The sequence below is a fragment of the Streptomyces sp. NPDC002328 genome (genome assembly GCF_042890065.1).
Lineage (GTDB): Bacteria > Actinomycetota > Actinomycetes > Streptomycetales > Streptomycetaceae > Streptomyces.
This window is the reverse complement of the sequence record NZ_JBIARQ010000016.1, coordinates 110,620-168,290: the sequence shown is the minus strand read 5'-3', so window position 1 is coordinate 168,290 and position 57,671 is coordinate 110,620. Positions and strand designations below refer to the sequence as shown.

Here is a 57,671-nt window from a genome sequence, read left to right as displayed (position 1 = left end):
CTCCGGGTACGCGGCGAGACTCTTCCGTACGCCCCTCGGTGACCGTACGGCGGTCGGTTTCACCTCCGTCCGTCGGCTGACCGCCACGCTGGGCGCGGGGCAGGCCTGGATCCGGCTCGCGGAGCCCGCGCTGCGGGCGCTGACCGCGCCGCTCGGCGTGACCGTCCTGACCGTGGACCCGCAGTTCTCCGCCCCGGCCCCGCGGCCGGTCCCGCTCGTCGCCCCCGTGCCCGTCCTGAACGTCGGCTGAGGAGGACGATATGACCACTGTTCACGAGCCCGCCGTCGGCGCCGCCGACGCCCTGTCCGTGTGGCCGGCCTCCACCAGCGAACCCCGCACCGGCGATCTCGCCGTGGCCGGCGTCCCGCTCGCCGAACTCGCCGACCGCTTCGGCACCCCGGCCTACGTCCTGGACGAGGGCGAGGTGCGCGACCGCTGCCGCACCTACCGGGACGCCTTTCCCGACGCCGAAGTCCTCTACGCGGCCAAGGCGTTCCTGTGCCGGGCCATGGTCCACTGGACCGAGGAGGAAGGCCTCGGCCTCGACGTCTGCTCCGCCGGGGAACTCGAACTCGCCGTCACCACCGGCTTCCCGCCCGAGCGGATCGTCCTGCACGGCAACGCCAAGTCGCCCCGCGACCTGGATGCCGCCCTGCGCCTCGGCGTCGGCCGCATCGTCATCGACAGCCCCTCGGAGATCGCCCGGCTGGCCGCCGCCGTCGGGCCCGGCGGCCGGCAGAAGGTGATGGTCCGCGTCGTGCCCGGCATCAGCGCCGGCGGCCACGAGAAGATCCGCACCGGCACCGACGACCAGAAGTTCGGCCTCTCCATCTCCGACGGCTACGCCCAGCACGCCATCGCCCGCATCCTCGATCAGCCGCAACTCCAACTCACCGGCCTGCACTGCCATCTGGGCTCACAGATCACCAGCGTCAAGCCGTACCTCGCCGCCGTGCGCCGCATGGTCGGCCTGATGGCCCGCCTCCACCAGCAGCACGGCGTCGTCCTGCCCGAGCTCGACCTCGGCGGCGGCCACGGCATCGCCTACCGCCCCGGCGAGGCGGCCCTGGACCTCACCGCCCTGGCCCGCAGAGTCCGCACCGAACTCGCCGGCGCCTGCGCCACGGCGGGCCTGCCCGTACCCCGTCTGATCATCGAACCCGGCCGGGCCGTCGTCGGCCCCGCCGGCATCGCCCTCTACCGCGTCCTCGCCGTCAAGCGCTCCGGCCCGCACACTTACGTTGCCGTCGACGGCGGCATGAGCGACAACCCCCGGCCCGCCCTCTACGGGGTCCGCTACGCCCCGCGCCTCATCGGCCGGCACAGCACCGCCGAACCGGCCCGGACGACCGTCGTCGGCCGGCACTGCGAGGCCGGCGACATCCTCGCCGCCGACGTCGAACTCCCCGCCGACGTACGCCCCGGAGACCTCCTCGCCGTCCCCGTCGCCGGTGCCTACCACCTGTCGATGGCCTCCGGCTACAACCTCGTCGGCCGCCCGCCGGTCGTCGCGGTGCACCAGGGGCAGGCGCGACTCCTCGTCCGCCGGGAGTCGATGGACGACATCCGCCGCCGGGACGTGGGTCTGTAGAGGTGGGTCTGTAGGCGTCACCCGCTCCGGAATGTTCGCCGACGGGACCGAATGTTTCGCCCGCTTCGTTCCCGCTCACCACGGCCAGGGCCGCTCATTCTGGTGACACCTCAGCGAGGGGATCCGCCGCACGGTCGCGACCGTCGGCGGATTCGCTGTGTTCAAGGGGTTGCCACCCGTCCGAGCCTGTCTCTAGGGTGCGGCAGCAGCGAACCTTTCTGGATCAGCGTCGAAACTTTCGATCTCGCTGGACGGTCGTGGGGGCCGTCCCGTACCCAAGGAGCGCACCATGGGCGACCCGGCACTCTCCCGCCGAGGCTTCCTGGCGGCCTCCGCCGCGGCCGGTCTGGGCATGACGGCACTGAGCGCCTGCGGCGGCGGCTCGGACGGAGGATCGTCCGGGACGACCACGATCGAGTGGTGGAACATCTCCACCACCCAGCCGGCCAAGGACGTCTGGGCGGGCCTCGCCCGGCAGTTCGAGCAGCGCAACCCGAAAGTCAAGGTCAAGATCGTCCAGTTGGAGAACGACGCCTACAAGTCGAAGATGACGGCCCTGACCGCCTCCGGGAAACTGCCCGACATCTTCCACACCTGGGGCGGCGGCGTCCTGAAGCAGCAGATCGACGCCGGACTCGTCGAGGACCTCACCGACCGCACAGAGGAGTGGGCGAAGGGACTGCTGCCGGTCGCCAGGGAGCCGTACCTCTTCGACGACAAGGCCTACGGCGTCCCGTTCGACATCGGCATGATCGGCTTCTGGTACAACAAGGCCCTCTTCCAGCGGGCCGGCATCGGCGCGCCCCCCACCACCTGGACCGGATTCCTCGACGCCGTACGGAAGTTGAAGGCCGCCGGCATCACCCCGCTCGCCCTGGCGGGTAAGGAGAAGTGGCCCGGCATGTACTACTGGGCCTACCTCGCGATGCGCACCGCGGGGATCGACGCCCTCCAGAAGGCCAACGACGCCAAGGACTTCACCGGCGAGGGGTTCGTCCAGGCGGGACAGCATCTCCAGGAACTCGTCGACCTCCAGCCGTTCCAGAAGGGCTTCCTCGGCGCCGCCTACTCCACCCCCACCGGCCAGGCCGCCACCGTCGGCAACGGCAAGGCCGCGATGGAACTCATGGGCCAGTGGGCCCCGGTGGTGCAGGCCGACGCGGGCAAGGGACTCGGCGCGGACCTCGGCTTCTTCCCGTTCCCGGAGGTCCAGGGCGGCAAGGGCGCGCTCACCGAGGTGTTCGGCGGGGGCGGCGGCCACGCCCTGCGCGCGGGCGCCCCGCAGGCCGCCGTCGACTTCCTGAAGTTCTTCGCCTCCGCCGCCACCGACACCGAACTGGTCAAGAAGACCGGTGTGCTGCCCGTCGTCCCGGCCGCCGAGAGCGCGCTCACCGACCCCAACCTCACTGCCGTACAAGGCCAGTTGAAGGCGGCCACCGGCTTCCAGCTCTATCTGGACCAGGCGTACGCGCCCGCCGTCGGCCAGGAGGTCAACGACAGCGTCGCCGCGCTGATCGCGGGATCCCGCTCCCCGCAGCAGGTCACGGAGTCGATCACCAAGGTCGCGAAGGAAGAGCAGTAACCGGCGATGACCTCGACCTTCCTCCCGGACAAGCGCAGCCGTCCCGACTCCGGCCCGCCGGAGGCGGCCCCCGGGTCGGCGTCGGCCCGGGGCCGGGCCGGGCGGCGGGCGCGGCACTGGCTGACCGCCGTCGCCTTCCAGGTGCCCGCCCTGGTGCTGTTCGGCGTGCTGGTGCTGCTGCCGATGCTGTTCGCGCTGTACGCCGCGTTCTTCCGCTGGGGCGGCTTCGGCATGCCCGAGGACTACGTCGGCGGCGACAACTTCACCCGGCTCCTCCAGGATCCGGTGTTCCTGGGCGACCTGTGGCGCTGCCTGGTCCTGGTCCTGCTCTCGCTCGCCCTGCAACTGCCGTTCGCGCTGGCCCTCGCCGTCGCGCTCAACCAGCGGATCCGCGGCCGGGCCGTGTACCGGATGCTGTTCTTCGCGCCGTACGTCCTCTCCGAGGCGATCACCGGCGTGCTGTTCGGCATGATCTTCGCCCCGGACGACGGCCTGGCCGACCATGTCCTCGGCGCGGTCGGCCTGGACGGGGTGGGCGGCCAGTGGTTCGCCGACACCGACACCGTCATGGCCACCCTCTTCCTGGTCATGACGTGGAAGTACTTCGGCTTCCACATGATGCTCTACCTGGCCGGACTCCAGTCCGTGCCCGCCGAGTTGACCGAGGCGGCCCTGATCGACGGGGCCGGGCCCTGGCAGCGCTTCCGGCACATCACGCTGCCGCTGCTCGCGCCGACCCTGCGGATCAGCGTCTTCCTCTCCGTCATCGGCTCGATCCAGCTCTTCGACCTGGTCTGGGTCACCACCGCGGGCGGCCCCGACCACCACTCCGAGACGATGGCCGTGACCATGTTCCAGTACGGCTTCAAGCGCTACCAGGTCGGCTACGCCAGCGCGATCAGCGTGGCCATGTTCGCCATCAGCCTCGTCTTCGCCCTCGCCTACCAGCGGTTCGTGCTCCGCCGGGACCTGGAGGGCGCCACCACGACCCTGCGAGGAGGCGGCTCGTGAGCGCCCGCAAGTCCGGTCGTACGATCCCGCTGCACGTCGTGCTCGTCGCCGTCGGCGCGGTGATGGTCGTGCCCCTGCTCTACGCCGTGCTGTCCGGCTTCAAGTCCACCGACGAGCTCTCCCGCAACCCCGTCGGCCTGCCCGAGTCCTGGGTGACCTCCAACTACACCGACATCCTGGGCGCCGGCGGCTTCTGGCGGCTGGTCGGCAGCAGCACGCTGATCGCGATCGGGACGACGGTCGTCGTGGTCGCGGTGTCCGCGCTCGCCGCGTTCTCCTTCGCCCGCTTCGCCTTCCGCGGCCGGGAGGCGCTGTTCACCGTGTTCACGCTGGGGCTGATGTTCCCCTTCGCGGTCGCGGCCCTGCCCCTGTTCCTGCTGCTGCGCTCGCTGGACCTGCTCGACAACCCCCTGGGCGTGATCCTGCCGCAGGCCGCGTTCGGGCTGCCGATGACCATCGTCATCCTGCGCGGCTTCTTCCGGGAGATCCCGGGCGAGCTGGAGGAGGCGGCCACGCTCGACGGCTGCGGCCCGCTCGGCTTCTTCTGGCGGATCCTGCTGCCCATGGCCCGCCCCGCCCTCGGCACGGTCTCCGTGCTCGCCGTGGTCGGCAGCTGGAACAACTTCTTCCTGCCGCTGCTGGTGTTCACCGACTCCACCTGGTGGACGATCCCCATCGGCGTGCAGCAGTTCCAGGGCCAGTACTCGGCCGAGTACGCCCGGGTCTTCGCCTATCTCGTCCTCGCCATGGTCCCCGCCCTGGCCTTCTACTCCGTCGCCGAGCGCCAGCTCGTCGGCGGCCTCACCGCCGGCGCCACGAAGGGATGACGGCACGCCCGCGGACGCACAGCACAGCACAGCGCCGTCGTACGGCTCACCCACACCCCGCACCGTGAGGAGTCGCACCATGCCCAGCACCTCCCGCACCTCCCGCATCCCGCGCGCCCGGCTCGGACTCGCCGGCGCCCTCGCCGCCCTCCTGGTCGCCGCCGGGGCCGTCGGCGGCCCGGCCGCCCAGGCCGGCGAGCAGCACCGCCCGAAGACCCTCGCCGACCTCGCCCAGCGCCACGGCCGCTACTTCGGCAGCGCCACCGACAACCCCGAACTCACCGACACCGCCTACACGACGATCCTCGGCCGCGAGTTCGACATGATCACCCCCGGCAATGGCATGAAGTGGTACGCCACCGAACCCCAGCAGGGCGTCTTCGACTTCTCCGCGGGCGACGAGATCGTGGACCTCGCCCGCGCCAACCGGCAGAAGGTCCGCGCCCACACCCTGGTCTGGCACAGCCAGCTGCCGGGCTGGCTGACGAGCAGGGAGTGGACCGCCGACGAACTGCGGGCGGTGCTGAAGAACCACATCCAGACCGAGGTCCGCCACTACCGGGGCAAGGTCTACGCCTGGGACGTCGTCAACGAGGCGTTCAACGAGGACGGCACCTACCGCGAGACGGTCTTCTACAAGACGCTCGGCCCCGGCTACATCGCCGACTCCCTGCGCTGGGCCCACGAGGCCGACCCCAGGGCGAAGCTCTACCTCAACGACTACAACGTGGAGGCCGTCGGCCCGAAGAGCGACGCGTACTACGCCCTCGCCAAGGAGTTGAAGGCCCAGGGCGTCCCGCTGCACGGCTTCGGACTCCAGGCCCATCTGGCTCTCCAGTACGGCTATCCGACCACCTTGGAGGAGAACCTCCGCCGCTTCTCCCGGCTGGGCCTGGACACCGCCCTGACCGAGGTCGACGTACGGATGCTGCTGCCCGCGACCGAGGAGAAGCTCGCCCAACAGGCCGACTGGTACCGCGACTTGACGAAGGCCTGCCTCGCGGTGCGCCGATGCGTGGGCGTCACCCTTTGGGACTACACCGACAAGTATTCCTGGATCCCGGCGTTCTTCCCCGGCCAGGGCGCGGCCCTGCCGTGGGACGAGCAGCTCACGCCGAAGCCGGCGTACCACGCGATCCGGAAGGCGCTGAAGTAGTGTGCGACATCCCGTGAGTTCCCCTGAGCTCTGCTGGCTACCGGTGGCCGAGCACCGCGAACCTCCATCTGCTGATCAACAACCAGACCGCCACCAAGACCAGCCGCGCCAGCAACCACTGGATCAGCGCCTCGATGCGCGGCCAGGACGCGACGCTGGAGCGGCTCCGCGTCGACCGGCAGCTCGAAGAGGCCCTCACCCACGGGCCCGATCCGCTTCACCTCGCCGAGGTGTTCGGGCTCGACGAGAAGACCGCGATGCGCTACGCGGACTCCGCACGGGCGCTACTGGAACAGGCAGCCGAGCACTTGGCATCGCACCTCCGGAAAAGAACTTGGCCCGCTTTGGCGGGACTTGGAGAATGACGGCCATGCAGACTCGACAGGCATGGCCTGATGACGCATCAGCGGTCGCAGGTGTTTACGTGCGCTCCTGGCAGGCGGCCTTTGCCGGTCTTGTCCCCCAGCACTACCTTGACGCCATGGACCCAAGCCGCGAAGAGTCCGAGTGGAAGACGCGCATTGCGGAGACACGATGGCCATTGTCGGGAGTACTGGTAGCCGAAACCGAGGCGGGGATCCTCGGATTCGCAGGTTTCGGCCCGTCTCAGGAGACTCCTGCCGTCGCGGAAATCGGCACGCTGTACGCGATGCCCGAGGTCTGGGGCACTGGGATCGGGAAGCACTTGATGCTGGCCACGCTGACGACTCTCCGGCAAGCCGCGTACAAGCAAGCCACCTTGTGGGTACTGGACGACAATCGTCGCGCCCGGCGCTTCTACGAAGCTGCCGGCTGGCACGCAGACGGCGCAGCCGTGGAAGACACCACCGGTGGGGCTTCTCTCAACAAGTTGCGCTACCGCCGCCCTCTTGGCTAACCCGCTCGGCGTCTTGCCCGTCCAGGGGACCAGGAAGGGCAAGGTCGCGAGTTGGCCTCGAACCCACGGAAGCAACTCCGCAGAGCACGACGATGGACCCTTGAGTTCCCACTGAGAACCCTTCAGTTTGCGTGAACTCGCGGACCTCCCGGGGGCTGAGGAACATCCGTGTCAGGTCGTGCGCTGAGCATTCGTCGGCTTTGGTGGGCGGCTGACGGGACGTCGGGCCGCGAGGCCGGTGTGAAGAGGAGGCGGTGCCCACCGTCGTGCAACTGCCGACCGGGAAGGCGTTGACCGTTCGCGCGGCGGCCGACGCCTTCCTCGACTCGCTCCGCGCTGTGGCGGCCTCTACGAGACCGCCGCCCGTGCGGAGGAGGTCCTCGGTGTGAACATAATGCTGTTGGCCGTGGCCGCCACCCTGCCCAGGAGATCGCCCGGGGTCTCGCGCTGGACGGCGGTCATGGCCGCGATCAGCACGCACGGCAGCCCCGCGCCGATCATTGCGCTGGCGAGCGGGGAAACAGGCGTCGAGGGGATGGCGCGCAGGGTGACGCCCAACGCGAACAGCCCAATTCCCGCTGCAACGAAGACTCGTTCGGGCATCCGCCCCAGCCCATTCCCTCATCCCCTTCCCCAGCCACGAAGTCCGGACATCCCCCATCCGGCACACGCCACGCATTGTGCGCATGACGCCGGGGACAACTGCGCACGAGAGGACACGGTCAGCCGCAACAGCAGTCCGCGCTCTTCGTCATTCCTCGTCTTCGTCCTGGTAGCGCTGGTAGATGTGCAGGGTCTTGGCGATCCGCCCGTAGGGCGCGATCGCGTCCCCCAGCGGTGTCGGCCGAGACCTGTAGCCCGCTGAGGCGGCCTGTCGGAGTTCAGTGCGTGGGAGGCGGGGGTGCGGTGCTGGCGCGTATCACCAGGTCCGTGCCCAGTTCCACCCGGGGTGAGTCGGGGTGCTCGCCGCGGGCCAGGCGCAGGACCGTGCGGACGGCGAGTTTGCCCATGTCGGCCAAGGGCTGGCGGACGGTCGTCAACGGCGGTGCGGACCAGCGGACTTCCGGAAGGTCGTCGAAACCGACCACGCTCATGTCCTCCGGCACCCGCAGTCCGCGCCGGCGCAGTGCCTCGATCGCGCCGAGTGCCATCTGGTCGCTGGCCGCGAACAGCGCGGTCGGCGGCTCGGGCAGGTCGAGCAGGGCGTTGCAGCCGGTGAACCCCGACTCGGGGTGGAAGTCGCCGGGGACGACCAGGGATTCGTCGACGGCGAGGCCCGCGGCCTCCAGGGCGGCCCGGTAGCCGTCGAACCGGGCGCGGGAGCACAGCAGTCGGGGCGGACCGGCGATCAGCCCGATCCTGCGGTGCCCGAGGGAGAGCAGATGCTCGGTGGCGGCGAGGCCCCCCGACCAGTTGGCGGCGCCGATGGTGGGGGTGTCGAAGGCGGGGGAGCCCGTGGGGTCGACCACGACGAGCGGCACCCCGAGGATGCGCAACTGCTCGTGCAGGGTGGGCTCCAGGGCCGAGGTGACGAGGATGACGCCGTCGGAGGCGCGGGCGCGCAGGTTACGCAGCCACTCGCGGGCGTCGCCGGAGCGTCCGTGGATCGCCGACACGACGGTGCCCGCGCCGGCCGCGTGCGCGACCTCCTCGACGCCACGGATGATCTCCACCGCCCAGGGGCTGTCGAGGTCGTTGAAGACCAGGTCGAGCAGGGCGGCGCGGGCCGGGGCGGCGGCGGGACGCTTGCGGTAGCCGTGCAGGCGCAGCAGGTCCTCGACGCGGGCGCGGGTCTCGGGCGAGACGTCGGAACGGCCGTTGACCACCCGGGAGACTGTCGGCACGGAGACGCCGGCCCGCCGGGCGATGTCCGTGATGGTGACCTTGCCCCGGGGGACGGGCGCCCTCGCGTCGGAGTCCCCGGTCCCGCCTAGCCCGTCAGCCCCGTCAGCCCCGTCGGCTCCGTCCGCTCCGTCAGCCCCGTCGGTCTCTTCCGTCTCTTCCGTGGTCATGTCCCCCACCTCCGTCGCGCCGCCGCGGGCGTCGCCGCGAAACTTCCAGGAGTCTTCCGGAAGGCGGGCGGTCGTGGGAAGACGTACAGGGGAAGACGTACAGGGGGGAAACCGGTCGGCTACGGCCTGTGACCGGTCCCGGACACGCGTCGGGGCCGGTGCGCAGCGGCGGCTGCGGTCCGGCCCCTCGGTACTCCGGTCGACGTCGGTCACACGCCGCCGGACAGGCCCGCCCTGCCGGACAGGACTAGGCGGCGGTCACCACGCGGCCGGTGTCCAGTGGACGGTGCGGCGCGATGATCTGGCCGTCGGGCAGGAGCTCACCGGTGTCCTCGAAGATCAGGACGCCGTTGCACAGCAGGCTCCAGCCCTGCTCCGGGTGGTGCGCCAGGAGCCGGGCTGATTCCCGGTCGGCGGAGTCGGCTGTGGGACACGGCGGCTGGTGCTGGCACATGGAGGAGATCTTTCGCTCTGTCGTGAGATGTGAGGTGTCTGTCGAGTCTGTTCCGCGGCGTGAAACGTCGTTCATGGCCGCCCCCCGTTGTGATAAGTCGGTCGGAACCCAGTGTTGCCCCACGGGCGTCGATCCGCAGGGATTTCGCTGCACCGCCTCTCACAGGTTCAAGACGCATCACCCGCGCGGGCGGTTCATCTCAACCGCACCGCCCCTTCGGGTGGTTTCGCGTGGCCGGATGGGACTAGGCCCGGTCCGGACGGCCAAGTGGTCAGGCAGTCAGGTGGTCAGGCGGGGGCCGGGGAGCCGAGCAGCGGGGCCGGCGGGGTCACCCTCAGGGTCAGTACCGGCAGCAACTCGGCGACCCGGAGCGGGCGGTGGGCGGCGATCCCGGGCGGCGCCGGGGCCAGCGGCACCAGCAGGTCGGTCGCGGCGGGATGTCCCGTGGCGCCGTCGGAGGCGCAGTCGCCGTGCAGCCACAGGGTGAGCATGTACAGGCCCGGCACGGACAGCAGGCGCGCCTGGTAGGGCTGGGGCATCGACTCGGCCTGGCGCAGCGCGCGTTCGGTGGAGCCGATGTACGGACCCTCGAAGAAATGGGAGAACGCCCAGCCGTCCGCGGTCAGCTCGGTCTCGGCCGCGGCGACCGCCCGGTCGCCGCAGCGGATCAGGAACCGCCAGCCGGCCAGCCGCGTCGCGGACACCCCCTCGGGGGTGATCCGGTCCAGCACATGCAGCGGCAGGGGGAGTTCGGGGGTCGCGGTTCCCTCGGCGGTGCGCAGGGACGGCGTCCTGGCCCCGCTGACCGCGGTGGGGGACGCGAGGGCGGTGAGGACGGAGCGCAGGGCGGGCGCGGGAGCCGGGGGGACATGCAGCGGCATGGTGGGTCGCCTCTCATTCGACAGGCACGGTGGCGCGAGGGCGGGGGCGGACGGCGCTGTCAGCTCTCGGGGGAGGTCGGAGAGGTGGTGGCCGGGGTGAGGGAACCGCGGGTACGCGTGCGGCCTGCCGTCCGCCGCCGCGACGGAACGACAGGCTCCTTCGACCGAGGGCGCCCACCTTCTCTGCCTTGTTCGCGGAGTTTATACGACACGTGTTCAGACTGTGTTTCGTCTAGTCGATTCCGGGACACCCGACAAGGGCCGATCCGGTCGGCGGTACGCGTGAATCATCCCGATTCAGATCGGGCCGCGCGGCCGTGACCTCGGGATATGGAGACAGCGCGGTCGGCCTATTCGCATCGTCGTTTTTCACGAGTTCGTAACCCGGTGAAACGACGTTCTGCCGCATGCCCCGTGAATGTGCCTCCGGTCACCTCCGCTCAGGTTAGCGGCCGGCGCGGCCGGACGGGGACGTTATCGATCGGGAAGGCTGGGCATCATCCCACGTGACCCCGGGACATCCGGCGCGGCCGGACCACCGGCCCGCCCACGCGAGGAGGGACGCTTCGATGGGGGAGAAGGTCGTGGCAGGCGGTTTCGACCTGTCCGATCGGCAGCGCTACCGCGACAAGCTGCGGCAGTGCCTGACGGGGCTGGAGCGGCTCCTGGCTCAACAGCGCTTCGACCGCCCCAAGAACCTCATGGGGCTCGAGATCGAACTGAATCTCGCGGGTGCCGACGGGCTGCCGAAAATGCTGAACGGACAAGTGCTGGAGAGGATCGCGAGCCGCGATTTCCAAACAGAACTCGCCATGTTCAACCTGGAAGTGAACATTGCTCCCCACCGATTGGGCGGGCGGGTATTCGACCGGCTGGCGGAAGAACTCCGCACATCGTTGGCATATGCCCACCGAAAGGCGGGAGAGGTCGACGCGGGAATCGTGATGATCGGTATTCTGCCGACTCTGGACCGTGACGACCTGGTCACCTCCAACCTTTCCGAGGTCGACCGCTACACCCTGCTCAACGACCAGATCGTGGCCGCCCGCGGCGAGGAGTTCGCCCTCGACATCGACGGCGTCGAGCACCTGTCGTGCACCTCGAAGTCGATCGTCCCCGAGGCGGCCTGCACCTCGGTGCAGCTGCACCTCCAGGTGACCCCGTCCCGGTTCCCCGACGTGTGGAACGCGGCGCAGGCCGTCGCCGCCGTGCAGGTGGCCGTCGGCGCCAACTCGCCGTTCCTCTTCGGCCGCGAACTGTGGCGCGAGTCCCGGCCCCCGGTCTTCCAGCAGGCCACCGACACCCGGCCGCCGGAGCTCCAGGCGCAGGGCGTGCGACCGCGGACCTGGTTCGGGGAGCGGTGGATCAGCTCGGCGTACGAGCTGTTCGAGGAGAACCTGCGCTACTTCCCGGCGCTGCTGCCCATCTGCGACGAGGAGGACCCGCTGGAGGTCCTCGCGGCGGGCGGCGTGCCCAAGCTCGCCGAGCTCGTCCTGCACAACGGCACCGTCTACCGCTGGAACCGGCCCGTCTACGGCATCGCCGACGGCGTGCCCCACCTGCGGGTGGAGAACCGGGTGCTGCCCGCCGGGCCCACCGTCTCCGACGTCGTCGCCAACGCGGCCTTCTACTACGGCCTCGTCCGCGCCCTCGCCGAGGACTCCAAGCCGGTGTGGACCCGGATGCCGTTCGAGACCGCGGCCGCCAACTTCGACACCGCCTGCCGGTACGGCATCGACGCCCGGCTCCAGTGGCCGCGGCGCGGCCGGCTCGGCGGCACGGCCGAGGTCGACGCGGTGAGCCTCGTCCGCGAGGAGCTGCTGCCGCTGGCCGAGGCGGGACTCGACGCGTGGGGCGTGGAACCGGCCGACCGGGACTTCTACCTGGGCATCATCGAGGAGCGGTGCCGCCGCCGGACCAACGGCGCGAGCTGGCAGGTGGCCACGTTCCACCGGGCGCGGGAGGCCGGCCTGTCGAGGGACGCGGCCCTCGCCGCCACCACCCGCCGCTACGCCGAACTCTCCCACCAGGGCGAACCGGCGCACACCTGGCCGGTGGGCCTGCCCGAGCCGGTGCCCATGAGGTGACGCGGGGCCAGGGCGTCGGCGCCCCGGTGGCCCGCCCAATGGCCCGCCCGGCGGCGTCCGCGCTCAGGCCCTGCCCAGGCCGCGCTCAGTCCGCGCCCCCCGGCGTTCCCGCCGCCACGATGGCCTGGAGGATGACCGTGTGGATCTGGGACGGGTCCGAGACCGACTGGGCGGAGCCGCCGGTCGTCCGGGCGATCAGCTCCGCCTCCTCGCGGTCCGCCTCCGGGCCCACGGCGATCATGATGAGCGGGACCGGGCGCTCCGCGCTGGTGAGCTCGCGCAGCCCGGTCAGGAGCGCGGTCCGCGAGATGCTGCCCGGGTCCTCGTTGACGCCGTCGGTGAGGATCACCAGGGCGTTGAACTTGCCCTTGACGTAGGACGAGGTCGCCGCCCGGTACGCGGCGAGCGTCGTGTCGTACAGGCCGGTCGCGCCGTTCGGCACGGGCGCCAGGTCCCCGAAGGCCGCCGTGAGCCGGTCCCGCTGGGTGCCGCCGCCGTCCGCGCCCGCGCCCGCGCCGAGCCGTGCGGTCGGCACGAGGACGCGGTAGTCCCTGGCGCCGTCCAGCGCGGTGGAGAACTGCCACAGGCCGATCTCGTCCTCGGAGGTGAACGTGGTCAGGGCCTGGAGCAGGGACGCCTTCGTGACGTCCATGCGTGAGCGCTCCGTGCCCGGCATCGGCTCCGCCATGGACGAGGACGTGTCCACCACCGTGGTGAGCCGGGCCCTCTGCACGGTGATCGTCCACATCCCGAGCGTCTCCTCGACGGCCGTCTCCGACACGCTCCGCGCCGCCGGCGCCGCGAACGGCTGCGGGCTGCTGCCGCCGGCCGTGGCCACGACGGCCCGCGGGGCGTCGTAGTCGGAGGTGCGGAAGCCGTACCGCTCCAGCAGCCGCTGCTGCTCGGCCCTGCGCAGATAGGTCATGAACCGGATCGCCGCCCGGCTCTCGTCGGTCGTCAGCCTCGTCTTGTCGACCAGCGCGTACGGGTAGTCGAGGCGCGGCGAGCCGTCCTTCGGGTAGAAGAGGTCCAGATCGGCGCTCTCCTCCGCCGACGAGTTGTACGCGAACGCCGCCTGCTCCGTGACGACGACCGCCTGGTTGTGCTCGCGGTCCCCCCGCTCGGCGGCCGAGGCGTCGCGCGGCAGCGTCCTCAGCACCTCGGCGTCGGTGTCCGAGGTGCGCTGCGACAGCGCCTTCATCAGCGCCGCGGCCTGCGTGTCCCCGCCCTCGACGCCGGACGTCGCCGCGCCGACCTGGGTCAGCGCCAGCAGCCCGCTCGCGCTGTGCGTCGGATCGGCCGCGCCCAGGCGCAGCGCGCCGTCCCGTAACGCGGTGCCGGCCAGCTCCAGCCAGGTGTACGTCTTCGTCGGCCAGCCCAGCGACTTCGCCGCCGCCGGGACCATCGCCACCCCGACCGGCGTGGAGGCGACGCTGCCCAGCGGCGTCACCCGGGTCGCCTTGCGGTCGGAGGAGATCCGCTGCACCCACAGGTCGGAATCCGCCACCCACACGTGCGCGTCCGGGGTGCCGCCCTCGGCCAGCGTCCGCGTGACCTCGGACGACTCGCGCGCCCGGACGGTGACCGCGAGGCACTGGCCGTCCGAGGTCAGCCCGGTGTCCTCGGCCCGCTTCGCCGCCGCCGTCAGCGCCGGGGCCAGGTCGGGGGAGGCGGCCACGGCCAGCCGCACCGGGTCGTCGTGGCAGGAGGAGCCGAAGGAGAGCAGTCCGCTGTCGACGGCCGCGGCGGCGGAGCCGGCGACCACGAGGACGAGCGCCGCCGCGAGCGCCACCGTGCGGCGGCGTGAGCGGACACGGGGGTCGCTGCCGCCCGCCCCGTACTGATCGGGCAAGCTGTGACGTCCCATGACGGTGGTGCCCTCCCTGTCCATCCGCGTGCCGGTCGCTTCCGGCCGCATGGCATGCGAAGGGGAGGTCGCCCCGTACGGCGTCCGTCCCCCAACGGCTGTCGCGCACGATCTTCGTCACTTTCTTTCGAGACCCTAGCGACGCCGGGACGGGGACGGGACGGGTTTACTCAACTGGAGGCAGGTGTGCAGGTGGAGACGGGCTCGGTGGCCGATTCTTGTCCTCGACAGCCGCTCTCACGACGGATTCTCCGGGACGAGACGCTGCTCGTTCTGGGGCTTTCGCTCGGTGCGAGCGGTGTGTCCGCACTGATCAGCTTTGTCGGATCGGTCACGAAACCGGGCGGGCTGAAGGACCAGGCCGCGACCCTCAACGCCTCGGCCGCGCCGGGGCGTCCCTGGCTCGATCTCGCCTGGCAGCTCTTCGGGATCAGCGCGGCGCTGATCCCCGTCGCGCTCGTCGCGCACTTCCTGCTGCGCGAGGGCCAGGGGCTGCGCGCCCTCGGCTTCGACCGCACCCGGCCGTGGCCCGACCTCGGCCGGGGCGCGGCGATCGCGGCGGTGATCGGCAGCACCGGAATCGCGTTCTACCTGGCGGTGCGGGCGATCGGCTTCAACCTCACCGTCGTGCCCGAGGCGTTGCCCGAGGTGTGGTGGAAGTACCCGGTGCTGATCCTGTCCGCGATGCAGAACGCGATCGTCGAAGAGGTCATCGTCGTCGGCTATCTGCTGCGTCGGCTGGACCAGTTGGGCTGGAGCCCGACCCGGTCGCTGGTGGCCAGTTCCGTGCTGCGCGGCTCGTACCACCTCTACCAGGGCATCGGCGGCTTCGTCGGCAACATGGTGATGGGCGTGGTGTTCGTGTACCTGTACCGCCGGTGGGGCCGGGTGGGGCCCCTGGTGGTGGCGCATTCGCTGCTCGACATCGGGGCGTTCGTCGGCTACGCGCTGCTGGCGGGGAAGGTGGCGTGGCTGCCGGTGATGTGAGGCGGTCGCCGCGCCGACGGGTGGTTCGGCGGGTTCGGCGGGCTCATTGGGCTGGGCGGGCTGATCGGGCTGGGCGGGGGCAGCGGGCTGGGCGGGGGCAGCGGGCTGGGCGGGCTCAGTGGGTGGGCTCGGGGGTGAGCAGTTCGCCCTCGATGACGGTGACCGCGCTGCCGCTCAACAGGGTGCGGTCGCCCCGCAGTTCGGTGCGCACGCGGCCGGAGCGGCGCGAGGCCTGGAGGCCGGTGAGCCCGGTGCGGCCCAGCCGCTCGGACCAGTACGGCGCCAGGGCGGTGTGCGCGCTGCCGGTGACCGGGTCCTCGTCGATGCCGACGTTGGGGAAGAAGCAGCGGGAGACGAAGTCGTAGCCCCGGGCGGGGTCCTCGGCGCGGGCGGTGGCGATCACGCCGCGCGTGGAGTGCGCGCAGAGCGCCTTCAGGTCGGGGGCCAGCGCGTGGACCGTCTTCTCGTCGGCGAGTTCGACGAGCAGGTCGCCGACGTTCGGCCCGGTGTCGAACGCGGCCAGCGGTGCCGCGCCGAGGGCCTCGCCGACGCCCTCCGTGACGTCCACGCGCGTGAGGGGGGCGGTCGGGAAGTCCATGGTGATCGAACCGTCCTCGGCCGGCGTCGTGACGAGGACGCCGCTGCGGGTGGCGAATCGCGCCGGGCCCACGTGCGCGCCCGTGCTGTGCAGGACGTGCGCGGTGGCGAGCGTGGCGTGACCGCACATCGCCACCTCCGCGACGGGCGTGAACCACCGCAGCGCCCAGTCCGCCTCGCCGCCCGGGGACAGCGGGTGCGCGAACGCCGTCTCGGCGTGGTTGACCTCCATGGCCACGTTCTGGAGCCAGTCGTCGCCCGGGAAGGCGTCGAGCAGCAGGACCCCGGCCGGGTTCCCGGCGAAGGGGCGGTCGGTGAAGGCGTCGACGATTCGAATCCGCATGGCGCCGACGGTAGGGGGCGCGGCGAGCGGGGGACCAAGGCCAATCGGCGAGTCCTGGCCCGATTTTCCGGTCCGCCGCCGAATCCGCCCGCACCCGTCCCGCCTGGGCGTCTGCCGTGACGACGCGGAACAGGGCGCGCCCGCTCGGACGTTGAGCGGACGAGGGCCGACGGTACGGCTGCCGGCGAACAGGCGAGCGGCAGGGAGTTCTCGGGAGTTGAGGAGGCGGCACTGAACGGCACGACGGGCACGGACGTCGGCGGGGCGGAGGGGGCTGAGGGGGCGGAAGGCACGCAAGACGCCGACGCGGGCGGGGTCGTGGTGCTGACCGGCGCGACCGGCTTCATCGGCTCGCACGCGCTGCGGGCGCTGTGCGCGCTGCCGGCCGGTCCTGGGCGGCCCCGCGTGAGAGCGCTGGTGCGCCGGGTCCCGGAGGACGCGGCCGGCCTCCCCGTGGAGTGGGTGCGCGGCGATCTGGGCGACCCGGCCGGGCTGCGCGGCCTGTGCGAGGGCGCGCGGACCGTCGTCCACCTGGCCTCGTACGTCGGCGGGGACGAGCGGCTGTGCGAGGCCGTCAACGTGGACGGCACGCGCGCGCTGATGGCGGAGGCCGCGCGCGCCGGGGTCCGCCGGGTGGTCCACCTGTCGACGGCCGCCGTCTACGGCGCCGGCCCGCACCGGGGCGTCGCGGTCGGCGAGGCCCCCGCCGAGCCGGTGTCCGCGGTGAGCCGGAGCAGGCTCGCGGGGGAGGCGTACGCGCGGGAGGCGGGCGCGGTCGTGCTGCGGCCGGGGATGGTGCTGGGGGAGGGGGACCGCTGGGTCGTCCCCGGTCTGCGCGAACTCGTCGAGCGGGTGCCGGCCGAGTGGGACGGCGGCGGCGCGCTGCTGTCCGTGGTGGACGCCGGCGACCTCGCCCGTCTGATCGCCGCCGTCGCCGCCGGCCCGCGCCCGGTGCCGCCCGGCGTGTACCACGTGGGCCACCCGGAGCCCGTCCGTATCGGCGACCTGCTGGCGGAACTGTCCTCGCACGACGTCCTGCCGCCCCGCCCGGCCGCCGACTGGCCGTGGCCCACCTGCCTGGAGCGTCTGCGGGCCACCCCGGGCCGCGCGTCGGAACGCCAGCTCGCCCTGGTCGCCCGCGACCACTGGTACCTGTCCGCCGACATCTGGAGACTGACCCAGGAGCCGCCGGGGCCCGGCCCGCTGACCCGGCTGGCCGGCTCGGCGGGGTGGTACCGCGAGCACCTGGACGGCAGCGGGGCGGCGTGAGCACCGCGGGTCGGCGGGGTGGTCTGAGCGCCGCGGGTCGGCGGGGTGGCCTGAGCACGCGGGTCGGCGGGGCGGCTTGAGCACGCGGGCAAGCGGGGTGGCCTGAGTACCCGGGTCGGCGGGGTGGCCTGAGCACGGCGGGAAAGCTGGGGCGGCCTGAGCGCCGTAGGTCGGCGGGGCGGCCTGAGCACGCGGGCAGGCGGGGTGGCCTGAGTATCACGGGTCGGCGGGGCGGGCTCAGTGTCGCGGGCAAGCGGGGTGGGCTCAGCGTCGCGGGTCGGCGATGCCCCTGACCTGCGTCGATGTCCCTTGGAGCGCGCCCTTGCCGGGAGGCTGGGATGCTGGAGACGGGGCGCTGGCCATGACCTGACGAGCAGGGGCGGTGAGCGCCGTGGCGGAGTGGGAGGACAGCGGTCCGGAACCGGCGTCGCCGTACGCCGATCCGCACGGCGACCCGTATCTGCGGACGCGCTTCGCCGTGCCGGCGAGACCGGTGACGTTCCTGCGGCGCGAGCGGCTGGTCAGGCATCTCGACCAGGCCTCGCGCACCCCTCTGACCATGGTCAACGGGGCCGCGGGCGCGGGCAAGACCCTGCTGGTCGCCGACTGGGCCGCGGCCCGCGACTCCGTCGCCTGGCTCACCGCCGAGCGCACGGACCAGAGCCCCGGCATGTTCTGGGCGTATCTGCTCCAGGCACTGCGCCCCCGCGTCCCGGCGCTGCCCGACGCCGTGGGCAGCCCGGCCGACCCGAGCCTGGTGACCCACACCCTGCTGGCGCGCCTCGCCGCCGAACTGAGCGCACGGGAGCGGCCCGTGACCGTGGTGCTCGACGAGTACGACCGGGTCGCCGACCCGGAGATCGCGGAACAGCTGGACTTCGTCCTGCGGCACGCCGGACAGGGCCTGCGGCTGGTCCTCGTCACCCGCACGGAACCGCTGCTCCCGCTGCACCGCTACCGGGCCGCCGGCGAGCTGACCGAGATCAGGGGCGGGGAGCTGGCCTTCACCCCGCAGGAGGCGGCCGAGCTGCTGGAGCTGCACGGGCTGCGCCTCCCGGAGCCCGCGGCCCGCGCGCTGGTGGAGCGGACCGGGGGCTGGGCGGCGGGCCTGCGGCTGTGCGCCCTGGCCGCCCGGGAGGACCCGGATCCGCAGACGTATCTGAAGGAGTTCGAGGCCGACCGCAGCCCGGTCGCCGACTTCCTGCTGGCGGAGGTCCTCAAGCGGCAGTCCGCCGAGACGCAGGACCTCCTGCTGCGGGTCAGCGTGCTGGACCGGTTCTGCCCCGAACTGGCGGACACGCTGACCGGGCGCGCCGACGCCGGGCCGCTGCTGGCCGGTCTCGAACGCGAGAACGCGTTCGTCGAGCACCTCGGACACGGCTGGTACCGCCTGCACCCGCTGTTCGGGGAGATCCTCCGGGCCCATCTGCGGATGCGCTCCCCAGGCCTGGAGTCCGAGCTGCACCGGCGGGCCGCGCACTGGCTGCGGCACTCCGGTTCCCTCGTGGAGACGCTCGGCCACGGCGCGGCCGCGGGCGACTGGGAGTTCACCGCGCGTGCCCTCGTCGACGACCTCGCCATCGGTCAGCTCTTCACCGGCCTGCGCTCCGACGAACTGGCCGAGCTGTTCTCCCGCATGGACCCCGGGACCCACGGCCCGGCCGCCGACCTCGTGCGGGCGGCACGCGAACTGGCCGGCTGCGACCTCGACCGCGGCCTCGCCCACCTCGACCGCGCCCGGCAGGGGCTCCAGGAACTCCAGGAGCTGACGGAGGCGCGGCACGCGTCGGCGCCGGACGACGACCCGGCGGGCCTGGCGGCGGCCCGGCTCAGCTGCGCCCTGCTCGAAGCCCTGGCGGCCCGGCTGACCGGCTCGCCGGACCGGGCGGAGACGGCGGGGGAGGAGGCCGGGCGACTGCGGTCGACGGTCCCCGCCCCGCTCCTGGACCGGCACCCCGAACTCCTCGCGCTGCTGCTGACCCATCTGGGTTCGACGCGGCTGTGGGCCGGACGCTACGAGGACGCCCGCGCCGCCCTCTCCACGGCGGCCGGCGCCCCCGGCGAGGCCTCGACGGCGCTGCCCCGCGAGGACTCCCTGGGACGCCTCGCCCTGATCGACTACCTGACCGGCTGGCCCGGCCGCGCCGAGCGCAGGGCCCGCGCGGCCCTGACCGAGACGGAACGGTTCGGCCTCGCCCAGCCGGCCGGCTCCGGCATGGGGCGGCTGGTCCTGGCCGCCGTCGCCGTGGACCGCGACGAACTGGACCGCGCGCAGGCCCTGTTGGACGCGGCCCCCGAGGCCCACCCCGCGCTGAGGGACCCGGTCATGGCGGCCGGCCGCGCCGTCGCCACCGCCAGGCTGCACCTGGCGCGCGGCGACACCCGGGCCGCTCTCGCCGCCGTGGAACGGCTCGTCCCGGCCGACGTGCCCTCCCCGTGGGCGGAGGGGCAGCGGGCGCTCGTCGCCTCCGCCGCGCACCTGGCCGCGGGCCGGCCCGAGACGGCCGCCGGACTGCTGCGGCCCGTGCTCGAAGGGCACGCGGCGTGCGCGGTGGAGGCGGCGCGGGCCCACCTCGCGGCGGGCCGGCCCGCGGTCGCGGCGGACCTCCTCGACGCCGTGCGCCCCGACGCGGGTCTCGGCCCGGCGGTGACCGTGCGCGCCACCCTGCTGCGAGCACAGGTCGCCCATGAGGCGGGCGACCCGGCACGAGCGCGCGGACTCGTCGCCCAGGCCCTGCGCGAGGCCCGCCGCGAACTGCTGCGCCGCCCCTTCCACGAGGCCGGCCCCTGGCTCCGCCCCCTCCTGGACTCCGCCGCGCTACGAGGCCCCGCGGCCGGCTGGCTCACCCCCGGCACCGCATCTCCCGGCACCCTGACCCCCGGCACCCCTGGCACCCCGGCCCCCGCCCCCGGTGCAACCCCGCTCGGCACCACGCCCCTCGGCACCACGTCCCGCGGCACCACTCCCTCCGCATCCCTGCACCTGGGTGCCCCGCACCTCGGCACGCCGTCCCTCGACGGCTCCGACCGGCCGCCGCCCGTCGTGGAGGAACTCAGCGGACGCGAGCGCGATGTGCTCGTCCGGCTGGCCCAGATGATGTCCACGCAGGAGATCGCCGCCGACCTGTACGTCTCCGTGAACACCGTCAAGACCCACCTCAAGAGCGCCTACCGCAAGCTCTCGGTGAACCGCCGCAACGAGGCGGTGCGCCGCGCCCGCGAACTGGGCCTGCTGTGACGCCGGCCCGCTGACCCTTGCGCCGGTCCCGCCCGCCCCGTTCCGCGGTTTGCCGCGACCGCGTTGTTGGGCAGGGTGGCGGGGTGAGGGGTTGGGTCCGGCGGGAGCCGGAACGCGAAACGGCGGCGCTCGGGGTGATCGCGCTTCTCGCCGCGCTGGTGGTCGTCGCGCTCGGGATCCTGTACGCCGGCCGAGGCGAGCCCGGCACGGTGGACGCGTGGATCCAGTCGGCCGTGTACGGTGCGGGCCCGCCGTGGCGGGACGTCGCGCTGGCCACGGACTTCCTGGGGGAGCCCGGGGGAGCGGCGGCGCTGGTCGGGATCATGGTGACGGGCTGTCTGCTGGTCCGGCGTCCCCGCGCGGCGGTGCTCGTCGTCGCCGGCGCCGGTGCGGCCGTGGGGACGACGACGCTGCTCAAACCCCTGGTGGGACGCACCATCCACGACGGCCACCTGTCCTACCCGAGCGGGCACACCGCCTTCCTCACCGCGCTCGCGCTCGTGGCGGGGCTGCTCGCGACCGGCCGGCTCGGCCTCGGCAGGACGGCCGGCACATGGCTCGTGCTCGCCGCGGCGCTGGTCGCCGGGGCCGCCATGGGCTGGGCGCAGGTCGCCCTGGGCGCGCACTACCCGACCGACGTCCTCGGCGGCTGGTGCACCGCGCTGGCGGTGGTACCGGCGACCGCGTGGCTGGTCGACCGGACGGCCGACCAGATGGCCGACCGGACGGTCGACATCGTTGAGCGACAACGTCCCTGACGCACAATCAGATCCGGTTCACATCAACCTACTTCACGCCGAGCGGCGGAACACCGGCTTCACCGGCCGTCCGCCCAGCCAGGGGGTCGGATCTCCGGCGTCCAGTGCCTTGCGGTACACCGCGCACGCCTGGGCCACCACGTCGACGGTGTGCTCGATGTCGGCGTCGTCGAGCGCGCTGCTCACCACGAACGACGGGGCCAGCACCCCGCCCGCCAGGAGCCGGCGCAGGAACAGGGTGCGGTACTCCTGCGACGGCCGCCGGTCCTCGTCGAGAGTGGCGAAGACCAGGTTGCTGGCCCGGCCCCGGAGGACGACGTGGTCGCCGACGCCCATGCTCGCCGCGGCGTCGCGGACCCCGGCGGCCAACCGCTCGCCGAGGGCGTGCAGCCGCGCGGTGACGCCCTCTTCGACGTAGGCGGTCTGCACGGCCATCGCGGCTGCGAGGGAGTGGGTCTCCGCGCCGTGCGTGGTGGACAGCAGGAACACCCGGTCGCCGGAGTGGCGCAGCCCGCCCCGCTCCATCAGCTCGCGCCGCCCGGCGAGCGCCGAGACGGCGAACCCGTTGCCCAGCGCCTTGCCGAACGTGGAGAGGTCGGGGACGACGCCGTACAGGCCCTGGGCGCCCGCCTCGGACCAGCGGAAGCCGGTGATCATCTCGTCGAAGACCAGGACGCAGCCGTGCCGGTCGGCCAGCGCGCGCAGGCCGGCGAGGTACCCGGGCGGCGGCTCGGTGTGGGTGGCGGGTTCGAGGATCAGGCAGGCGACCTCGTCCTGATACCGGGTCAGCAGCTCCTCCGTCGCGGCCAGATCGCCGTAGGGGAAGGCCACGGTGAGGTCGGTGGTCGCCGCCGGTATGCCCGCGGACATCGGTGTGGTGCCGATGAACCAGTCGTCGACGGAGAAGAACGGATGGTCGGCGCAGAGGGCCACCCGCGGGCGTCCGGTGGCGGCGCGGGCGAGGCGCACCGCGGCGGTGGTGGCGTCCGAGCCGTTCTTCGCGAACTTCACCATCTCGGCGGTCGGCACCGTGGCGAGGAAGCGATCCGCGGCCTCGACCTCCACGACGGACGGCCGGACGAAGTTGCCGCCGCGGTCGATCTCCCGCCGCACCGCCTCGGTCACGCGCGGGTGGGCGTGGCCGAGGCTGACCGACCGCAGGCCGGAGCCGTACTCGACGTACGGGTTGCCGTCGAGGTCCCACACATGGGCGCCGCGGCCGTGGCTGATGACCGGGGCGAGGTTCTCGGGGTACTGGTCGTCGCCCTTGGCGTAGGTGTGCGCGCCGCCGGGGACCATGGCGTGCAGCCGCTCGTTCGCCGCCTGCGACCTGGGCAGGCAGAACTCCTCAGTGTCCACGCTGACTTCAGCTCTCTCTCTGCTTCAGGACCTCGGCGAGGCTCGGAGCCTCCCGGTCCCGCCGGGACATCGAAGTGGGCGGCAGCGGCCAGGGGACGGCGAGCTCCGGGTCGTCGAAGGCGATCGTCACGTCCTCGGCCGGGTCGTGCGGGCGGTCGATGCGGTACGAGGTGTCGGCGGTCTCGGTCAGCGCCTGGAAGCCGTGCGCGCAGCCCGCCGGGATGTACAGGGTCGTCTGCGTCTCGCCGGACAGTTCGAAGGAGGCCACGCTGCGGTAGGTCGGTGAGTCGGGGCGCAGGTCGACGACGACGTCGAAGACCTTCCCGTACGAGCACCGCACGAGCTTGGCCTCGCCCGCGCCGGAGCGCAGGTGCAGTCCGCGCAGCACCCCCCGGACCGAGCGGGACAGGCTGTCCTGGACGAAGGCGTCCGGGTCGAGGCCCACCGAGCGGACCACGTCGGCGTCGAAGGTGCGGCAGAAGAAGCCGCGTTCGTCGGCGTACGGGGTCGGCTCGAACAGGTACGCGCCGACGATCTCCGGGACGGCGGTCGCTTTCATGGGGTCTCCTGCCGGGCGTTGGCGGTTGCCGGGGACAAGACCGCGGTCAAGGCGGTGAATTGGTGCTCGAGCTGCCGGGCGGTGATCCGGTTCCGCTCGGCGAGCGTCTGCCTCAGCTCCGTCGAGCGTTTCTCCAACTCCTGGAACTGTTCGAGGAGTTGGTCGGCGTCGAGTTCGCGCGCCGGGTGGCAGTACGCGGCGAGGCCCATCCGGGCCATGAGCGCGTCGCTCTTCGCCGCGTAGCTGAGTGCGAGCGTCGGCGTGCCGGCCTTCAGCGCGCAGACCAGGTTGTGGTACCGGGTCGCCACCACGGCGTCGGCAGCCGCCGTCTCCTTCATCAGGTCGGCCAGCGAGGCCGCCTCGGCGGCGGTGACCAGCGGCGAGTCCACCGCCTCCAGGATCGCGGCGACCACCGGCGCGTCGCACGCGTCGCCGGTCAGCAGCCGGACCGGCCTGCCCTCCTCGACCAGCGCCCGCACGAACCGGGTCGTCCCGTCGAGATAGCGCCGGTGGATCTCCTCGGCGCGTGCGCGGTCGTCGTCGCCGCCGTGGAAGTCCATGACGCCGACGCAGACCCGGCCGGGCGGACCCGGGGGCGGCGCGCTCGCGGGCGGCGTCGGCAGGGCGAAGGCGAGGTCCGGGTAGACCTCGTCCCGTGCGGTGTCCACGCCCATCTCCCGCAGCGCGTCCCGGGATTGAGCGTCCCGGTAGGACCGGTAGGCGGCCAGCCGGGCCGACCAGCGCACCAGGGCCCGGGTCGGCCGGCTGCCGATCGGGGCGGCGCCGACGCCGACCAGCGCGACCCGGGCGCCCAGCAGCCGGCCGCTCGCGCAGAGCAGGAACAGCGAGTACGGGAAGCCCCACGGCCGCAGCGGCAGCGTGGCCTCCAGGACGCCCATGCCCGGCACGATCACCACGTCGTGCCGGCGCACCCAGGCGGCGGTGCGGAAGACGTCGACGAGTTTGCCCAGGCCCTTGCCCGCGATCGCGCCCGCACGCGACGCGGTCCGGTACTCCCCGCGGTACCAGTGCAGCCGCGTCGCGGGGATCCCGTAGCGGGACGCGACGACCTCGGGCCCGCCGCACAGCGCGTCCACGACCGCGTCCGGGTGCTCGGCGCGGAGGTGGCCGAGCACGGCCTCCAGCGACCCGTCGTTGCCGAGGTTGCCGGAGCCGAGCAGGCCGAACACCCCGACGCGCACGGGAGTTCTCATGTCAGCCGCCCCTCTGCCTGCTGCCCCTCTGTCGGCCTCTGCTCTGCCTGCTGCCCCCGTGTGTGCCGCCCCTCCGCCCGCCGTCCCTCGCGTCCCGCGACGAGGTCGTCGACGGAGACGGTGAGCCTCGCCGGGTCGACCGGGGCGCGGTCCTCGACCCGCTCGCCGGCGCCCGGCCGCACCCGGCTGGTCATCCACGCGGCCAGGTGGCCGTAGCAGGCGCGCCGGTCGGCCGCCGAGAGCGGCGCCCGCCGGATCGCCGAGACGAAGCCCGACACGTACTCGGCGAGAAGCCGCGGCGTCGGATGCAGCGGGCCCGCCCGGCGCGGGTCCAGATTGACGCACCGGGAGCGCTTGGACGGGTTCGCCCGCTCGGCGCGGGCGGGGTGGTCGCGACGGAAGTACAGCAGCTCCGGCACCTGGTGGAAGGGCCCCTGGAGGACGATCTGGGCGACGAACGTCCGGTCCGCGTGGTGATAGCTGTCGTGCGGCTTCACCCGGCGCAGCATGTCGGCGCGCATCACCCCGTAGAAGTCGTCGCCGCCGGGCTCGAACAGGAAGCTGCGGAAGCGCTCCGGGGCGTGCGGGGAGGCGGTGGCGAGCCCGTACTCGTACGGCACCTTCACCTGCCCCTCGCCGTCGATGACCGCCTGGTCGGAGTGGGCGAGGACCACGTCCGGCCGCGCGTCCAGCGCCTCCACGCAACGCCGCAGCAGGTCCCGGGCGTACAGGTCGTCGTGCGAGGCCCACTTGAACAGTTCGCCGCGGCACTCGGTGAACACATAGTTGTGGTTCGGCGCGGCGCCGATGTTCCGGCGCAGCCGGAGGTAGCGGATGCGTGAGTCGCGCGCGGCGTACTTGCGGCAGATGTCCTCGGTCCCGTCGGTCGAGGCGTTGTCGGAGACGACCAGCTCGAAGTCCTCGTAGGTCTGGCCGAGCAGGGCGTCGAGCGATTCGGCGAGGTACTCCTCGCCGTTGTAGACGGGCAGGCCGATGCTCAGCCGGGGACGGGCGGTCATGGTGTCCTCACTTCGGGGATCAGATGGTGGTGGCGCTCGCGCAGGGCGGACCGCAGGTGCAGCCACCACACGGCCGACGCGCAGACGGTCGCGGCGGCGACGCCCCAGGCCGAGCCGACCGTGCCGCCCAGGACTGCCCCGCCGAGGCCGCCGGCGACATAGCAGGCGGAGGCGAACAGCTGGCAGCGCAGGCTGCGCCGGGCCGCGGCGAGCGCGCGCAGCCCGGCCGCCGCGCCGGTGCCGAGGCCGGCGCCCGCGACGCCGAAGGTGACCGGCACGATGAGCTGTGCGGCGGAGTGCCAGACGCCGCCGAGCACGAACCCGCCGAGCCGGTCCGGCATCAGGAGCAGCGCCCCGCCCCAGAGCAGCGCGGCGGCGGCCTGCCCGCCCCCCAGCAGGAGGCAGAACCGGCCGAGTTGGTGGGGCGTCTGCCGCAGCACCCGTGCCGCCTCCGCGACGGTGACCAGCGACAGCCCCATCAGCACGGCGAGGAACGGTCCGAGCAGGAGCTCGGCGCCCCGGACCGCGCCCACCGCGCCGACCCCCGCGATCGCGCCCAGCCCGTACGCGCGCAGTTGGCTCGCGCCGCTGAGGCTGACGTTCTCGACCAGGTACCGGTAGCCGAGGTCGCGTTGCTCGCGGAGCCACGCGCGTGCCCGCGTCACCCGGGGCAGGATGCCGGACTGGACGTAGCCGTACCCCGCGGCCACCGTGGCGGACGCGCCCCAGGCGAGCACGAAGGCGGCGACGCTGCCCACGCGGGCCGCCACGACCATGGCGGGGACGAGCGCGACCCCCCACACGACGTCGTTGACGAACGCCTTCCGTCCGGCGCCCGCGGCGAAGAACGCGTACCGCCAGGCGTCCTGGAGCAGCAACCCCGGCAGCATGACGCCGAGACAGGCGAACGCGGGCCCCACCCGCCCGCCGAGAGCGAGGCCGACGGCCAGACATGCCGCGCCGATGGCCGCGCCGACGCCGAGCGCAGTGCCCGAAGAGCGGGCCGCCGCCCCGCGCCAGGACGCGTCCGGCACACCGCTGAAGCGCACCACGAGCGGGTCGGTGGCGAGGCCGCGGGAGACGTTGAGGACCACGCCGTACGTCACCCAGGCGAGGCTGAACACGCCGAACGCGGTCACCCCCAGGGAGCGGGCCACGTAGACGCCCACCGCGAAGTTGCTGATGCTGGAGGCCGCCTGGTCGGCCAGTCCCCAGGACAGCCGGCCGACGAAGGCCCGCCGCGCGGATCCGGCGGACGCCGCCGGCGCTGTCCGCGGATTCGCCTCCTCGGTGGTCGTCGGTTCCTCGGCGGGCATCGGTGTCACGCCTTGATCAGGCCGGCGCCGCGCAGGGCGTCGGCCGCGGCGGCGACGGCGTCGAACGGCAGCCCGGACCGCTCGGCCACGTCCAGCAGAGCGTGCTCGCCGTCGGAGAGGCTCAGCACCCAGAGCATGGCCATCTGCGCCTGCTTCGCGTCGCTGCGCCCGCCGAGCGAGTCGTACAACCCCCGTCGGCCCAGCTGCGGTTCGCCGTACGGGCTGAGGTTGACGTACCGCCGGTTGCGGTCGAGGACGGCGAACGCCTCGCGGCAGACGGCGAGGGTGTCCGCCATCGCCGCCGGGGAGACGAAGTCCGGGTTGTCCGCAGAGGTGTGGTACTCGGGGTAGCCGGCGTACGGGGTGCGGCTGAGCGAGCCCACGCCGAGATCGAACCCGGGCGAGCAGAACTGCCGCTCGTCGTAGCCGTACGGGGTGAACTCGGTGACGTGGTGCGGGCGTTCGGAGGTCGCCAGCACATGCCGCAGCACGCGGTCGATCTCCGCGTCGCCGCGCCTGCTCCGCTTGTACGTCAGCCGGCCCGGGTCGCCGGCGCAGGCGAGCACCAGCCCGTGCTTGACCCGGTCGATCCGCTCCGCGTTGCGGGCCAGCCAGGTGATCGCCCCGATGGTGCCGGGCGCGAAGAGGAACCGGTAGGTGTAGTACGGCGATTGCTCGGCCAGCGACCGGGCCAGGAACGTCGCCACCGCGATCCCGGCCAGGTTGTCGTTGGCCAGCGACGGGTGGCAGACGTGGCAGGAGACGATCACCTCGTCGGCGACCTGCCCGGGGACCACGTGCTCGGCGTAGGTGAGGTGGCCGTCGGCGAGCGTGGAGTCGACGCGCACCTCGTAGTCGCCGTCAGGCAGCGCGTCCAGGGTCTCCTGGGCCAGGCAGAACCCCCACTCCGGCTGGTAGTAGCTGGTGCGGTACGGCACCCAACTCGGGTGCTCCGGGAGGGTGTACAGGTGTGCGCGCAGCTCGGCCAGCGGCATGGTCGCCGACACCGGCACGCTGTAGCCGAGCACGTGCAGGCTGGACGCGGCGAAGTCCACGACCCGGTTGCCCGCGCCGTCGGCGATGTACGCGTCCCGGATGTTCCACTCCTGCGGCACCGTCCAGTCGAGGACCTGGGTGCCGGTCGGCACCTCGTGCACCTGGAGCGGCAGGTACTCGCCGACGATCTCCAGGGTGGCGCGCACGCCGTCGCCGGTGATGCTCCGGCACAGCGGGTACAGCCGCTCCACCAGCGCGTGCATCTCCTCGCCGGCCGCGGTCACCGGCGCCACCGCAGGGTGTCGTCGACGGCGCCGGCCACGGACGCCGCGCGCAGTACGGCGAGCCGGGTGAAGCGCTGCTCGAAGTCCTCCCGGGTCAGGTCGAACTTCCGGTAGGCGTCGGCGAGTTCGACCGCTCCCTGCTTCACCGTCCACGCGCATTCGAAGCCGGGCACCGCGGCGCGGAACCGGGAGAAGTCCACCCGGTAGGACCGCGGATCGGCCCCCGTCTCACCGGTGATCACCACCTTCGCCCCGGACACCGCCTCGGCGACCTGCTCGGCGATCTCGGCGACCGTGACGTTGTTGACCTCGCTGCCGATGTTGAACGCCCGGTCGTGCACCGCTGCGCGCGGCGCGGTCAGCGCGGCCGAGAAGGCCCGCGCGATGTCGGCGGCGTGCACCAGCGGACGCCACGGAGTGCCGTCGGACAGCACGAGCACCTCGCCCGACAGCAACGCGTGCCCCACCAGGTTGTTCAGCACGATGTCGGCGCGCAGCCGGGGGGAGTACCCGAAGGCGGTGGCGTTGCGCATGAACACCGGGCTGAAGTCGCCGTCGGCCAGCGCGTGCAGGTCGTCCTCCACCCGCACCTTGGACTCCGCGTACGGCGTCACCGGGCGCAGCGGGGCATCCTCGGCCACCAGGTCGCCACCGCCGGCGGCGCCGTAGACCGAGCACGTCGACGCGTACAGGAAGCGCCGCACCCCGGCGTCGCGGGCCAGCCGGGCCAGCCGTACGGACGCGTGGTGGTTGATGTCGTAGGTGAGTTCCGGAGCCAGCGAGCCCAGCGGGTCGTTGGACAGCGCGGCCAGGTGGATCACCGCGTCCACCCCGGCCACATGCTCGGCCGTGACATCGCGCAGGTCGACGCGGTGCCCCCGCGGGTCCTCGGGCGGCGGGCCCAGCACGCAGTCGGCGAACAGGCCGGCGTCGAGACCGACGACCTCGTGCCCGGCGGCCGTGAGGACCGGGGCCATCACGGTGCCCAGGTAGCCCTGGTGTCCGGTCAGCAGTACGCGCACAGTTCAGTCCCCCAGTTCGGAAGTGCCCAGGTCCAGCGTGAGTTTGGCGACGGCGAACGCCTCGGCGTAGCGCGCGTGGCATTCGATGCCGCGGATCCGCGCGAGACCGAGGAACGCCTCCCGGTCGTACCAGGGCCGGTGCCGTTGCGAGGGGTAGTGCTCCTCCAGCAGCCGCGCCTTCGCTTCGGCGGTCTCCGGCGACAGCGGCTGGTACGCCGTCGGACGGCCGAGATCGCCGTCCCACTTGACGATCTCGTAGCCGAACACGAGGTGGTCGCGGAACGCGGTGGTCATCAGCTCCGCCAGGCCGCGGTGGTCCTGATGGGCGTCGTCGGTGCGCGGGGCGAGCACGAGGTCCGGCTCCGTCGCCGCGCGCAGCTCCTCGACCGCGGCCTTGGCCTCGTCCCAGTGGGCGGGCAGCCGCCCGTCCGGCAACTTCAGTACGGTCAACCGCAGTTCGGCGTCCGGGCAGAAGGCGTCGAGCGCGGCCAGCTCCTCCTGCTCCCGCTCGCCGCCGCCTCCGGAGAGCACCAGCGCGTCGACGCGGACACCCGGCCGCGCGCGGCACAGCGTCAGCAGCGTGCCGCCGGCGCCGATGGCGATGTCGTCGCAGTGCGCGCCCACGGCGACGATCCGGTCCAGGGGCCCCGCCCCGAGCCGGATCACGCCCGTACCCCGGCGGTGTCCCGCTCCCACACGGCCCACGGCCGGTCGCCCCGGGCGTACGCCTCGTCGAGCGCGGCCCGCTCCTTCACGGTGTCGGTCGGCTTCCAGAAGCCGCGGTGCTGGTGCGCCACCAGCCGCCCCCGCTTGGCGAGTTCGGCGCAGCCGTCGGCGACCAGGTCCCCGTTCTCCGGGATGTGGTCGAAGACCTCCTGGCGGAGCACGAAGTAGCCGCCGTTCTCCCACAACGGCAGTTCGCTCACCGCGGTGATGCCCCCCACCAGGCCGTCCTCGCCCAGGTCCACGCAGTGGAACGAGGACTGCGGCGGCACCACCATCATCGACGCGCCGGCGTCGCGCCGCGCGAACCGGTCGATCATCTCCGGCAGCGGGGCGTCGGTGAGCACGTCGGCGTAGTTGGCGAGGAACATCTCGTCGCCGTCCAGGTGATGCCGCACCCGGCGCAGCCGCTCCCCGATCGGCGACTCGATGCCGGTCTGCGCGAACGTGATCGTCCAGTCCGCGATGTCGGTGGACAGCAACTCGGTGCGTCCGCCCCGCAGTACGAAGTCGTTGGACGTCGTCTCCTCGTAGTTGAGGAAGAAGTCCTTGATGTGGTGGGCCCCGTACCCGAGGCACAGGATGAACTCCCTGTGCCCGAAGTGCGCGTAGTAGCGCATGACATGCCAGATCAGCGGCCGGGGGCCGACCATCGCCATCGGCTTGGGCACGTCGTCGGCCGCGCCGCTGCGCATCCGCATCCCGTAACCGCCGCAGAACAGGACGACCTTCATGCCTTGACCTCGACAATGCTCAGTTCCGGTATGGGAAAGACCAGTCGGCCGCCCCACTCGTGCACGAACGACAGCTGCTCCACCAGCTCGGCCCGCAGGTTCCACGGCAGGACGAGGACGTAGTCCGGCTTGTCGGCGGCGATCCGCTCGGGCGGCAGGATCGGGATGCGGGTGCCCGGGGTGAACCTGCCGTGCTTGTAGGGGTTGCGGTCGACCGTGTACGGGAGCAGGTCGGGCCGGATGCCGCAGTGGTTGAGCAGGGTGTTGCCCTTGCCCGGCGCGCCGTAGCCGACGACCGTCTCACCGCGCTCCGCCGCCTCGACGAGGAACCGCAGCAGATCCCGGCGCACCTTGGCCACCCGGGCGGAGAACTCCGTGTACCCGGACAGCTCCTGGAGTCCGGCGGCCTTCTCCCGGTCCAGCACGTCGGCCACCCGCCGGGTCGGCTCGCCCGCCGCCTCGGCCGGCCGGGCCCACAGCCGGACGGACCCGCCGTGCGTGGGCAGCAACTCGACGTCCACGAGCGTGAGTCCGCCGCTCGCCAGCGCCCGGACCGCGGACGCGACCGTGTAGTACTGGAAGTGCTCGTGGTAGATCGTGTCGTACTGGTTCTCCTCGATCAGCGTCAGCAGATGCTGCACCTCGACGGAGACCCAGCCGTCGTCGGCGACCAGGGCGCGCAGCCCCCGGGTGAAGCCGACCACGTCGGGGATGTGCGCGTACACGTTGTTGGCCACGACCAGGTCCGCCGGGCCGTGCTCGGCCCGGACGGCCGAACCGGTGTCCGGGCTCAGGAACTCGGTGAGCGTGGGCACACCCGCGTCCCGCGCGGCGGCCCCGACGTTCACCGAGGGCTCGATGCCGAGGCAGCGGATCCCCCGGTCCACCACATGCCTCAGCAGGTAACCGTCGTTGCTCGCGACCTCCACCACGAACGAGTCGGCGCCGAGCCCCAGCCGCGCCGCGGCGTCGGCGACGAACGTGCGCGCGTGCTCCACCCAGGACGTCGAGTAGGAGGAGAAGTACGCGTACTCCTTGAACGTCTCCTCCGGAGTGATCAGCGGCGGGAGCTGCGCGAGCCAGCAGCCGGTGCAGACCCGCAGATGCAGCGGGTACGCAGGTTCCGGCTCGTCCAGCCGGTCCGCCGCGAGGAAGCTCTCGCACGGCGGGGTCGCCCCCAGATCGACGACGCTCTCCAGCGCCGCCGAGCCGCACAGTCGGCATCGTGTCATGTACTGCCCCCCAAGGATTCCGTCCCTACCGGCGGCGGCGTGCTGTCCCCGCCGCCCGACCGCCCCGCGATCGCGGCGCGGTACCCCTCCACCAGGCGCTCCAGGCCGACGACCGGGCTGAAGCCCTGCTCGTACCGGCGCCGGGCCGCCCGGCCCATCTCCTGGTTGCGGGACCGGTCCGCCGTGATCCGGCGCAGGCGGTCCGCGAGTGAGCCCGCGTCGCCCGGCCGGTGCAGCAGCCCGGTCACCCCCTCCTCGACGAGTTCGACGAAGGCGCCGTGACCGGCGGCGACGACTGGGACCCCCGCCGCCATCGCCTCCACGGCCACCAGGCCGAACGCCTCCAGCCACGTCGAGGGAGCCACCACGGCGACCGACCGCGCCACGGCCCGCCGGCACTCCGCCGTGTCGTACAGGCCGGCGTAGCGCACGTCGTCCCGGCCCGCAGCCCAGGCGGCCACCTCCCGCTCCAGCGGCCCCGCGCCGGCGATCACGAGCGGCACACCCACACCGCCGCTCGCCGCGAGCTCGTCCCACGCGGCCATCAGCAGCCGCACTCCCTTGGCCTCCGCGAGCCGGCCGAGAAAGAGCAGCTGCTCGCCGTCGCCCGCTCGACGGACGCCCGGATCGGGCACGAAGTTGTGCTTCACCGCCAGCCGCTCGGCCGGCATGCCGGCCCGCACCAGGACCTCGCGCTGCGCCGCGGAGATGCAGAAGAACCGCTCCACGCCCGACCACCACCGCCGCCGGTTGACCGACAGGCTGACCGCGAGCGGCACCGTCGCCAGCCGGGAGCCGCGGTAGCAGCCGTGCCGGACGGCGGGCAGCGGCGTCGACCCCACGCACTCGGCGCACGGCCGCCCGTCCCGTTGCAGCGTGCCGGGCGGGCACACCTGGGTGTAGTTGTGCAGCGTGGCGACGGCGGGCACGCCGGCGTCGGCGCAGGCGGCGAGGACCGCGGGCGACAGGAGCGGGAACACGTTGTGGACGTGCACCACGTCCGGCCGCCCGGCGCGGAGCCGGGTGGCGAGTTCCCTGCGGACTCCCGGGTTCCACGGCACGAGGAACGGCAGCGCGGCCTTGGCCGGCAGGGACCGGGCGGCGATGTCGTCGCTGCGCCGCTCGAACACCTCGACCCGGTGGCCGGCCTTGCGCAGCAGCGCCACCTCCTGGTCGACGACCTTGTTCTCCCCGCTCGGCTGCGCCGAGGCGTAGCGGTTGTGCAGGACCAGCACATGCAGGCCGGGCATGCTCAGTTCACCTCCGATGTCCGGGGCCGTCCCGGGACGCGTCGTCGAGGGACGTCGGGCGTCGACAGCCGGGGGAGTTCGGGCGTCGAGAGGGGAGCCGTCGCGGCCGGCGCCGCCAGCAGCGAGGCGGCGACGGCCAGATGCAGCAGATACGGCGAGGCGTCGCCCAGCCCGGCCTCGGTGTACGAGGCGATCGCGCAGTAGCTGATCAGGAAGATCGCGCAGGCCCTCGGCAGCGACGGCGGACGCAGCAGGGCGACGCCGCCCAGCACGACGATGAACGCCGCCACCAGGGCGACTCCGGTCACCCCCTGCTCGTGGTAGACGGCCAGCCAGCTGTTGTCGATCGGCAGCCCGCCGAACGACTTGTCGCCGAGCCCCGCGCCGAACAGGTATTCCGAGGTCGTGCGGGGCGCCGCCAGCAGGGCGTCCCAGACCTTCGCCCGGCCGGTGAGGCTCGTGAAGTTCTCCTGGCTCTGCCCGCGCAGGAACCACGCCTGCACCGCGGAGCCGAACCCCACCGCGGCCACGGCGGCGCAGCCCACCGCCCGGACGAAGAACCGGCGGGCGGCGGCGCTGGTCAGCACGAGCGAGCCGATGGCCAGCGCCAGCCCGACGAGCAGGCCGATCGTCGCCGTCCGGGTGTGGGTCAGCGCCAGCAGGACCAGCGCCGGCACGACGACCGCCACCGCGCTGGTCCTGTCGGCCCGGCGGCCCAGCACGAGCAGCACGGTGAGCCCGATGATCACCGCGGCGTACTGCCCGATCTGCGGCGGGGTGAGCGGCCACAACGCGCCGACCAGCCGCCCGCCGTAGAGCTCCGGCATGGCGGCCCCCGGTGAGACGACCGCGCCCGCGGCCACCGAGGCGAGGACCGCGAAGTACATCCGGATGTGGTGCCGGACGAACGTCAGGCCGCCGTCCCACCAGCGGCTGAGCAGCCACAGCGTGGCCACGAAGAGCGCCAGCCGGGCGCAACGGAACAGCGCGCCGAACCCGGACTCCAGATCCGCGCTGGAGATCACGCTCGGCACCAGCAGCAGGGTGAGCAGGAACAGGTAGGCGCCGGCCCGGACCCGCAGCCGGAGGTTGACCAGGAGCGCCAGCGCGAACGCGGCGACCAGCGCGCCCATGGTGACCATCTGGATGAGGGAGCGGGGCAGCGGGACGATGGTCTTCGCCCCGGCGGAGCCGAGCGTGTTGAGGACCAGCAGCCCCCAGGCCGTGCCGACGAGCTTCGGCGTGCGGCCCGCGATCCCCGGTGTGCGGCCCGCGATCCCCTGGGTGTGCTCCGCGCCCATCTCAACCACCGTCCCCTGCGCGGAAGACGCTGCCCGCGTCCTGCCGGTACGGCGTGGCCTGCCACTGACCGGAGTCGAGCGTCCGGCTCGGATCGTGGGCGACGAACGTCCACGACCCGAGATAGACGTTGTCGTGCCAGCGGTTCTGCTGCTCGCGGGTGATCGCCTCGGCCACCCGCTCGCCCTGGTACGGCGACCAGTCCGGATAGGTGCCGTAGTTGGCCAGCACCGCCATCCGGTCGCACTTCACCGCGCAGTCGACGACGGACTTGTCCAGCACGAAGCGGTTGCCGTGGATGTCCACCCGCTGGGTCTTCCACCGGCAGTCGGCGTACAGCGGTGCGGTGGCGATCGCCGGCTGTGCGCAGCGGCCGGTGTCCTTCACCAGCAACGTGCAGTCACCGGACGACGTGTTGGCCGGGCTGTTGCAGAACCGGTCGGCGTTCTCCCACAACGTGATCCCGGACCAGTTGTTCTCCAGCACGTTCCGGTAGATCTCGATCTTGTCCGTGCGGGCCTCGATCCGTGGTTCGCCGCCGGACTCGGACAGGTAGACGGTCGCGAACGGGAAGGTGTCGCCCCGGTCGGCGTACCGGCGGCCCTCGACCCAGTTGTTCCGCCGGATCGTGTTCTTCCGGATGACCGCGTTGTAGCTGGTCTCGTAGACCAGCGCGGCCCCGTCGTTGGCCTCGAGCACGTTGTCCTCGATGCGGAAGTCGTTGTTGTTGGTGTCCGCCCACAACCCGGCCCCGCGGTTGTCGTGCACCCAGTTGCCGCGCACGTCCGCGCCGTCGACGGCCCAGAACTTGACGCCCGCGGTGCAGCCGCAGCCCGGCCGCCGCCGCTCCCAGTCGTCCCGGTTGTTGCCCACGATCTCGTTGCCCTCGACCACGAGGCCGCTGATACGGCCGGCGGCCTTGTACGCGTTCATGCCGTACTGGCCGTTGCCGCGCAGGCAGTTGGCGCGGACCCGCTGGCGGGCGCCGGCCATCAGCCCCGCCCCGGAGTTGTCCTGGATCGTCGCGTGCTCGATCACCCACCCGTCCGCCGAGTCATGGTTGACCACGCCCTCGTCGTGCGGCGCGACGAACCCCTGCACGGTCAGATGGCGGATGGTGACATCGCGGGCGGCGCCGCCGAACGCGTACTGGTTGGTCCTGCGGCCGTCGAGCACCGCGCCCGGCGCGCCGAGGTAGGTGTTCCCCTCCTTGGGGATCACCTGGGCGTAGCGGTCCGGCGCGAGCCGGTGCGTGCCCGGTCGCAGCCAGAACGTGGTGTGCGGGGGGCTGCTCTTGGTCTTCGCGGCCAGGTCGCCGGCCACCGCGGGGTCGACGGTCACCGCGCCGGGCGGCGCTTTCGCCGGCCCGGCCGCGGGCCCGGCGCACACCCGGGCCACGGACGCGGACGGCGCGGCGGTCGGCTTCGGCCGCGCGCTCGGCGCGCTCTCACAGCCGGTCGCCGCCAGCAGGGCCAGCGCCAGCGGTGCCGCCGGCCACGCCCGGTGCCGCCACTTGATCCCCACCCGCCCCCCTAGCCGTGGAACCTGAGCACGGTGGTGAACCCCCGCGCGCCGTCGGTGAAGCCGGTGCCGACCAGCGTGGTGGCGGGTTCCTTGCGTCCGAAGCCGGCGGAGTACCAGCCCAGCGGCGGGTCGCTCTCGCCGCGGTGCGCCCGCCAGGACAGCTGCCCGGGCAGGTCGAGCGTCGCGGAGACGTCCTCGCCGTCCCGGGTCCAGCTGAGCGCCGCCCGGTCGTCCACCAGGTCCGCGGCGATCGCCGGGCCGAGGTGGAACGCCAGCCGCACGGCCCGGCGCGGGCCGCGCACCTCGTCGACCACCTTCAGCTCCTTCGCCGCGGCCGTCAGCTCCACCCGGCGGCGGTGCACGGAGGGCCGGTAGCCGTCGTGCTCGGCGCACCAGCGGGCCGTCACAGCGGCGGAGGCGGAGGCGTCGGAAGCGTCGGCGTCGGAGGCGGCGACGTCGGAGGCGGCGTCGTCGGCGGCCAGGACGCGGCTGCGGGCGTGCCGGGTCCACAGGAACGGTCCGCCGGAGACGGACTGGTCGACGCCGTCCAGTTCCAGGGTGTTGTGGCCGAGGGTCGACCGGAAGTACCGCCGCCACTCGGGCTGCCCGTGGTAGCAGAACGTCCCCGGGTCGGCGAGCACGTCGACCCCGTCGTACCGGACCTCCAGGGACAGCGCGTCCGCGTGCGCGTGCGCGGCGATGGACAGGAACCCGTGCGGACCGCCGTCGCAGCGGCACCAGATCTCCGCCGTCTCCCCCTGACTGCGCAGGATGGTCATGCCCGCGTCCGCGAAGTGGGCCGGTCTGCTCGCCGGGCGTGCCGTCGCCTTCGTCGCGTACGGCCGGATGAGCGCGGCGAGCAGCGGGGTGCGCACATCGGCGCCGGTGACCGACGGCCACCAGGCGAGCCGGCCGAACACGGCGTCCCCGGTGGCCAGCAGCGACGCCCAGCGGTCGGTGCCCGCGCCGTCCACGACCAGACCGTGCCCGTCGTCCGCGTCCCCCTGGCGCGGCGGCCGTAATCGGCTGTCCACGACGGCGGCGAGCGCGTCGGTCATCCGCAGCAGCACCAGCCGCACCGACGCCGGGACCGGCACCCTCGCGGCATCCGCCTCGGCCACCGCGGCCAGGCCGAGTTCCAGCACCAGTCCGTGGTACTCGGTGGCCAGTTCGCGGTTGAGGCCGGAGCCGAAGGTGTTGCCCCGCAACTGCCGCTCCAGCGACCGCAGCGCGTCGGCCCGCCAGCGCGCCGAGGAGGGGAACCAGCCGAACGCGCAGGCCGCGGCGAACTGCCCGGCGGCCTCGGCGACGACGTGGTTGTTGGCCGAGGATCCCCGGCTGGGGAAGCCGGCCAGCCAGCGCTGGTGGTGCCAGATCTGGTTCAGCGCCACCGGGTTGCCCTCGAACAGGGCGGACGCGCCCGGCCAGCCGTCGAGCAGCCGGCGGATCCACACCCAGGACAGCAGCCGGATCCCCAGCTCGATGCCGCTGGTCCAGTGCACTCCGCGCAACGGCGCGTTGGCCGCCCACCACGACCGCAGATGCTCGGCCACCCGCTCGGCGTACCGCTCGTTCCCGGTGACCGCGTAGGCGGCGGCGAGCACGGTGAGGTACTGGTGCCGGGACAGCTCCCAGATCTGCTTGATGTCCCCGACCGCGTCCTCGTCGCGGTACGGCACGTCGAAGGCGTAGCCCCACGGGGCCCGGCGCCCGGTCTTCGGGTCGAACCACCAGTCCGGGTCGGCCAGATCGTCGCGGTCCACGCCGAAGTACTCCGCGTGCCCGGCCATCAGCCGGTCCGCCTCCGCGACGAGGCGTTTCACGGCGTCCGGCGGGACCGCCGCGAGCGTCCCCGCGGGCAGTACGGCGGTGAACCGGGCGCCCCGCACGCTCGGACGGTCCGGCCGCGCCGACCGCCACCGCCGTCTGCGCACCGCGTCGACCGCCCGGCCGCCGACCTCCCGCGGCCCCATCCGGGACAGCCGCCGCAGGTACCAGCCGGCACTGCCCGAGCGCACGGTCATCGCGTCCTCGCCAGCGTCACCGGCGCGCCGCCGGCCAGGGCGGACCGCACGGCGAGGGTGGCCGTGGTGGTGGCGACCAGCGACTCCAGCGGCACCGGCATCGGCCCGCCGCTCCGCACGGCCCTGACGAACGCGGCCAGTTCGGCGTTCTGCCCCTTGTCCCGGGCCTTGGGCAGCCGCGAACTGACCCACCGCTTGCGGCCGGCCCCCGCGTCCGTGAACAGCGAGGCGCGGACGAAGTCGTCGAGCCGCAGCACCTTGCCGTCCGCGACGAGGTCCAGCGTCTCCTTGGGGAAGCCGGCCGCGCCCGTGGTGACGTAGCTGATCGTGGCGGTGGACCCGTCCGGGTAGCGCAGCACGACCTGTAGGTCCTCGTCGCCGGACGTGGCGACCGCGTACACCGAGACCGGGTCGGCCCCGAGCAGCCAGCTCGCCGTGTCAATGAAGTGCCCGCCCTCGCCCGCGAACCGCGAGCCCTCGGAGCCCTGCCGGAGGTACCAGCTGCCGTGCTCCAGCCGGCCCGCGTTGACCAGGTAGCGCAGGCTCGCCGGTCCCGTGCGGACGCCGAACCGCTTCCTGGCCTCCTGGAGCAGCGGCGCGAACCGGCGGTTGAAGCCCACCTGGAGCCGGTCGTTGCCGGACTCCTCCACCGCGTCGAGCACGCCGGTCAGTTCGTCCTCGGTGAGCGCCAACGGCTTCTCCACGAACACCGCTTTGCCGGCGAGGAGTGCCTTGCGGGTCAGTTCGGCGTGCGAGCTGTGCCGGGTGACCACGAACACCGCGTCGACGGACTCGTCGCCGAGCACGGCGTCGAGATCGGTGGTCGCCTCGGCGAAGCCGAACTTGCGCCGCGCGTTGGCCGCGGACAGCGCCGTCGTGGTGACGACCGCGGACAACTCGACGCCGTCGCGCTGCGCCAGATGCGGCAGCAGCATCGACGTCGCGTAGTTGCCCGCGCCGACGAACGCCAGGCGCACCGGCTTCCCCGCGGGCCGGGCCGTGGCGGGCCTTGCGCCGCCGCGTCGCACCGCGGGCACGGTCACCTCCGGGGCCACCGCCGGGGTCTCCGTCCCCGCCGCCTCCTCCTGCTGTCCCGGGTACCGGAACAGCACGGCCACGGCCTTCAACTCGCCGTCCTTCAAGCCCTGGTACGTCTCCACGGCGTCGTCGAAGTCCGCTACGTGGGACACCAGGGGCTCCACGTCGACGCTGCCGCGGGCGAGGAGATCGAGGAAGCACGCCAGGTTGCGGCGCTCGGTCCAGCGCACATAGCCGATCGGGTAGTCCCGCCCATCGAGTTCGTACTCGGGGTCGTAGCGGCCGGGGCCGTACGACCGGGAGAACCGGACGTCGAGCTCCTTCTCGTAGTACGCGTTCCACGGCAGGTCCAGACGGCACTTGCCGATGTCGACGACCCGGCCGCGATCCCGGCTCAGCCGCGCGGCCAGCTCGACGGGCTGGTTGCTGCCGCCGCCGGCGGCCAGGTACACCTGGTCCACGCCGTGTCCGTCGGTGAGTTCGGCGACGGCGGTCTCCACGGCCGCGGAGGCGGGATCGCCGCAGACCGCCGCGCCCAGACGCTCGGCCAGCTCGCAGCGCGCCGGATCGGGATCGACCCCGACGACGCGGGCCCCCGAGGCGGCGAGGAGCTGCACCACCAACTGCCCTATCAGCCCAAGGCCGATGACCAGCGCCACGTCGCCGAGCTGCGGCTCGCCCTGGCGGACGCCCTGCAACGCGATCGAGCCGACGGTGCCGAAGGCCGCGTGCCGCGGCGCGAGGCCCTCCGGCACCCGGGCGTAGAGGTTCTTCGGCACCCAGTTCAACTCGGCGTGCAACGCGTGCTCGTTGCCGGCGCACGCCACGAGGTCGCCGACCTTCACGTCGTCGATCCCCGCGCCGACCTGCTCGACCACCCCGCACAGCGAATAGCCCAGCGGCGTGTAGGAGTCCAGCTTGCCCATCACCTTGCGGTAGGTGGCGGGCACCCCGTTGGAAGCCACGCTCCGCACGACCTTGGCCACCTGGTCCGGCCGGGAGCGGGCCTTGCCGAGCATCGACATGCCGGCCTCGGACACCTTCATGAGCTCGGTCCCGGTGGAGATCAGCGAATAGGCGGTACGGACCAGCACACCGCCCGGCTTGCACCCCGGCGCCGGCACGTCGAGCAGCGCCAACTCGCCGCTCTTGTAGTTCTGTACGACCTGTTTCACCCGAAGTCCTCTTGTCTCTACGCCGTCACGTTGTCTCTACGCCGTCAACTGCGTGCTCCGGCCGGAGCCGGAGGTCGCGCCGCGGTACCAGTACTCGAGGGTCAGCACGTGCCACAGATGCTTGGAGAAGTCCCGCTGCCCGGCGGCGTCCTCGGCGACCATGCGCGCCAGCGCGTCATGGCGCAGGAACCCGGACTTGACGAGCAGGCCGTCGTGCACCACCTCGCGCACCAGCGGCGCCAGATCCCGGCTCATCCAGGCCCGCAGCGGGGCGCTGAACAGGCCCTTGGGCCGGTACACGATCTCCCGGGGCAGGACCGACGCGGCCGCCTCCTTGAGGACGGCCTTGCCCTGCCGTCCGACGATCTTGCGATCGCCGGGCACGGCGAACGCCGCCCTGACCACCTCGACGTCCACGTACGGCACCCGCACCTCGGTCGACGCGGCCATGCTCGACCGGTCGGTGTAGGCGAGGTTCAGGCCCGGCAGGAACATCCGGGCGTCGCCCAGGCACATGCGGTTGACGAAGTCGTCGAGGTCGTTGTCCCGGTAGACGTCCGCGTGCTCGGTCAGGACGTCGCCGACCGTCCCGGCCAGGTCCGGATCGACCAGGGCGAGCAGCTCGTCCCGGTCGTACATCGTGTAGCTGCGCCGGAACGCGGTCTCCTCCGGCAGATCGGCGAAGGACAGGAACCGCTTCGCGAAGCGCACCGACCGGAAACCGCGGCGGCTCGTGGCGACCGGCAGCCGGTCCACGGCCCGGGACAGCCCGCGCCGCAGGGGCCGCGGGACGCGCTGGTAGCGCAGCGCGATCAGGTTGGCCAGGTGCTTGCGGTACCCGGCGAACAGCTCGTCGGCGCCCATCCCCGAGAGCATCACCTTGACCCCGGCCTCCCGGGCGGCCGAGCAGATCAGGAACGTGTTGATCGCGGCGGGGTCGCCGATCGGCTCGTCCAGGTGGTACGTCATCCGCGGCAGCAGGTCGAGCACGTCCGGAGCGATCTCGATCTCCCGCAGGTCGACGCCGAACCGCTCGGCGACCTGCCGGGCGTAGCGCAGGTCGTCCGGCATCGCCTCGAACTTCGCGTCCGCGGCGCGGAATCCGATCGTGTACGCGGAGATCCCGGGCCGGTCGCGGGCCGCCAGCGCGGTCAGATAGCTGGAGTCGAGACCGCCGGAGAGGAAGGTCGCCACGGGCACGTCGGACAGCAGGTGCCGCCGGGTCGACTCCTCGACGACGGCCGCCAGGTCCGGCCGCTCGCCGGCGAGGGCCCGCTCCCGGCCCTCCGCGGCGACATCTCTCAGGTTCCAGAACCGGCCGCGCTCCACCCGGCCGTCGGGCCGGCACCTCAGCCAGCTCCCCGGCGGCAGCTTCTCCGCCTCGCGGAACGCGCACCGGGAGTCCGGCACCCAGTAATAGAGGAGCGAGGCCACCAGCGCCGCGTGGTCCACTTCGAGCGACCCGCCGGTCACCGCGGCGAGCGCCTTGAGCTCGGAGGCGAACACCAGACCCTCGCCGCGCCGCAGCAGGAACAGCGGCTTGACGCCCAACTGGTCACGCGCGAGTACCAGTTCACCCGAGCGCTCGTCGAAGACCCCGAACGCGAACATGCCGCGCAGCCGGGGCAGGCAGTCCGTGCCCCAGCGCCGCCAGGCCTCCAGCAGCACCTCGGTGTCGGAGGTGCCGCGGAAGCGCACCCCGGAGGCCGCCAACTCGGCACGCAGCTCGGGCGCGTTGTACAGCTCGCCGTTGTACGTCAGGACGAGGCCGTCCGAGACCATCGGCTGGGCGCCGGTGTCGGAGAGGTCGATGATGGCCAGCCGTCGGTGCCCGAGGTGCACCTCGCCGTCCCCGGCGGGGTGGCTGTACCGGCCCGCCCCGTCCGGACCGCGGTGGGCGAGGGTGTCGGTGAGCCGGTCGGTGACGGCCTTCCCGTCCGGCCATCGGTACGTGCCTGCGATGCCACACATGTGCTACCGCGCCTCCTGGTCGCTGTCGGGGACCCGTGCCGCCCACATCGGCAGCCGCTCCGTCCGCTGCCGGTCCGTTCGCTGCCCGTCCGTCCGCTGCTGGTCCGTCCGCTGCTGGTCCGTCCGCTGCTGGTCCGTCCCGTTGTGCCGGGCGAGCGGCTCGTCGTGGCCGCGCGGCGCGCTCCGCGGCCCGTCCCACAGCGTGCCGTCGGTGCGGTCACGCGGATCCGGGTCGATCAGCACCACGCCGAGCACCGCGATGCGCTGGTCCGCGAGCTGCCGCGCCACCGTGTGCAGCCAGGCGGCGCTGCCGTGCCCGGCCCGCACGACGAGCACGGTCCGGGTGCCGAGGTGCCGGAGGTCGGTCCACGCCGTGCCGGGCGCCACCGAGCCGACGCCGAGCCGGCGCTCCTGCTGCGCCCCGGTCGCGGCCTGCTCACCGCTGACCACGGTGGGGTCTCCCGGCTTCGGGCGGCGGTCGGCGAGCTGCCGGCCGGGCAGAGCGTCGACGACGACCACCGGCTCGTCCGCCGACAGGGCCGCGGCGAGGTCCAGCGCGATGACACTCGTACTGCGCGCACAGCCCAGTTCCAGCAGCGACACCGGTTCCGCGGAGTCGCGCACCGTGCGGGCCAGGGAGACGGTGAGCCGTTCGCGTGCCGTCCGGATCCGCCGGCGCCGCAACCGCCCGGCCGTGCGGAGGGGCAGCTCCGCGATGACCGAGGCGCCGAGGTTCGCCGCGATCTCCCGGCGCAGCACGGGGCGGTCCGCCACCACCGCGCCGACCGCGGCCACCGCGAGCCCGAGGGCCAGTCCGAGGACGAGCCCGATCACGGCGTCGGTGGCGGCGGTCCTGGGCAGGGAGTGCCGCACCGGGCGCGGGGCGTCCACGATCTGTGTGCCGGCCACGATCCGCGGCGTGCCGATGCGCGCCTCCGCGGCGCGCTGGCCGAAGTCGGTGATGCGCGAGGTGAGTTCGGCCCGGCGGGCGAAGAGCGACTCCATGTTCGCCGACGCCTTGGGCCCGCTCTCCGTCGATCCGTCCCCGATCGCCCTGTCCACCTGGGCGAGTTCGCCCCGCAGCCGGTCGCGCTGGTCGAGCAGGGCCTTGGCCTCGGCGTCGGCGGCTGCCTGGATCCGCCGCACATGGTCCGCGACGAACGCGTCGGCCAACGCCTTCGCGCGGGCCACCGCTTCGGCCTCACTGTCGCCTGTCGCGGTGATCTGGAGCAGGTTGTTGGTCAGTCCGATCCCCTCGTACTCCCGCATGAAGTCCTCCGGCTTTTCAGAGGACTTGAGGGACCGGAGGGCCGCGTCGGCGATCCGCGTGGTGTGCAGCAGCGCGACGTCCGTGCGGATCAGCGTTCCGGGATCGTTCGGCTGGTCCTCCTGATGCGCGACCAGCACCTTGGCCACGGCGGTCGGCGGCGGCGGCATCAGGACCGCCACCGCCGCGCCGACGAGCAGCCCCAGCAGCGCCATGGAGCACCAGAGGCGGCGGCGTCGGCGCACCGCCACGACCAGCACCTGGAGGTCGAGCAGCGGAGCGGCCGCCGGCGACCCATCTGCCTGATCTGCCGAAGTCGTACGCGTCGTCACCCCGCACCTCCCGTCGCGTCGGCGCCGACCGCGAGCGCCGGGGTGGCGGCCTCCGGCGGACGCCCGGCGGACCGCGTCGGACGGATCCGGACCGTGCCGGCGAGGACGACGCCGACGATCTCGTACCCCGCGTCCGCGCACGCCCCGGCGATCCCGGCGAGCTCCGCCGCGGTCCAGTCGCCCGCGCTGAGCACGACCAGGGCGCCGGACTCGTCGTCGCGGTCCGGCACCATCGGCCGGGACGCCGAGACCCGCGCCACCCGCAGCAGCGGATCGCCCTCGGCCTCGGCGACGAGCTGCCCGGCGGCCCGGCGCGCGATCTCGTCGCCGTCCGGGACGACGACCAACAACCGCCGAGGTGAGGCAAGTTGGTCCCGTAGGCGGGCACACACCCGCTGGTAGCGGATCCGTCTGCCGGCCTCGTCGCCGGACGTCTGCGGGGCCGGTGCGTCCCATCGCTCGTCGACGCCCAGCAGCCGGCTGATCCGGGTCCACGGGCCGCGGCCACGGCCCTCCGGCCGGCGTGCGGGCCGTTCACCGGGCACGTCGACGGTCCCCAGCAGCGCCGAGCCCAGCGCCGCGGCGATCTCCGGTTCGGTGCGCAGCCGGCGGCTCATCCGCGCGGCCGTGAGATGGCCGACGACCGCGAGCAGGAAGAACAGCAGCGCCCCGGCGACGACGAGCTGCGTCCTCGTCGGCGGCGCCTCGCCGGACGGCCGGGCCGCCGGCCCCATGACGACCAGGTGCGCCTGGTTGGCGGCCGGGTCGGCCTCGTCCAGCTTGTTGATGGCCTCCTGGAGCGCGGTGCGCAGCTTCGCCAGCTCGGTGCGGGTCTGCACGCTCTCCACGCTCTCCCCCCGGCCGGCCGCGTCGGCCAGCTCGGTGATGCGGCGGCTGGTCTGCACCACCATCTGCCGCAGCGCCTCGGGCTGCGCCGCCGCGTCGGGGTCGGCACCGTCGCCCGCGATCCGCGCGGCGAAGGCGACGAACTGCTCGGCCACCTCGTCGCAGAGCCTCTGCGCGCGCTCCGGGGTGTCGGCCGTGCCCGAGATCTTGATGATGTTCCCGTCGGCGGCCTCGGCGCTCACCCGGTCCCGCAGCCCGCCGCCGCCGGTCCCGGCCGGGCCGAGCGCGGCGGCGGCGCGGTCGACGACCACCGAACTGGTCGCGATCTCCGTCTGGGTCAGCAGCTCGCGCTCCTCCCACGCTCCCGGCAGCAGCACCGACGCCGACGTCGTGTACCGCGGCGGAAGCAGCCAGGAGACGCCGTAGCCGAGGAGGGCGCCCATCACGGCGAGGACGGTGAGAAGCCGCCGCCGCCGACGGATGATCCGCCCGATCGTGACCAGGCGTATCGTTTCATCGCTCAACGACGCTGCCTCTTCCCTGCCCGGCCCGGGTCGTCGCCGACACCGGAGCGTGGTCACGGCAGGCGGCGGCGTAGGCGGCGAGCAGCGACGCTTGCGAGTTCCGCCAGGAGAGCGGCCCGCCGATCCGCTCCTGACCGATCTTGCCCATGCGGTCCCGCGCCTCCGGGTCGTCCAGCAGCGTCGCGACGAGCCCGGCGAACCCGGCCTCGTCGTCGGCGGGCGCGTAGACGGCGGCGTCACCGGCGGAGACCCGCGCCTCCTTCAGGTCGAACGAGACGATCGGCCGGCCCATCACCATGTACTCCAGGACCTTGTTCATGGTGGACACGTCATTGAGCGGGTTGTGCGGGTCGGGGGAGAGGCACACGTCCGCGGTGGACAGGTAGCGCACCAGGTCGGCGTCGGGAATCCGCCCGGTGAACTGCACCTGCTCCGAGAGCCCGAGCCGCCGCGACAGCTCCACCATCGCGTCGAAGGTGTCGCCGGCGCCGACGAACACCGCGTGCCAGTCGGTCCGCCCGAGCTCGTCGCGCAGTTTCGCCAGGGCCCGCAAGGCGTAGTCGACGCCGTCCTGCGGTCCCATGACGCCGAGGTAGCACAGCAGATGAGGCTTGCCGCGCTTCAGCTCCGGCTCGGGCGGCACGGGGTGGAACCGGTCGACGTCGGGCGCGCTGCGCACCACGAAGACGTCCTCCGGCCGCCGGCCGCCACGGCGCAGCGCGACGTCCCGGTAGCTCTCGTTCGTGGCGAGCACGACGTCCGCGGCCCGGTAGGTCAGCCGCTCCAGCGCGCACACGGCGCGGTAGAGCACGTCCTCGCCGCGGCCGAACCGGGAGAGGTACAGCTCGGGCACCAGGTCGTGCTGGTCGAAGACGAACCGCGCGCCGCGCCGCTTCAGCCACAGCGCCGGCAGGAACAGCAGGTCGGGCGGGTTGCAGGCGTGGACCACGTCGACCGGGCCGACCTTGCGGGCCAGCCGGACCGTGTGCCACAACGCCGTTCCGTACTCCCGCAGATAGCCGGCCGGTCCTCCGGTGGCCGCGCGCAACGGGTAGCGGTGGATCCGCACCCCGTCGATCTCCGCCTCCGCCTCCGTGTCCCGCTTGCTGCCCCGGGGGCAGATGACGTGCACCTCCCAACCCGCGTCGCGCAGGGTCGTGCACTCCTGCCACACCCGCCGGTCGAACGGCACCGACAGGTTCTCCACCAGGACCAGCGCGCGCCGGCCGCTCCCGGCCGCGTCGCCGGACGATCTGTCACCAAGCAAGGCCCACGTACCCCGGTTCGGCCCGGCGCGCCTCGGCGTCGGGAAGGCGGACGAGATCGACGATCACCGGGCCGCCGCCATGGGGCAGCGCCGCCAGCACGGCCGGATCCCTGGTGCCGACCAGGCACACCTCGGCGTGTTCGAGCACCTCCTCGACGGAATCCGCGAGCAGTTGCGCGAGATGCGGCAGCCGGTTCTCGATGTACTCGCGGTTCGCGCCGATCAGCCGGGACAGGCTCACGTTGGCGTCGTGGATCCGCAGGTCGTACCCCTTGCCGAAGAGCCGCTCCGCCAGCTCGACGAGCGGACTCTCGCGCAGGTCGTCGGTGCCGGGTTTGAAGGACAGCCCGAACATTCCCACCCGGCGCTTGCCGGTGCGCTCGACCAGCTCCACCGCGCGTTGCAGATGCTCGGAGTTGGACGGCAGCACATGGGCGAGGATCGGCACCGAGACGTCGGCCCGCTGCGCCGCGTGGACCAGGCTCCGCAGGTCCTTGGGCAGGCAGGAGCCGCCGAAGGCGAAGCCGGGCCGCAGATAGGCGGGGCTGATGTTCAGCTTGCGGTCGGCCAGGAACACGTCCATCACCTGGTGCGAGTCCACCCCGAGCGCCCGGCACACCGCGCCCAGCTCGTTCGCGAAGCCGATCTTGAGGCCGTGGAACGCGTTGTCCGCGTACTTGATCGCCTCGGCCGTCGGGACCGGCACCCGGAACACCTCGCCGGGCAGGCCGTCGTACAGCGCCAGCACCGTGTCGCCGCTCGCCGGGTCGAGCTCGCCGACCACGGTCTTGGGCGGGTCGAAGAAGTCCCGCACGCTCGTGCCCTCGCGCAGGAACTCCGGGTTGACCGCCACCCCGACGTCCACCCCGGCCGTGCCGCCGACGTACTTCTCCAGGATCGGCACCAGCAGGTTCAGGCAGGTGCCCGGGAGCATCGTGCTGCGGAACACCACGGTGTGCCGCCCACCGCGTCCGCCGCGCTCCCTCAGCGCGGCGCCGATCTGCTCGGTGACCCGCTCCAGATACGTGGTGCACAGGCTGCCGTTGGGCTCCGACGGCGTCCCCACGCAGATCAGCGACACCTCGCTGTCCATGATCGCCTCGCGGACGTCGCCGGTGGCGCGTAACGCCCCGGTCCGCACGACCTCGGCGATGAGCTCGCCGATCCGCTCCTCGACCACCGGGGCCTTGCCGTCGTTGACCAGGTCGACCTTCACCTGGTTCACGTCCACCCCGATGACGTCGTGCCCCATGCCGGCCAGGCACGCGGCCGACACACAGCCCACGTAGCCGAGCCCGAAAACGCTGACTCTCATGACCCGTTCCTCCCCCCAGGCAGGCCCTGACGGCCTGCGGTCCGCGCGCCGGCGGAACCGTCGGATTGCAGTCCCGCGCGCATCAGTACGCCCCCTGCCCGTAGAGCACCGCACGCAGCGTCTTCCACAAGATCACCGTGTCCAGGGCGAGCGACCAGTCCTCCACGTACCGCAGGTCCAGCCGGACCGCCTCCTCCCACGACAGGTCGCTGCGTCCGCTGATCTGCCACAGGCCGGTGAGTCCGGGCTTGACCAGCAGCCGTCGCCGGATGTCCGGGCCGTACTCGGCGGACTCTTCCGGCAGCGGAGGCCGCGGGCCGACGAGCGACATCGATCCGGTGAGCACGTTGAACAGCTGCGGGAGTTCGTCGACCGAGTACCGGCGCAGCACCGCCCCCACCCGGGTCACCCGCGGATCCCGGCGGAGCTTGAACAGCGGGCCCGCGCCCTCGTTGAGGTCGGCGAGCGCGGCACGGGCCCCGTCCGCCCCGGCGACCATGGTGCGGAACTTCAGGATGGTGAACTCGCGGCCGTCCTTGCCGACCCTGCGCTGACGGTAGAACACCCCGCCACGGCTGTCCGCCAGCACGAGCAGCCCGACGCACACCATCAGCGGCGCGAACAGCATCAGCAGGATCGCCGCGCCCGTCCGGTCGACTACTCCCTTGACCGCCCGGCGGCCCCCGGTGAAAGTCGGCATGCTGACCCGCAGCAACGGGATCCCGAGCACCGCGTCGACGTGCAGCCGCGGGCCGGCCACCTCCATCAGCACCGGGGCCACGACCATCTCGGCGTCGCTGCCTTCGAGGTTCCAGGCCAGCCGCTGCAACCGGTCCGGTGACCAGTGCGGGTCCGGTGTGACCGCGACGACGCGGTAGCCGTCGCGGCAGACGTGGACCGCGACGTCCGCCAGCCGGCCGACGACCGGCACCCCGTCCAGTTGGTCGCCGTCGAGCCCCAGGCCGTCCGGAGTGCACACCGCGTCCACCCGCCAGCCGAGGTGCGGGAACTTACGGGTCCGGGTGATCAGGTCGCGCACGGTGGCCGGGCTGCCGGCGGCGAGCACCGGTCTCAGGCACCGTCCCTCTTTGCGCTGCTTGTGCAGCCCTAGGCGCAGCAGATACCGCGCGGTCATGGTGACGACCGCGATCGCGGGGATCGCGACGAAGATCCAGAGCTTGATGTTGCGCGAGGTGAGGGCGATCCCGCCGAGCGCCAGCAGGACGGTCGCCGCGAACAGCGAGCGTCCCAGCCGGCGGAACTCCTCGGCGCCCTGGCCGAGCACGGCGGGAGCCCAGGACCGGCTCACCGCGAGCGCCCCCAGCACCAGCAGCTCGGTGCCGAAGGCGAGAATTCCCCATTTCTCATGCCAGTTGGCCGCGTCCCGGGCCCCGAAGAAGTTGCCGACCGCCGCCACCACGAAGGCGGTGGCCACGGTATCGCTGGTGATCACGGTACGGCGGTACCGCTGCTCCCAGTCGAGCGCGGGCTGTCCGATCGCCCCGTTCGCCAGCCGCCCGCCCGCTGACGGTAACGGGCTGACTAATCCCCCTTGCCGCACAGAACCCCCCAAGGTCCCCAGTGGTTCGACGTGTTCGCCTCGCACTGTTGCTCCCCCCGGGAGGCCCCCGCCTCCCGCACTGTTCCTCTCCTCGTCGATCGTCTCGGGAGGTCCCCGCCCCCCGTGCCGCGCTGTTCCTCGCCTCGGGAGGCCCCCGCCTCCCCGCGCATGAGTTTCCGGCCGTGCAGAGTCGCCTGAACGAGCTGTGTGCATGCGGTACTTGAACGGCCCCGCCCTGGCGGCAGCGGACTCGCGTGCGCTGCCGGACTCTCGAGGTGCGCGGGAACCCGCCGGAACCTCGGGTGCTCCCCGCACCCGGGACCCCTGTCGGGCTCCGAGAACTGATCATCCCCATGTCTGGCGCAAGGGACGCGACTGCTGGCTTTCCGTAGCGCCGGACCTATAGATCGTTTGTGTTCGCCTCGTGTCCGAACGGCTGAAGCACGGTCAATCTAGACCATCGGGGCCGGTATTGAAGAGGGGGCGTGGGTAATTTCTGCTCAAGCTTTGAGACAGAATCGGACGATCGGTGACCGCCTGCGGACGGGGTGTCGCGACCGAGGCGGCTTGCCCCCGGTCGAGGCGGCCACGCACGCCACCAGAGCGCGCTTACCGTCCTCGGCGGCGTCCCGATTCCTGACGGCGCCGGCCACCTCGGTCATGGCGTCCCCCACCGAACGACGCTGACCTGCGCCGACGCGCCCGCCGTGTCCCGCGGCCGATCCTCCCGCGTCGAGGGAAAGCCCTCACTGCCGAGGGCGCACGGAGTCAGCGGCCGAAAGCGGCCCGGATGACGCCGCCTTCACGCCGTGGGGGGGGGGGGGGGGGGGGGGGGGGGGGGGGGGGGGGGGGGGGGGGCGCGGGCGGCCGGGGCCCCCCCCCCCCCCCCCCCCCCCCCCGCCCCCCCCCGGCCCGCCGGCCCCCCCCCCCCCCGATCCGGCACAAGACCGGCTTCCGACATCAGCCCAGAAGCTGACTCTGGAGCATCACCGTCTGCTGAAAGGGGATCGCGGCAGCGGCTCCCTTGCGCGTCTGAACGACCAGCGCGTAGACGTCTCCCGCGCCGATGTGGGCGAACCGGACCTGCTCGGCCCCGTACGGCTCGGTCTCGGCGTAGGGGAGGTGTTGCACACCCGCCACCGCGGCCCGTTCCGGGAAGTCCTCGTCGTATGTCACCTCGTCGGTGCCCCGGACCTGGTGGACGGGGGTGATGAAAGCGACGGCCTCACTCGAGAGCAACTTGTCGACGGCGACCCCTGTGCCGAACCGCAGCAGGTAGACGCGGGTCCGGGTGCCGTCCGGAGTGGTCCAGCCGCGGGCCGCGATGTGCCGCAGGCCGTAGTCGACGAGATGCTGGCCGAGTTCCTCGCGGTCTTCCGGCAGCGCGTACTCCGCCAGGTAGTCCTTCGTCTCCAGCCAGCCGTCCTGGCCGCGCAGCGTCTTGTCCTCCGTGGCGCCCTCGGGGGCGGGCAGGAGGAGGGCGCGCAGGTCGGCGTGGTGCGTTCCGGCCGGATTCGACTCCGCGAACGGCGCGGGGCTGCCCGACGGGAGCGGCGGTCTGGTGAGCGTGGGGTAGTCCCAGCGCCCGTCCGACTTCGTCGTCAGCCCCGGGACGTCCGTCCGCTCCATCTGGGTGATCCCATACGCGGTGGCCGTGCCGAACGCCGCGAAGACGGCGAGGGCGGCGGTCCACCGGAACACCGCCCGCAGCCGGCGGCCCCGGGCGGGGACGGCCGACGCGGGGACGATGTTTTGGGCGGACGCCGGAGCCTCGGCGATGCCTGGGGTCTCGGCGGTCTCGGCTGGCCCTGCGGTCCCTGCGATGCCTGCGGCCCCGGCGATCCCTGCGGTCTCTACGGACTCAGTGGCACCGGCGGCATCCGCGGTCCCCGCGGTCCCCGCGGTCCCTGCGACATCCGCGATCCCTGCGGTCTCCGCAGTCTCCGCGATCCCTGTGGTCTCCGCGGTCTCGGCAGTCTCCGCAGTCTCCGCCGTTTCGGCCGTCCCCGCCGCCTCGGCCGTCCCCGCCGCCTCGGCCGTCCCCGCCGCCTCGGCCGGCTTTGCCGTCCCCGGGTCCGGGGTCGGCTCGTCTGGCGGGGTGGTGAGTTGCTGTTGCTCGGTCATGCCGCGGCCCCCGGTTCCGCTATGCGGTCGAGCTGGGTGCGGAGGAACTCCGCGACCTCACCGGTGTCGAGCGGCTTCGCTCCGTCCGCTCGCGCGGTGACCAGTACGTCTCCCACGTAGGCCGAGCAGAACATCCTGTCGAGGTCGGCCTTGGCGTTCTCGGGCGGCAGGAAGCACCTGGCGTTCTTGTGGCCCTTGATCTCCGGACCCTTTCGGAAGACCTTTAGGGCGTCCAGGAACTCGCTCTGGAACCTGGCGATCTCACGCACCGCGGCCGAGCTGTCCAGCTGTGACAGCACGACGCTCAGCGCGAAGACGCCTTGATTGTGGTGGGTGTATTGGTCGGTCGGCCGGCTGTAGTAGCTGCGCATCGCCATGCCCTGGATGCGCTGCTTGTCGATCTGCTCCTCCAGTTGTCTGCGCTGGGACCGGGGCAGGTCGCTCAGCGACTTCTTGCGCAGGGCAGTGGCCTGGGCCCCGCTGAGTTGAGCGTCCGAGCCGAACTCGCCGAGGTCGGGCCCCCGCGTCCAGCCCCCGTTCCCTCCGTACGGCAGCAGCATTCCGCCGAGGCCGCCCTGCGGGGCCGCCTTCGCCTGCTCCGCCTTGGCATCCGGGAACTGCCAGGCAGGCGCGCCCGCGTCCCGGTCGGCGTCCCGCACGGCCACGACCGTGGTGCCGACCCCGGCGACGACAGCCGCGGCGAGCAGCGCCGACCCGGCGGCCATGACGACGCGCCGCCGTTTGACGGAGCGCTCGGCAGGGACCGGCTCCGCGATCTCCGCGGCGGTGTCGCCCGGTTCGACGGAGTCGGCGGGCGTCGACGACGTGCTCTCCTTCTCGCTCACAACCGCTCCATCTGGCGCTCGGCCAAGTCCAAGATCGTCTTCTTGCTGATCGGCTTGGTGTCGTCGACCCACACCTCCAGGGCGATGTCACCCCGCCACGCGTGCGCCTCCGCACGGTGGTACGGCAGGTCTTCGGACGGGGCATGGACGTACGCCATGCCTTCTCCGGTGCCGGGGATGCTCCAGCTCTCGACGTCGTGGTCGCGCTCCACCCAGAGCTGGGCCTCCGCGCTGGCCTCGTCGGCGGCCATCGTCTCCACCTGCCGGAACTGGATGAGCCTGATCTCCACCGTCTGCGTGCTGCCGACCCTCCAACCGGTGACGGCCGATCGCCGGAACTCCTTTCCGATGAGCTCGGGAAAGGCATAGCGGGGCTTGCCGAACGTAGCGGCGTAGCCGGTCAGGTCCTGCCAGCCGTCGGCGTCCACCCAGTCGACGTCCTTCGCGCCGCGCGGCTTCTTCAGCAGCAGCTTGCGCAGGTCGCCGTCGGTCTTCAACTTGGGGTCCTGCGCGGCCGACAGCGGCTCCGGGCCGGGCCCGTCCCCCTGCGCGAGCACCGGCTGGGACAACGGCGGCAGCGCCGTGGGTTCGCGGTCGGCCTGGACGAGATAGCCGGTGCAGGTTCCGGCGACGACGCCGAGCACCGCGGCCATGATGATCACCGGCACCGTCCGGCCCCGCCGACGGATCCGGGATGCGGCCGCCGGCCCGACTGCCGGTTCTTCTGCCCGTACGGGCTCTTTCACAACGCCCCCTGAGTACGTGAAGCGCGCCTTCCTGCGGCACGCTGCACAGGAGACTCATGATCAACACCAACAGTTGTACGGGAGTTGATGACGATTCGGGCATGCCGAGAAAGCTTGTGATCAAGGGCTGCCCGGTGTTCTCTCCTCCCTTACGCAGTACGAGTGAATGAACCGATGGTTTCGTTCGGGAGGGTGTCCGGTCTTCTACGGTTCCTGGATGGATCGGAGGGCTGCGGGGGAGTCCCTGCGGGAGGGGGACCGGTGGGACGGGGCACCTGGTGTCGGGGTGGGGGAAGTCGCCGTGCGCGGGCATCGGGCGGGTCGCCGCCGGTGGAGCTGGTCGCGGACCTGGGGTGCGGTGGGCGTGACATGTCTCGTGGGTGCGGCGCTGACGTTCGGCGTGGCGTGGGCCGCCGGCAGCGGGGTGGCGCACCTGGCGGCTTTCGGGCCGTCCGCCGGCTGCTGGGTGTTGGCGGTCTCCTTGGTGCTCCGCGCCAGGGGAACGAGCCGACGGGTGCGGACGCGTGTGCTGCTGTTGGGAGGTTCCGCGGTGGCCGGAGGCGCGTACCGGGGAGCGGTCGTCGTGCTGTCGGCTCAGCCCGCGGCCTCGGGGTCGTACGCGCGATCGTTGCTGGGCTCGGTGGTGGTCACCGGAGTGACGCTGACGGTCGGCCTGGGGATGGCCGGTCTGGTGGTCGCGGCCGATGCCGGTACGGGTCGGCTCGTGCTGCTGCGGCGTCTTCTCGACGGGGTCGCCACCGCCGGGGCCGTGTTCATGACGGGATGGGTGCTGCTGCGCGGGGCCGGTGACGGCTGGCGGCCGGGGACGGGGCTGACAGGCGTCCTGTGGGCAGCGGAAGTCGTCTTCCTCAGCTTCCTGTTCGCCCTGCGGCGTCTCGTACGGAGCGACCGGAGAGCCACCGTGTGGGTCGGGATCACCGGGCTGTTTCTCATGCTGGTCGGCGACACCCTGCGACTGTGGACGGTCGGCCCGTACGACCCCGGGTCGATGTCCTCTCAGCTGGCCGACACCTGCGCCACCGCGGGACTCCTGGTGGTCGCCGTCAGCCCGTGGACGCCCGGCGGGGCGAGCGCCCTGGGCACCGCTCACCCCGCGCTGCGACGGGGGATGGAGGGTGCGGCGGCGTTCATTCCCCTGACGGTCTGCACCGTCACGGCGCTGGCCTGCGTGCTGGCGCCACCGGCCCGGGACCCGGTGCCCCTGCTGGTCGGCGGAACGGCGTTGCTGAGCCTCTGGGCTCGCCAGAGGTTCCTGCCGAGCCGGAACACCGGCCACGACGACTGAGCCCGCCCGTGGCCGCCCTCCCCGTCAGAGGTCACGGACCTCGTGTCAGTGAACGGCCGGTTTCCGGGGGCTCACTCGTCGGACGGGGGGGAGCAGCCGGCGGTACGCCGGGCAGCGGGCGAGGAGTTCGTCGTGCGGTCCGGTGTCGACGATGCGGCCCTCTTCGAGGAGGACGACGGTGTCGGCGGTGCGCAGGGTGGAGGGCCGGTGGGCGACGAACAGGGTGGTGCGGCCGGTGCGCGCGGTGCGCATGGCCCGGTCGACCTCGGCCTCGCTCTCGGCGTCCAGGCTGGAGACGGCCTCGTCGAGGACCAGGACGGGCGCGGCGGTCAGCAGGGCGCGGGCGATGGCGACGCGCTGGCGCCGGCCGCCGGAGAGGTGGGCGCCGCGTTCGCCGGCCCGGGTCTCGTAGCCGTCCGGGAGGTCGCCCACGATGACCGCGCAGCTCGACGACTACCCCGAACTGCACCAACGGACCAGTGCTCCGACTCCTCAACGGCCGACGCGAGGACGACCTCGTCCGGCTGGAGCGGTACGCCGTCGAACTCGCCCTCCGAAGGGGGCTGTTGCGCGCCACCCGACCCGAACTCCAGCCAGGCCGAGTGGAGTCGGCCGCCGTTCGCGAAAACCGCACCGCCGTCCAGGTCCTCGTGCGCGGCTACCGTTGGTCCTGCGGTCTCACCCCGCTCCCGGCCCTGGCCGACGCCGGGCGTGGCCGCGCTGTGAGAGCTGATCGCCGACGCCGAACAGCTCAACACCCACCTACGGCAACGGGGTTACCCGCTCCGCTGGGTCTCCCGCCCCGTGTGGACGGCCGGGATCGCCCCGACCGTGGTCGCGCTGACCTACGCGGCGCTCAGCCGCGACCCCGCACCCGACGACACGGCCCTCACCCCCGGGGACGACGAGCGCACGGTGGCAGAACCCCAGTGAGCGACACCGCCGGCACCACCGCAACCACGGTCCCGACGGACCCCACTTCTCCCGCACCCTCTTCCTCCCGGACGCCGCCCGGGACGGCGAGGGAGAACCGGTGGCCCACCTCGCCGCCGTACGGGAACGCCTTTGGGCCGCCGCCTCCCTCCTGCCCTGGACCGTCGAGGCCGGCTTCGAGGTGATCGAAAGCATCCCGGCCGTGCCCCGGGACGACGCCTCGGGGCGGATCGACGCCGAGATCCTGGTCCTGACCCCCGAGTAGAACCGAGCGCTCAGCGCAGTCGGCGCGCGCGCAGCACCAGGTCGTCGTGGTGATGCGCGCCGGCCCCGCCCTCGGGCGCCATGCGGGGCCGTTGCTCGTGCACCTCCACCTCCCAGTCGTCGTCGAGCAGCTCGGCGACCATCGAGGGCCAGACGTAGTCGGCCGGGTCGAAGCCGCTGTCCTGCGCGCTCCGGGTCTCCATGCCCGCGTGGTGGACGAGCAGCAGCACGCCGCCGGGCGCGACGGCCGCGAGGAGCGCCCGCTCGGCCGCCGCGTCGGGGGTGCGGAGCAGCGCCGGGTACTGCGCGGAGACCAGGTCGAAGGAGGCCGACGGGAGCGCCGCACCCGTGAGTTCGGCGTGCACCCAGGTGACGGCGACGCCGGCGTCCCGCGCGTGCCCGGCCGCCCGCTCCAGCGCCACGCCCGAGACCTCGATCGCGGTCACGTCCCAGCCGCCGCCCGCGAGCCAGACGGCGTCCGCGCCCTCGCCGCAGCCGACGTCGAGCACCCGCCCGGGTGTGAGCCCGGCGATCTCGGTCACGAGCGCGCCGTTGGGACGGCCGCTCCACAACTGCTGCCGGTCGGCGTACCGGTCGTCCCACTCCGCCCGTACCGCGGGGTCTCCGACGTATCCGTCGGCGGGCGTGGGGATGCCGGACGCGGGGGAATCCGCTGCGATGGGGGAATCTGCTGCGATGTAGTCGGTCACGGGCCCACCGTCGCCCACCCCGCCCCTGGCCTGCCACTGAAGTTGCCGGTTCGGCAAAACGGCTTTCCTCTTCTCAGGCTCGCCCGTGGTGGGTGAGGCGCCGGGCGGGCTTCCGGGCTGCCATGGAGGTGGCGGCCGGTCGGTCGCGGTCGCTGCCTGTTCGGCGCCCACCGGCGTCCCGGGCCGACTCGGCGAGGTGGACACCGTGAGGCACTGGAGCGCGCTGATCGCCCTCGGGACGGCCCAATTTCTGATGGTGCTCGACACTTCCGTCATGAACGTCTCGATCAGCCAGCTGGTCGAGGACTTCGACACCGAGGTGACCGCCATCCAGGGCGTCATCACGCTGTACGCGCTGGTCATGGCGGCCTTCATGATCGTCGGGGGTCGGTTCGGGGACATCGTCGGACGCCGCCGCGTCTTCCTCCTCGGGCTCTGCGTCTACGCCACCGGATCGGCCCTGACCGCCGTCGCGCCCACCCTGTGGGTCCTCGCGCTGGGCTGGTCGGTCATCGAGGGGCTGGGCGCCGCGCTGGTGCTGCCCGCGATGGCCGCCCTCGTCGCCCAGTCGTACCGCGGCCGGGACCGGGCCGTCGCCTACGGCGTCATCGGCGGCCTGGCCGGTGCCGGGATCGCCGTCGGGCCGCTGCTCGGCGGCTGGGTGACGACGTACCTCACCTGGCGGCTGGTCTTCGCCGGGGAGGTCGTGGTCGTCCTCGCGGTGCTGTGCTTCCGCAAGGTGATCACGGAGGCCCCCCGCACCGCCGGGCCGCGCCCCCGGCTGGACGGCGTCGGGGCCGCGCTGTCGGCCGTCGGCCTGGCGCTCGGCGTGCTCGGGGTCCTCCAGAGCGGCACCTGGGGCTGGGTGCAGCCCCGCAACCCGCCCTTCACCGTCCTCGGCTTCGCCCCGACGCTGTTCGTCATCGGCGCGGGCGTGGCCGTGCTGGCCCTCTTCGTGCACTGGGAGCGGCGGTGCGAGGCCCGCGGCGCGGACCCCCTCGTCCACCTCCCGCTGCTGCGCCGGCCCGCGCTGCGCTCGGGCCTGATGGTGCTGCTCGCCCAGAACCTCATCCTGCTCGGGCTGTTCTTCACCATCCCGCTGTATCTCCAGGTGGTGCAGGGCTTCGACGCCTTCGAGACGGGCCTGCGGCTGCTGCCGGTGTCCATCACCATGCTGATCGCCTCGCTCGGGGCCGCGCCGCTCGGGCGGCTGGCCGGACCGCGCCGGGTGGTCCGGGCGGCGCTGGCCACCCTGACCGCGGCCGTCGTGTGGCTGCTGGCCACCATCGACCCCGTCATCGACGACACCCAGTTCGCCTGGGCGATGGCCCTGCTCGGCCTCGGCATGGGACTG

The 57,671-nt window shown here is 72.9% G+C and carries 47 protein-coding genes and 1 pseudogene (2 of these 48 only partly in view); 16 read left to right on the top strand and 32 right to left on the bottom strand.

Annotated features, from left to right (window positions below; all coding sequences use genetic code 11):
• From ACFYX4_RS31750 to ACFYX4_RS31715, 8 genes are all read left to right on the top strand, one after another.
• A protein-coding gene (locus tag ACFYX4_RS31750; RefSeq protein ID WP_389340497.1) for an SAV_915 family protein crosses the window boundary here: on the top strand, nt 1–250 show its 3' portion. Its footprint begins 86 nt before the window's first position; only the last 250 of its 336 coding nucleotides appear in the window; the start codon falls outside the window, past its left edge; its stop codon occupies nt 248–250.
• A gap of 10 nt (nt 251–260) precedes the next feature.
• Nucleotides 261–1,592: a diaminopimelate decarboxylase gene (lysA, locus tag ACFYX4_RS31745; protein WP_389340495.1), complete on the top strand. Its 1,332-nt coding sequence runs from the start codon at nt 261–263 to the stop codon at nt 1,590–1,592.
• 289 nt (nt 1,593–1,881) lie between these two features.
• Complete coding sequence (locus ACFYX4_RS31740; protein WP_389340493.1) at nt 1,882–3,174, top strand: extracellular solute-binding protein; 1,293 nt, start codon at nt 1,882–1,884, stop codon at nt 3,172–3,174.
• Between the two features lie 6 nt (nt 3,175–3,180).
• Nucleotides 3,181–4,185 carry a carbohydrate ABC transporter permease gene (locus ACFYX4_RS31735; RefSeq protein ID WP_389340491.1) on the top strand — a complete coding sequence of 335 codons (1,005 nt, stop codon included), beginning with the start codon at nt 3,181–3,183 and terminating at the stop codon, nt 4,183–4,185.
• Nucleotides 4,186–4,247: 62 nt separating this feature from the next.
• Nucleotides 4,248–5,012, top strand: a complete 765-nt coding sequence (locus ACFYX4_RS31730) for a carbohydrate ABC transporter permease (protein WP_389340560.1) — start codon at nt 4,248–4,250, stop codon at nt 5,010–5,012.
• Nucleotides 5,013–5,091: 79 nt separating this feature from the next.
• Complete coding sequence (locus tag ACFYX4_RS31725) at nt 5,092–6,168, top strand: endo-1,4-beta-xylanase (RefSeq protein ID WP_389340489.1); 1,077 nt, start codon at nt 5,092–5,094, stop codon at nt 6,166–6,168.
• 134 nt (nt 6,169–6,302) lie between these two features.
• The gene (locus ACFYX4_RS31720; RefSeq protein ID WP_389340487.1) at nt 6,303–6,533 is read left to right on the top strand and encodes a hypothetical protein; all 231 of its coding nucleotides are present in this window, start codon (nt 6,303–6,305) and stop codon (nt 6,531–6,533) included.
• 5 nt (nt 6,534–6,538) lie between these two features.
• A complete protein-coding gene (locus ACFYX4_RS31715; RefSeq protein WP_389340485.1) occupies nt 6,539–7,045 on the top strand; it encodes a GNAT family N-acetyltransferase in 507 nt (168 codons plus the stop codon).
• A gap of 348 nt (nt 7,046–7,393) precedes the next feature.
• Here ACFYX4_RS31715 and ACFYX4_RS31710 read toward each other — a convergent pair whose 3' ends face one another.
• The 4 genes from ACFYX4_RS31710 to ACFYX4_RS31695 all read right to left on the bottom strand — a co-directional run bounded on the left by ACFYX4_RS31710 (nt 7,394) and on the right by ACFYX4_RS31695 (nt 10,392).
• The gene (locus ACFYX4_RS31710) at nt 7,394–7,648 is read right to left on the bottom strand and encodes a hypothetical protein (RefSeq protein WP_389340568.1); all 255 of its coding nucleotides are present in this window, start codon (nt 7,646–7,648) and stop codon (nt 7,394–7,396) included.
• 278 nt (nt 7,649–7,926) lie between these two features.
• Nucleotides 7,927–9,057: a LacI family DNA-binding transcriptional regulator gene (locus ACFYX4_RS31705; RefSeq protein ID WP_389340483.1), complete on the bottom strand. Its 1,131-nt coding sequence runs from the start codon at nt 9,055–9,057 to the stop codon at nt 7,927–7,929.
• 247 nt (nt 9,058–9,304) lie between these two features.
• Nucleotides 9,305–9,511, bottom strand: a complete 207-nt coding sequence (locus ACFYX4_RS31700) for a DUF5999 family protein (protein ID WP_389340481.1) — start codon at nt 9,509–9,511, stop codon at nt 9,305–9,307.
• 287 nt (nt 9,512–9,798) lie between these two features.
• Nucleotides 9,799–10,392 (bottom strand): hypothetical protein, encoded by a 594-nt coding sequence (locus tag ACFYX4_RS31695; protein WP_389340479.1) that lies wholly within the window; start codon nt 10,390–10,392, stop codon nt 9,799–9,801.
• 569 nt (nt 10,393–10,961) lie between these two features.
• On the opposite strand from ACFYX4_RS31695, the gene ACFYX4_RS31690 reads away from it, so the two are divergent.
• Nucleotides 10,962–12,479 carry a glutamate-cysteine ligase family protein gene (locus ACFYX4_RS31690; RefSeq protein WP_389340477.1) on the top strand — a complete coding sequence of 506 codons (1,518 nt, stop codon included), beginning with the start codon at nt 10,962–10,964 and terminating at the stop codon, nt 12,477–12,479.
• An 85-nt stretch (nt 12,480–12,564) separates the two neighbouring features.
• Here ACFYX4_RS31690 and ACFYX4_RS31685 read toward each other — a convergent pair whose 3' ends face one another.
• A complete protein-coding gene (locus ACFYX4_RS31685; protein WP_389340475.1) occupies nt 12,565–14,346 on the bottom strand; it encodes a substrate-binding and VWA domain-containing protein in 1,782 nt (593 codons plus the stop codon).
• Nucleotides 14,347–14,532: 186 nt separating this feature from the next.
• Here ACFYX4_RS31685 and ACFYX4_RS31680 point away from each other — a divergent pair, with 186 nt between their 5' ends.
• Nucleotides 14,533–15,333 (top strand): CPBP family intramembrane glutamic endopeptidase, encoded by an 801-nt coding sequence (locus tag ACFYX4_RS31680; RefSeq protein WP_389340473.1) that lies wholly within the window; start codon nt 14,533–14,535, stop codon nt 15,331–15,333.
• A 115-nt stretch (nt 15,334–15,448) separates the two neighbouring features.
• On the opposite strand, the gene ACFYX4_RS31675 is transcribed toward ACFYX4_RS31680, so the two are convergent.
• Entirely contained in the window at nt 15,449–16,273 is an 825-nt protein-coding gene (locus ACFYX4_RS31675; RefSeq protein WP_389340471.1) for a PhzF family phenazine biosynthesis protein, read from the bottom strand.
• Nucleotides 16,274–16,591: 318 nt separating this feature from the next.
• On the opposite strand from ACFYX4_RS31675, the gene ACFYX4_RS31670 reads away from it, so the two are divergent.
• The 3 genes from ACFYX4_RS31670 (at nt 16,592) to ACFYX4_RS31660 (ending at nt 21,538) form a co-directional block, all read left to right on the top strand.
• Nucleotides 16,592–17,542: an NAD-dependent epimerase/dehydratase family protein gene (locus tag ACFYX4_RS31670; RefSeq protein ID WP_389340469.1), complete on the top strand. Its 951-nt coding sequence runs from the start codon at nt 16,592–16,594 to the stop codon at nt 17,540–17,542.
• Between the two features lie 382 nt (nt 17,543–17,924).
• Nucleotides 17,925–20,780, top strand: a complete 2,856-nt coding sequence (locus tag ACFYX4_RS31665) for a LuxR C-terminal-related transcriptional regulator (RefSeq protein WP_389340467.1) — start codon at nt 17,925–17,927, stop codon at nt 20,778–20,780.
• Nucleotides 20,781–20,863: 83 nt separating this feature from the next.
• Nucleotides 20,864–21,538 carry a phosphatase PAP2 family protein gene (locus tag ACFYX4_RS31660; RefSeq protein WP_389340465.1) on the top strand — a complete coding sequence of 225 codons (675 nt, stop codon included), beginning with the start codon at nt 20,864–20,866 and terminating at the stop codon, nt 21,536–21,538.
• Between the two features lie 33 nt (nt 21,539–21,571).
• On the opposite strand, the gene ACFYX4_RS31655 is transcribed toward ACFYX4_RS31660, so the two are convergent.
• The 24 genes and pseudogenes from ACFYX4_RS31655 to ACFYX4_RS31540 all read right to left on the bottom strand — a co-directional run bounded on the left by ACFYX4_RS31655 (nt 21,572) and on the right by ACFYX4_RS31540 (nt 53,026).
• Nucleotides 21,572–22,897 carry a glutamate-1-semialdehyde 2,1-aminomutase gene (locus ACFYX4_RS31655; protein WP_389340463.1) on the bottom strand — a complete coding sequence of 442 codons (1,326 nt, stop codon included), beginning with the start codon at nt 22,895–22,897 and terminating at the stop codon, nt 21,572–21,574.
• 7 nt (nt 22,898–22,904) lie between these two features.
• Nucleotides 22,905–23,456 carry a dTDP-4-dehydrorhamnose 3,5-epimerase gene (gene rfbC / locus ACFYX4_RS31650; protein ID WP_389340461.1) on the bottom strand — a complete coding sequence of 184 codons (552 nt, stop codon included), beginning with the start codon at nt 23,454–23,456 and terminating at the stop codon, nt 22,905–22,907.
• Nucleotides 23,453–24,670 (bottom strand): polysaccharide pyruvyl transferase family protein, encoded by a 1,218-nt coding sequence (locus ACFYX4_RS31645; protein ID WP_389340459.1) that lies wholly within the window; start codon nt 24,668–24,670, stop codon nt 23,453–23,455. The genes rfbC and ACFYX4_RS31645 overlap by 4 nt, the downstream gene beginning before the upstream one ends.
• The gene (locus ACFYX4_RS31640; protein ID WP_389340457.1) at nt 24,667–25,689 is read right to left on the bottom strand and encodes a glycosyltransferase family 2 protein; all 1,023 of its coding nucleotides are present in this window, start codon (nt 25,687–25,689) and stop codon (nt 24,667–24,669) included. The genes ACFYX4_RS31645 and ACFYX4_RS31640 overlap by 4 nt, the downstream gene beginning before the upstream one ends.
• Nucleotides 25,686–27,005, bottom strand: coding sequence for a hypothetical protein (locus tag ACFYX4_RS31635; RefSeq protein WP_389340455.1), 1,320 nt, complete (start codon nt 27,003–27,005; stop codon nt 25,686–25,688). The genes ACFYX4_RS31640 and ACFYX4_RS31635 overlap by 4 nt, the downstream gene beginning before the upstream one ends.
• A 5-nt stretch (nt 27,006–27,010) precedes the next feature.
• Nucleotides 27,011–28,294, bottom strand: a complete 1,284-nt coding sequence (locus tag ACFYX4_RS31630; protein ID WP_389340453.1) for a DUF4910 domain-containing protein — start codon at nt 28,292–28,294, stop codon at nt 27,011–27,013.
• Complete coding sequence (locus ACFYX4_RS31625; protein WP_389340451.1) at nt 28,282–29,307, bottom strand: NAD-dependent epimerase/dehydratase family protein; 1,026 nt, start codon at nt 29,305–29,307, stop codon at nt 28,282–28,284. The genes ACFYX4_RS31630 and ACFYX4_RS31625 overlap by 13 nt, the downstream gene beginning before the upstream one ends.
• 3 nt (nt 29,308–29,310) lie before the next feature.
• Nucleotides 29,311–29,973: a PIG-L deacetylase family protein gene (locus ACFYX4_RS31620; protein ID WP_389340449.1), complete on the bottom strand. Its 663-nt coding sequence runs from the start codon at nt 29,971–29,973 to the stop codon at nt 29,311–29,313.
• The gene (locus ACFYX4_RS31615; protein ID WP_389340447.1) at nt 29,970–30,764 is read right to left on the bottom strand and encodes a glucose-1-phosphate cytidylyltransferase; all 795 of its coding nucleotides are present in this window, start codon (nt 30,762–30,764) and stop codon (nt 29,970–29,972) included. Before ACFYX4_RS31615 ends, ACFYX4_RS31620 begins: the two co-directional genes overlap by 4 nt.
• Nucleotides 30,761–31,996, bottom strand: a complete 1,236-nt coding sequence (locus ACFYX4_RS31610; protein WP_389340445.1) for a class I SAM-dependent methyltransferase — start codon at nt 31,994–31,996, stop codon at nt 30,761–30,763. Before ACFYX4_RS31610 ends, ACFYX4_RS31615 begins: the two co-directional genes overlap by 4 nt.
• A complete protein-coding gene (locus ACFYX4_RS31605) occupies nt 31,993–33,237 on the bottom strand; it encodes a glycosyltransferase (RefSeq protein ID WP_389340558.1) in 1,245 nt (414 codons plus the stop codon). Before ACFYX4_RS31605 ends, ACFYX4_RS31610 begins: the two co-directional genes overlap by 4 nt.
• A gap of 11 nt (nt 33,238–33,248) precedes the next feature.
• Nucleotides 33,249–34,547, bottom strand: coding sequence for an O-antigen ligase domain-containing protein (locus ACFYX4_RS31600; RefSeq protein ID WP_389340443.1), 1,299 nt, complete (start codon nt 34,545–34,547; stop codon nt 33,249–33,251).
• A 1-nt stretch (nt 34,548) separates the two neighbouring features.
• On the bottom strand, nt 34,549–36,069 hold the full coding sequence (locus ACFYX4_RS31595; RefSeq protein WP_389340441.1) for a right-handed parallel beta-helix repeat-containing protein: 1,521 nt from the start codon (nt 36,067–36,069) through the stop codon (nt 34,549–34,551).
• Nucleotides 36,070–36,077: 8 nt separating this feature from the next.
• Nucleotides 36,078–38,093 (bottom strand): alginate lyase family protein, encoded by a 2,016-nt coding sequence (locus ACFYX4_RS31590; RefSeq protein ID WP_389340439.1) that lies wholly within the window; start codon nt 38,091–38,093, stop codon nt 36,078–36,080.
• On the bottom strand, nt 38,090–40,306 hold the full coding sequence (locus ACFYX4_RS31585; RefSeq protein ID WP_389340437.1) for a bi-domain-containing oxidoreductase: 2,217 nt from the start codon (nt 40,304–40,306) through the stop codon (nt 38,090–38,092). The genes ACFYX4_RS31590 and ACFYX4_RS31585 overlap by 4 nt, the downstream gene beginning before the upstream one ends.
• A gap of 36 nt (nt 40,307–40,342) precedes the next feature.
• Nucleotides 40,343–42,277, bottom strand: coding sequence for an asparagine synthase (glutamine-hydrolyzing) (gene asnB, locus ACFYX4_RS31580; protein ID WP_389340435.1), 1,935 nt, complete (start codon nt 42,275–42,277; stop codon nt 40,343–40,345).
• A gap of 3 nt (nt 42,278–42,280) precedes the next feature.
• On the bottom strand, nt 42,281–43,876 hold the full coding sequence (locus ACFYX4_RS31575) for a Wzz/FepE/Etk N-terminal domain-containing protein (protein WP_389340433.1): 1,596 nt from the start codon (nt 43,874–43,876) through the stop codon (nt 42,281–42,283).
• Entirely contained in the window at nt 43,873–45,246 is a 1,374-nt protein-coding gene (locus ACFYX4_RS31570) for a Wzz/FepE/Etk N-terminal domain-containing protein (RefSeq protein WP_389340431.1), read from the bottom strand. Before ACFYX4_RS31570 ends, ACFYX4_RS31575 begins: the two co-directional genes overlap by 4 nt.
• Nucleotides 45,243–46,513 (bottom strand): annotated as a pseudogene (locus ACFYX4_RS31565) (glycosyltransferase family 4 protein). Before ACFYX4_RS31565 ends, ACFYX4_RS31570 begins: the two are co-directional and overlap by 4 nt.
• Nucleotides 46,503–47,828, bottom strand: a complete 1,326-nt coding sequence (locus ACFYX4_RS31560) for a nucleotide sugar dehydrogenase (protein ID WP_389340429.1) — start codon at nt 47,826–47,828, stop codon at nt 46,503–46,505. The pseudogene ACFYX4_RS31565 and the gene ACFYX4_RS31560 overlap by 11 nt, the downstream one beginning before the upstream one ends.
• An 82-nt stretch (nt 47,829–47,910) precedes the next feature.
• Entirely contained in the window at nt 47,911–49,389 is a 1,479-nt protein-coding gene (locus ACFYX4_RS31555) for a sugar transferase (RefSeq protein WP_389340427.1), read from the bottom strand.
• A 960-nt stretch (nt 49,390–50,349) separates the two neighbouring features.
• Complete coding sequence (locus ACFYX4_RS31550) at nt 50,350–51,513, bottom strand: hypothetical protein (protein ID WP_389340425.1); 1,164 nt, start codon at nt 51,511–51,513, stop codon at nt 50,350–50,352.
• Nucleotides 51,510–52,358 (bottom strand): hypothetical protein, encoded by an 849-nt coding sequence (locus ACFYX4_RS31545; protein WP_389340423.1) that lies wholly within the window; start codon nt 52,356–52,358, stop codon nt 51,510–51,512. Before ACFYX4_RS31545 ends, ACFYX4_RS31550 begins: the two co-directional genes overlap by 4 nt.
• Nucleotides 52,355–53,026, bottom strand: a complete 672-nt coding sequence (locus ACFYX4_RS31540) for a hypothetical protein (protein ID WP_389340421.1) — start codon at nt 53,024–53,026, stop codon at nt 52,355–52,357. The genes ACFYX4_RS31545 and ACFYX4_RS31540 overlap by 4 nt, the downstream gene beginning before the upstream one ends.
• Before the next feature lie 442 nt (nt 53,027–53,468).
• Between ACFYX4_RS31540 and ACFYX4_RS31535 the strand changes: the two genes are divergently transcribed.
• A complete protein-coding gene (locus ACFYX4_RS31535) occupies nt 53,469–54,410 on the top strand; it encodes a hypothetical protein (RefSeq protein WP_389340419.1) in 942 nt (313 codons plus the stop codon).
• Between the two features lie 45 nt (nt 54,411–54,455).
• Here ACFYX4_RS31535 and ACFYX4_RS31530 read toward each other — a convergent pair whose 3' ends face one another.
• A complete protein-coding gene (locus ACFYX4_RS31530) occupies nt 54,456–54,842 on the bottom strand; it encodes an ATP-binding cassette domain-containing protein (RefSeq protein WP_389340417.1) in 387 nt (128 codons plus the stop codon).
• 601 nt (nt 54,843–55,443) lie between these two features.
• Between ACFYX4_RS31530 and ACFYX4_RS31525 the strand changes: the two genes are divergently transcribed.
• Nucleotides 55,444–55,608, top strand: coding sequence for a hypothetical protein (locus ACFYX4_RS31525; protein ID WP_389340415.1), 165 nt, complete (start codon nt 55,444–55,446; stop codon nt 55,606–55,608).
• A 10-nt stretch (nt 55,609–55,618) separates the two neighbouring features.
• On the opposite strand, the gene ACFYX4_RS31520 is transcribed toward ACFYX4_RS31525, so the two are convergent.
• Nucleotides 55,619–56,287 carry a class I SAM-dependent methyltransferase gene (locus ACFYX4_RS31520; protein ID WP_389340556.1) on the bottom strand — a complete coding sequence of 223 codons (669 nt, stop codon included), beginning with the start codon at nt 56,285–56,287 and terminating at the stop codon, nt 55,619–55,621.
• Nucleotides 56,288–56,522: 235 nt separating this feature from the next.
• On the opposite strand from ACFYX4_RS31520, the gene ACFYX4_RS31515 reads away from it, so the two are divergent.
• Nucleotides 56,523–57,671 carry the 5' portion of an MFS transporter gene (locus tag ACFYX4_RS31515; protein ID WP_389340413.1) on the top strand. It continues 477 nt past the right edge of the window, so 1,149 of the gene's 1,626 nt are visible here — the first part of the coding sequence; it begins with the start codon at nt 56,523–56,525; the stop codon falls past the right edge of the window.

Excerpts from the sequence above, each read along its gene's own strand:
- lysA (WP_389340495.1), top strand. The coding sequence starts at position 261 with ATGACCACTGTTCACGAGCCCGCCGTCGGCGCCGCCGACGCCCTGTCC.
- ACFYX4_RS31740 (WP_389340493.1), top strand. The coding sequence starts at position 1,882 with ATGGGCGACCCGGCACTCTCCCGCCGAGGCTTCCTGGCGGCCTCCGCC.
- ACFYX4_RS31735 (WP_389340491.1), top strand. The coding sequence starts at position 3,181 with ATGACCTCGACCTTCCTCCCGGACAAGCGCAGCCGTCCCGACTCCGGC.
- ACFYX4_RS31730 (WP_389340560.1), top strand. The coding sequence starts at position 4,248 with ATGGTCGTGCCCCTGCTCTACGCCGTGCTGTCCGGCTTCAAGTCCACC.
- ACFYX4_RS31725 (WP_389340489.1), top strand. The coding sequence starts at position 5,092 with ATGCCCAGCACCTCCCGCACCTCCCGCATCCCGCGCGCCCGGCTCGGA.
- ACFYX4_RS31720 (WP_389340487.1), top strand. The coding sequence starts at position 6,303 with ATGCGCGGCCAGGACGCGACGCTGGAGCGGCTCCGCGTCGACCGGCAG.
- ACFYX4_RS31715 (WP_389340485.1), top strand. The coding sequence starts at position 6,539 with ATGCAGACTCGACAGGCATGGCCTGATGACGCATCAGCGGTCGCAGGT.
- ACFYX4_RS31710 (WP_389340568.1), bottom strand. The coding sequence starts at position 7,648 with ATGCCCGAACGAGTCTTCGTTGCAGCGGGAATTGGGCTGTTCGCGTTG.
- ACFYX4_RS31705 (WP_389340483.1), bottom strand. The coding sequence starts at position 9,057 with ATGACCACGGAAGAGACGGAAGAGACCGACGGGGCTGACGGAGCGGAC.
- ACFYX4_RS31700 (WP_389340481.1), bottom strand. The coding sequence starts at position 9,511 with ATGTGCCAGCACCAGCCGCCGTGTCCCACAGCCGACTCCGCCGACCGG.
- ACFYX4_RS31695 (WP_389340479.1), bottom strand. The coding sequence starts at position 10,392 with ATGCCGCTGCATGTCCCCCCGGCTCCCGCGCCCGCCCTGCGCTCCGTC.
- ACFYX4_RS31690 (WP_389340477.1), top strand. The coding sequence starts at position 10,962 with ATGGGGGAGAAGGTCGTGGCAGGCGGTTTCGACCTGTCCGATCGGCAG.
- ACFYX4_RS31685 (WP_389340475.1), bottom strand. The coding sequence starts at position 14,346 with ATGGGACGTCACAGCTTGCCCGATCAGTACGGGGCGGGCGGCAGCGAC.
- ACFYX4_RS31675 (WP_389340471.1), bottom strand. The coding sequence starts at position 16,273 with ATGCGGATTCGAATCGTCGACGCCTTCACCGACCGCCCCTTCGCCGGG.
- rfbC (WP_389340461.1), bottom strand. The coding sequence starts at position 23,456 with ATGAAAGCGACCGCCGTCCCGGAGATCGTCGGCGCGTACCTGTTCGAG.
- ACFYX4_RS31645 (WP_389340459.1), bottom strand. The coding sequence starts at position 24,670 with ATGAGAACTCCCGTGCGCGTCGGGGTGTTCGGCCTGCTCGGCTCCGGC.
- ACFYX4_RS31640 (WP_389340457.1), bottom strand. The coding sequence starts at position 25,689 with ATGACCGCCCGTCCCCGGCTGAGCATCGGCCTGCCCGTCTACAACGGC.
- ACFYX4_RS31635 (WP_389340455.1), bottom strand. The coding sequence starts at position 27,005 with ATGCCCGCCGAGGAACCGACGACCACCGAGGAGGCGAATCCGCGGACA.
- ACFYX4_RS31615 (WP_389340447.1), bottom strand. The coding sequence starts at position 30,764 with ATGAAGGTCGTCCTGTTCTGCGGCGGTTACGGGATGCGGATGCGCAGC.
- ACFYX4_RS31610 (WP_389340445.1), bottom strand. The coding sequence starts at position 31,996 with ATGACACGATGCCGACTGTGCGGCTCGGCGGCGCTGGAGAGCGTCGTC.
- ACFYX4_RS31600 (WP_389340443.1), bottom strand. The coding sequence starts at position 34,547 with ATGGGCGCGGAGCACACCCAGGGGATCGCGGGCCGCACACCGGGGATC.
- ACFYX4_RS31590 (WP_389340439.1), bottom strand. The coding sequence starts at position 38,093 with ATGACCGTGCGCTCGGGCAGTGCCGGCTGGTACCTGCGGCGGCTGTCC.
- asnB (WP_389340435.1), bottom strand. The coding sequence starts at position 42,277 with ATGTGTGGCATCGCAGGCACGTACCGATGGCCGGACGGGAAGGCCGTC.
- ACFYX4_RS31560 (WP_389340429.1), bottom strand. The coding sequence starts at position 47,828 with ATGAGAGTCAGCGTTTTCGGGCTCGGCTACGTGGGCTGTGTGTCGGCC.
- ACFYX4_RS31550 (WP_389340425.1), bottom strand. The coding sequence starts at position 51,513 with ATGACCGAGCAACAGCAACTCACCACCCCGCCAGACGAGCCGACCCCG.